We start from the raw sequence: 52113 nt of genomic DNA, 5'->3' as shown, positions 1-52113 counted from the left end.
CGTCCGGCCTCACCGTCGTGAGGCCGTGGCCTCACGCCCAGTCAAGGGCCTCCCGAGGGACACAAATGGCGGCTTCCCGCCACCTACTGCACCCGGTGCGCCACTTCATCCAGGAGGGATTGGGGGGCTCGACCGGCCAGGCGTCGCAGGACTTCGTCACGTACGCGCGGGGGCAGCCCTTGGACGATGGTCTCGATCGCGTCGATCCTCGGGTCGGCAGCAGGATCGTCTACAGCTGAGGAGTCGTCAGGCACTGGGGGGAGACGTGTCGGCTCGCCGCCGGCGAGGATCGCCTCGCAACTTCCCGACCCCCAAGCGAGTGCCCGCTCCAGGCCGCGGTAGGTCGTGGGCTTGACCTTTTGCCCTCGGCGGATCTTGCTCAGGGTCTCGACCGAGAAGCCGGCCTCGGCCGCGACGGCGACATATTCGAGCCCGAGGTCGGCGATGCGCCGCTCCACCTCTTTAGCCAGCCGATCGAGCGGCAGCACGTCAGCCGTCATGAGCTGAGAGTACATCGGCAATCCAATCCACTCCAAGGGGCGACAACCGCCGCAGCGCTGCCGCTACCCCCGTAGACGGACCCATTTTCGGGGTACAGACGCCAAAGAAATCCAACAATCTCCAACTTACTCACAGGTATGGCTTGATAGACACCAACGTTGGAGTACGTTGGAGTCATGTTGAGCCTGACGATCAGCGGGGCGAAAGCCCGCGCACTCCGTGAGCGCCGCGGCCTCTCGGTCGTGGACCTGGCGGACGCGGTCGGATGCTCCCGCTGGCAGATCTACAAGATCGAAAAGGGCACGAACCAGCCGTCGCCGACGCTCTACAAGGGCCTGAAGGCGGCGCTTCGCGCCACTGACGATGAGCTGACCAGCGACTGCTCCGGCGGTGCCGCATGAACGACCTGCGCAACTACAGCGTGGACGAGACGGCAGACCTGCTCGGCTGCAAGCCGCGGTACCTGGAGGACAACCTCAAGATCCTCCCGCACCAGAAGATCGGCATCGCGGTCGTCTTCGACGCCAGCGAGATCCTCGCGATCAAGGAAATGCACCGAGTCCGCCCGGGCCAGTTCGCGCCCCGCGCACCCGAGCCCTTGGCCGAATCCGGCACCTCCGCGCTCAGCCTCGCGACCATCCGGCCGAAGCGACGCGCCTGAACATGCCGCGGGGCTGCTCCGACTTCCCGGCCTGAGCAGCCCCGCCGGCCCTCACCCACCAGAGAAGCGAGGAACCGTTGAACCACAATATCCGCCCGGTGGGCACGCTGGCTGAGCGCCAGCCGCCCACGGCCACCACCGCCTCTCAGCCCGCCGCCCAGGCCGTTCCGCCGTGGCGTACGGCGCAGCAGCTCGCGATGAACGCGGTCTGGGTGGCGTCCGCGCAGACGGCGCTCGCGCCGTTCTGCGTCTCGCTGTCCCGGATGAACCTGAAGTCGGACGTCTTCGTCGGGCACCTGCACTACGAGGCCGCCCGGTCCGTGACCGAGTTCGCGTCGGCGTACGACGTGACGCCGACGGAGGACCACCAGCGCGGCGGGGCCCAGTGCACGCACAAGGCGGTCGCCACGGTCGACGGCGTCCAGGTCACCGCCGTGGCCGTCGTCACCGTCACCGCCCCGGCGGGTGCGGGGGCCGGCCGATGACGAGCGCCATGGACTCCTACCTGGAATGGGACCTGCTAGCCCACCAGCCCGACTGCGCCAGCCCGGCCTGGACGATCGACACCCGTACCGAGTACCACGCGTACCGCCTCCGCCACGACGGCGTCTCGCACGACTGCCGGAACCAGGAGTGCGGCCACGGCGACAACTTCACACGGACGACCCTGCGCATCGTGTGCTCGTGCTGCGGGGCGGCCTACGTGATGACCGGCGAGGAGACCCCAGAGGCGACGTCCACGCAGGCCCTCGGCTACGGGCAGCCGCCCCGCCGCATCGCCGGCCTCTACCTCTACCCCGGCGAGCCGCTCCTCCACGGCTGGGGCAAGACCAGCGGGCCGTACGACCAGCTCGTGACCGCGCGCCGCGTCGACCGCCTCCAGGCCGACGACGTCGTCGGGCAGATCACCCAGAGCCGCGGCAAGCGCGGCGCGGTCCGCTGGTCGGCATGCGCCGTGCCCAGCGCGGAGGGCACCTACGGCATCCGCCCGCTGCGCTGGACCCGCGTCGAGGTCGACTTCCGGTCGGTGGCGGCCGCCGCGAAGTGGATTGCCGCCCGCCACGCCGAGCGCGCCGAGGGGGGTGACCCGTCGTGAGCGACAACTCCACCACCCCCGCGCCGTCGGGCCTGCACGTCCCGCACTCGGCGCGCCGTGGCTGCGCGTCCTGCAGCGGGATGCACCACCCGGCCCGGCGGGGCCTCGCCCGCCGCCTGGCCGCGCACCCGATCCCCCGTCAGATCCTCACTCCGAAGGGCGGGCCCCGATGACGAGCGCGTTCAACTACCCGATCGGTACGCCGGTGTTCGCCTACCCCGGGGCCCGCCCCGAGGACATCCCCGGCGCTCCCCGTCTGGTCACCCGGACCCGCACCACCGTGCGGGAACTGTGCGGGTCGGACGTCGTGTGGGTTGAGGGCGAAGGCTCGTGCATCGCCGTCACCCACCTCGACGTGGTGACGGAGCAGGAGTGGGAGGCCGCGCGGACCGCGGACGCTGTGGCGGACCAGGGCGCCCTGCCCGTACCGGCCGGCCCCGGCCAGGAGAAGACCACCCCCGCCGCTGCGGCGGGGACTGCGGTCACTCCGGCGCAGGCGTCGGCGCGCCAGGCGATCCTGGTCGCTCTGGCCCGGTCTCTGCGTGAGCAGCCGACGGGCGCCCAGATCCTGGACGGTCTCGACAACCTGGGTGAGGCGGTGCTCGACGAGCACGACGCCGGGGAGATCGCGGCGTGGGTCGACGGGATCTGTTACCTCGCGCGGATCCCACTCGCCGGATCGGTCACCGAGTACCTCGCGTCGCACGAGTCGTTCCCGGTCGGCCGGTACCTCCGCAAGGAGGCGGCAGTCGAGCACATCGAGGACCTCCTGGTCCAGGAGGAGGGCCCGGAGGTCCGGTCCCGGATCGTGTGGTCGGACCCGGAGGACGAGGACGAGGAGGTGCCCGTCTGGGACGTGGCGCTCCGCGACCCGGCCACCGGGGCTCTGATCCCCACCCAGTACATGGTCACCGCGCTTTCGCTCGCCCACGACTACGACCGGGAGGCCGACGCGTGAACGCCGACGAGCTGACCAACCTCATCATCATCACCACCGCTGTGATCGTCGTCAGCGCGCTGTCGGCCGGCTACCTCGAGGACCGGGTCATCACAGTGCGCCAGGCGATGCGCCGGTTCCACCACGGCCCGGACATCATCGCCCGGTTCACCCAGGGTCCCGAGCCCCAGTCCGGTGTCGTCTATCCGCCGCTGCCCGCACAGCCGCCGGTGCGGCGTGAGACGAGGCGTCCGTGACGAGGCTGCCGGGCGTCCGCCCGGCAGCCGCCCCCGGCCCCGCCCCGGTCCTGGTGGACTTCTCGCAGGCCGCGTGCCTCGCTACCCCCGGCCCGTTCGGCGCGGTGCCCGGGGTGCCCGCGAACCAGCAGGCGGCCCTCGCCGTCTGCGCCCGCTGCCCCGTCAAGCCCGGCTGCCTCGAGAAGGCCATGGAAGAAGAGGGGGCGTTGCCGGCAGCCCATCGCGGCGGTGTTCGCGGCGGCCGCACCGAGCTGCAGCGGGCCGATCTCTACGTGAAGCGGTCCAAGGCATGCGGCGGGCGAGGGCTGCGTGCGCGGTCCGCGTCCTCTGAGCAGATCGTGACGCTGCTGAGGACCGGTATCAGCGATCAGGCGGTCAAGGCCGCGGTGCGCAGGCTGGGGATGACGGCGGACGCCGCCCGTATCGCCGCTCTGCGCGCCGAGTACGGCATCGTCCGCGCGTCCGGGACGGGGGCCGGCCGTGGCTGAGTTCGCGCTCTTCAACCCGGTCGCCGCGCTGCTGATCGCGGGCATGACCGCGTCCCTCGCACTGGTCGCGATCGCCGCGCTCGCCTGGCTCCTGGCCCACCGCACCTGGCGCCTCGTCGCCCCCGCCACCCGCACCCCGTCGGTCCCTGCGTCCTCCCCGGCCCCGGCCGACGAGGACCCGGCACCCGTACCGGTCCGCTACCTGCCCTGCCACAGCACCCGCTGCGCGCACCTGACCACCAGGCACACCGAGCTGTCGGGCGGCGAGTGGGCGTGCACCACCCGCGGCTGCGGCCGTATCGGCCAGGCCCCGTCGAAGGAGTGCTGATGTCCAGGTTCTCGTCCAGCCGCTGGCGTCTGGCCGCCGCGTGTTTGCCGTTCGCGGACCTGTTCATCCCCGACGGGGAAGGGCGGGAGAGCAGCGGTGAGGCGAACCGTCGTAACCGTGAGGCCAAGGTGATCTGCGTGCCGTGCCCGGTGCGGCGTGAGTGCCTGTCCGACGCGCTGAGAACCGAGCGTACGGACAGCCCGTACCAGCGGGCCGTGGTGCGGGGCGGGATGAGTCCCCATCAGCGGGCCACGCTCAGCGCCGTGGACCGTGAGCGCCTGATCCTCGAGGGCCAGACCGGCCCGTCCGGACCCCGATGACCGGCCCGGCCACTGCCGAGTGCGGTCACTGGCTCGGTGAACTGCGGCTCTACTGCCGCGCCGTGGTCGGCGTCCGCCGCTACCGGACCGGGCTGCGCTGCCCGCTGCACACCCCGGCCGCGCTGGCCGACCGACCGGAGCCGCCGTCCGGCCCGGGCTGGCCGGCCGCCGCCAGAACCACCTACCGGGCCGCCCAGGCCGCCGAGGAGAACCACAAGCGATGACCACCACCAGCACCGCCACCGCGGCGGGTCTGGCCGGCGGGGTGCCGGGCCCGGAGCGGCTGTTGCCGACCCGGGGCCGGACCCCGTGGGCGGACCGGGCCCGGCCCTGCCGGCACTGCACCATCCCCACCCACCAGCGCGACGACCAGGGCCAGCCCGCCCACCCCGTCTGCACCACCCCGAACGGAACCCGATGACCACCACGATCACCTTCGCCGACGAGGCCGCCGTCCCGGGACGGACCGTCCACCGGACCACGCCCCTCGCCAGCCGCACCACCCTCGACCCGCCGCTGCGCGCCGAGTGGGAGGCGTACATCCTGCGCGCCACCCACCTCCTGCCCCACTACAAGCACCTCGCGCTCAGCGTCGCCGCGCTGGCCGACTACACCACCGGCCGCATCCCCGACAGCGCACCCACGGGCCAGGGCGACCTGATGGCCCAGACCGGCCTGGCCGAATACCAGGTCCGCGGCGGCCTCCACGCCCTGGAGACCCGCTGCCTCATCCGCCGCCACGGCGACCGGGTCACCGAACTGCGGCTCTCCCTGTCGTCCCTCGCCCTCATCCGCAAGGCCCTCCAGACCGCCACCTGACCCCCACCAGCTGTCTGGCCGGGGCACCACCCAGTCCCTCGCCCGCCCCGGCCAGACACCCCCGTACGAAGGAGAGCCCCGCTTGTCCACCGCCGTCGCGCCGCGAGCAGCAGCTGCTGCTCCGTGCCCGGAGCCGCCCCCCGCGGCTGCCGGGACAGCGGCACGCGCCGGCGGCGGACTGCGGGTCCGCGTGCCTCTGCGCCTGGTTGTAGGCGGGCAGTACAGCGACGCTGCCCTGCCCGTCTACATCAAGATCGCAGCGCTCTCGATGCGCCCCCAAGGCTGCCGCGCCAAAGTGATCACGATCGCCCAATACCTCGGCATGTCCAAGTCCGCGGTCGAACGCGGCCTCAGGCAGCTCCACCACCCGGACCCGGTCGACGGCATCACCGAGGTCATCACCGTCCACCACACCTCACGCGACGGCGACGGCGAGTCCGCCGAACGCCGTGTACGGGCCGTCGACACGGACGGGCCCGAGCTGTACGTGTGGATCCCCGTACGCGCCGCAGACGCCCTCACACCCCGCGAGCTGCGCCTGTACGCCGCGATCGCCTACGCCCAGGTGCGCCGTATCCCCCTGGCCCTGGCCGACCTCGCCGACCACGTCCGCCACCAGGGCGGCCAGCACGCCGGCGAACCCCTCGGCGAGCGGCAGGTCATGCGGATCGTGGACGAGCTGGAGGCGTCCGGCTGGATCAGCGTCCACCGCCGGCAGGGCCCGCGCGGCCGCCACATCTACGAGGCGCACCGCCACCCCCTCCACATGATCGCCACCGGCCAGGCGCCCCAAGGGCCCGGCCCCGCGACCCCTGACATTCATGACGGATCGGCTCCCCGCAGGGCTGACGGATCCCCTTGTGTGGAGGACCCCAGGACTGACCGACCCGACGAAAACGATACGGAGCTGGGTGGGCCTGTCCGCCGTAGGCGAGGTGACCGTAAGTGGGTCGCCCGGCCTGTGGAAAACCCGCCCGCGATCCCCGCCGCGCTGCGTGCCGGTCACGGCGAAAAACGCAGCAACAGCGGGGGCCAGCCGTACGACGGGCCGGACTTGACCATCTCCGGCCGTGTCTGGAAGGTCCTCGGTCCGCTGCGCCACGTCTACTGGCAGCTGACCGTCTGGGAACAGCGGGAGATCGCCCGGCAGATCGGTTCCCAGCTCTCGGCCGGGTGCCCGCGCGACCGTCTCAAGTACCGCGTGGGCAACCGCTACGCCGCCGCCCAGGACCCTTACCGGGGCGAGGGCGGTATCGGCCGGTGGATCCTCGGCGTCGCACTGCCTCGCGCCCCCAAGGGCTGCGGCATCGCGGCGTGTGAGGACAAGGCGATCTGGCCCACGCTGGCCCCGTGTCCCGGCTGCGAGGAGATCGCCCGCGACAAGGCCGCGGCGGCCGCCCGGATCCGGCAGGCGGAGGCCGAGCGGGCGGCCCGGGCGCAGCGGCGGCGGGCGGAGGAGCAGTGGGCCGAGCGCACCGCCGCCTGGGCCCGCCGCCAGGAGGAGGAAGCCGCCGCGGCCGCCCAGGCCGGGGAGAGCGGGGCGCAGCAGCCAGCGGGTCCAGACGTGGCGCAGTCCGTACCGCCAGGGCCTCGCTCCGGCGCCGAGCCCGGCCCGGACCCCGGAGTTGAGGTGGCTGTGTGGCCTCGGCGCGCGCCGGCGACTCCGCCCCCGCACCAGGACCTGGACGCCGCCGAGCTGGCGGTGCTGCGTGCGGCCGCGACCCCGGAGGCCATCACCGCGGCGGTCGCCGAGCACGGGCGGACCCATGCGGTCTACCTCTACGGCCACGCCCTGGTCCTCCGTCACCTCAACGTGCTCGATTCCTACGGCCTCGAAGGAGAAGCCCGTGCTCAGTAACGCCGGTCTGGCGCGGTGCGATCGCTGCGGCGATCCCATCCGCTGGACCCTCACCGACAAGAACAAGGCACGCCAGGCCGTGAACCCCGAGCCGGACCCGGCGGGCACCCGGGCGGTGTGGACGACGGTCACCGGCACCGTCATGTCCCGCGCCCTGGACCGGGAGCGGCCCACCCTGGAGGCCGCCGAGTGGCAGGCCCGCGTCCACGTCTCGACCTGCCGCAACCCGCCCGCCCGTGCGCCGCGGCGCAGCAGCGGTTCGGGGCAGCGGCGGCGGTCGGGTGTGCGGCCGGCCCGGGGGCAGGGGTGGTCACGGTGAGCGGCCGGTGGCTGGTGCCGGGGGCGCTGCGGGACTACGACCTGGTGCTCCTGTCCGGTCTGGCCCGCGGGCAGAGCATCCCGCAGATCGCGGCCGCCTCCGGGCTGGCGCCCGGAACCCTCCGCAACCGGATCAGGGCCCTGCGGCAGCGGATGGGCGCCCTGTCGTGCGCGCACGCCGTAGCCCTCGCCTACCAGCACGGCTGGCTGAACGGCCTGCGCCCCGAGCCGCTCCCGCCGGTCCGCCTGACCCGTCAGCAGCGGCATGTCCTGCAGCTGCTCGCCGCAGGCCTGACGAACGAACAGATCGCCCGCCATCTGCACATCAGCACGAACACGACAGTCACACACGCGCGCCGCCTCTACGCCGTGATGGGCACCGCCCGCACCGGCCGGTCCAACGCGGCCGCCCGCGCCCACACCGTCGCCCTCGCCTACCAGCACGGCCACCTCACCACCAGGAGCAGCACGTGAAGCCGCCGGTCCCCTACTTCGGCAGCAAACGGCGAGTGGCCGACTGGATCGTCGGCATGCTCCCGCCCCACGACCACTACGTCGAGCCCTACGCCGGCGGGATGTCCGTCCTCTTCGCGAAGGCGCCGTCGGCGATGGAGACCGTCAACGACCTCGACGGCGACCTGGTCAATTTCTGGCGCGTCCTGCGTGACCAGCCCGAGGACCTGGCGCGCGTCTGCGCGCTGACCCCGCACTCCCGCGCCGAGCTCACCGACGCGTGGGAGCCGGCCGAGGACGAGGTGGAACGGGCGCGCCGCGTCTGGGTCCGGCTGTCCCAGGGCCGCGGCGGGATGATGCGGCGCAGCGGCTGGCGGCACTACGTCACCGCCTCCAGGTCGAGGTTCAGCATGCCCGACCACCTGGACGCCTACCGGGACCGGCTGCTGCCCGCCGCCGAACGGATCATGTCCGTGAGCCTGGAGTGCCTGCCCGCCCTCACCATGATCGGCAAGTACGGGGGCGCGAAGGATGTGCTGCTGTACGTCGACCCGCCGTACCTGGGCACCACGCGCAGCCACCGCGACCGGTACGGCGCGGAGATGCGCGGCGAGGCCGACCACCGGGAGCTCGCGGCCGCGCTGGCCGACTGCCGGTCCGCCGTCGTCCTGTCCGGCTACCCCTCGGCGTTGTACGACGAGCTGTACGCGGGATGGCACCGGTACGAGACAGCAACCAGCACCGGCAACGCCGCGGCGGCGCAGGCCCGCACCGAGGTCCTGTGGTCGAACCGCGTCCTCGGCGGTCAGCAGGACCTGTTCGCCGGGAGCAGCGGATGACGCCGGCGGCGCGCGGGGTACCGCGGCGGATCGTGGTCGTGGCCGGCCTGTCCGAGGGCCGGAGTCACCGGCAGATCGCGGCCGAGCTGGGGATCGGGCGCAGCACGCTGACGGACTACGTGTACCGGCTGTCCAGGTCGGTCGGCGCCCCGGACCGGGCCGCGCTGGTCGCGTACGCGTACCGGAACGGCTGGCTCGCCGTGCCCGCGGCGCCTGCCGGCGGGGCCGGCTTCCCGCGGCCGCTGCCGCACCTGGTCCGGGTCCTGGAGTGCATGGCCCGGGGGATGGACCACCGGCAGATCGCGGCCGCCCTCGGCCTGACCCACCACACCGTCTGCGCCTACGGCCGGGACCTACGCGCCCACTACGGAGCCCGGCACCGCGCCCACGTCGTAGCCCTGGCCCACCAGCACGGCCATCTGTCCATCAGTACGACCAGGAGCAGCACGTGAACACCAGCACCCTTCCGGACCTGTCCGAGTGGACCGAGCGGGTCATCGTGTCCGGCGGCCAACGCCCCCCGAACCCGGCCCTGTACGCCGGATACGTCCTGCAGCGCGACGGCGAGCACGTCCATTACGTGGCGGACGGACAGGCCCGCTGCCTCGGCGGGCACTGCGTCCCCCGGGACGCGGCCGGGCGTAGAACGGCCCGGCCCTGATGGCCGCCCTCCTGCGCCTGCCCGGCGGGCCGGACGACGTCGCCGAGCTGGTCGAGGCGCTCCTCGTGGCGGCCGATGCCCGGCCTGGCACCCCGATCTCGGCCCGCTGGCGGCGCCTCGCCGACGAGTTCGGCGACGCCCTGGACCACCTCCCCACACCCACCACCATCAAGGAGCAGCAGCAGTGATCAGCCTCTCGAAGATCGAAGAGCGCGCCCCCGGACTCGTGTCGCTCGCCAAGACGGCCGCCGTGTCGCTGGAGAAGCACGGCATCACCGACGAGGTCGCCAGCGTGTACCTGGTCCTCGACCACTCCGGCAGCATGCAGCGCTACTACCGGGACGGCAGCGTGCAGCGGCTCGCCGAGCAGGCCCTCGCCCTGGCCGTCAACCTGGACGACGACGGCACCGTGCCGCTCGCCTACTTCGCGTCCCGCTACCAGACCGCCGCCGATGTCCAGCTCTCCGACTACCAGGGCATCATCGACCGGACGCGCCGTCACGCCCGCTGGGGCAGTACCAACTACGCCGCGGCGATCATCGAGACCGCGAACGCGTACGGGCGGTCCTGCCACGGCGGCGCGCCCGGCCTGGTGATCTTCCAGTCCGACGGCGAACCCGACCACCGCGGCGCGGCTGTCGACGCGCTGCGCCAGGTCAGCACCATGCCGATCTTCTGGGCGTTCGTCGGCTACGGCGACCGCATCAGCTTCCTCGAGCAGCTGGACTACCTGGACGGCCGGGCCGTCGACAACGCGAGCTTCTTCCACGCCAGGGACCCGCACAACGTGAGCGACGCGGAGCTGTACGACGGGATCACCTCGCAGTACGGGGCGTGGCTCGCCGCCGCCCGCGCCGCCGGCATCATCCGCCGCCGCCCCTGACCCACCCGTCGGGGCCGTCCCGCCGACGGGACGGCCCCCGCCCGACACCCGGTCCACGACTCACGGAGAGCACCGTGCCTTCCTTCCTGTTCGCCCTGCTGCTCGGAGCCCTGTCCGGCGGCGGCACCTACCTCTACACCGACGCCGCCGCCCTTGCGGTCATCGTCGGCCTCGTGGTCTTCGTCGCCGCCTGGCTCGGAGTCTTCGCGATCGTCCTGTTCGACGACTGACCCCTCACCCCTACCAGCACCTTCAGGAGCACATCTCTTATGACCAGCAGCAAGCGGGCCACCATGGTGGCGATCGACGGGACCAACGCCCTCGCCTACGTCATCATCCGACCCGGTGCGGACCCGGGAGCCCTCACGATGGAGGCCGGAGCGAAGGGCCTGGGCAAACCCGCGGCCGCCGAGGTCCTGCGGCACATCGCCGACCAGTGGGGCTCTGTCCCCGAACACCAGGCCACCCGGTCAGTCCTCGCCGAGATCGCCGGCGAACGCCGCCGCCAGGACGACAAGTTCGGCACACAGAACCACCCCGACGGCACCGGACTGCCCGTCTACCAGCACAGCGCCCGTCGCTACCGGGACCACGCCGACCGTGCCGCGGCATCCGGAACCCTCGCGTGGCGCGACGTCCTCCAGGAGGAAGTCCACGAGGCCCTCGCCGAGTCCGATCCTGTCCGGCTGCGCGCCGAGCTGGTCCAGGTCGCCGCTGTCGCCGCCGCCTGGATCGAGGCCATCGACCGTCGTGCAAAGGACGGCGGCTCGTGACCGACCATGCCGCGGCCGCGCGCCGGCACCGCGCCTACGAAGCCGCTTTCGTGGCCGGCTGTATCGGTCTTTCCGCTGTCGCCCTGTGGTGCGCAGCGTCCGAACTGTGGGCCGAGGGCGTGTTCTTCGGCGTCACGGCCGCAGTGATGGCCGGGGGCGCGGCACGGTCCGGGGCCGACTACCGCGCCGCCCGGGCCCGCGCGGCCGGCGACACCAGCGGCCCGTGCTGCCCCACCTGGACCGCCTCCCACCACACCGTCCACAGCGCCCGCTGCACCCACACCAACCCGCCGTACCAGAACACCCAGGAGCAGCCATGACTACCGAGGCAGAGCAGGTCCCGAGCTGGGACTTCATCGGCCAGCCCCTCACCGTGGGGGACAGCGTTGCGATCGCCAGTACCGGCGGGCCCACGCCGGGGCGTCTCTTCACCGGGCGTATCGCGCTGATCCACAAGGGCCAGATCTGTGTCGAGTCCGGACACCTGATCACGCTCGTCGGCGAGCAGCACATCGCGTCCGGCGGGCAGCCGGCCCACATCCGGTACGCCACCGTCCACCGCATCACCAAGCCGGACGGGACCGCCAAGCCCGCCACGCCCTCTGACGCGGGCGGCTCGGTCACGAGCCACCCGTACCAGGGCGAGGGCTTCCTCCACCCCTGCACGGCCCGCGGCTACGGCGACATGTGCGGCGCCAACCAGTACCAGCATGAAACGGAGGAGTGATCCATGGACGTCACCGATCCCGTCTCGGGTGCCCGGGCCGTCGTGTCCTGCACCCTCACCATCGACGGCCGCGAGTACACCACTCAGCAGGCCTACAGCCGGTCCTCGTACCGCCTGATGAAGGACGACCCGCGGTACTGGCAGCTCATCGAGGCGGACATCCGGCGGGCGCTCGGCGAACTGATCACACGGGAGCTGGCGCCGCCGGTCATCGTCCAGGAGCCCGACGACCCGACGCCCATGCCCGTCACCCACCCGAAGCAGAAGGAAGCACCCGATGCCTGACGCACCCCCGGACGAACTCCGCCGGACAATCACCGAGGCGCTGACCGCCGAGCACTACCGCAGGGCGCAGGAACAGATCGTCGACAGCCCCGAGGGCCACTGCGCCGCCTTCGCCGACGTCGTCATGCCTATCGTCCAGGCCGAGATGGCCCGGCGCCGAGAGACCGCAGCGCCCGGCTTCGTCCACGGCTTCCGTCTCCACCACAACCGCGCCACCCTGGACGGCGCGGCGTTCCCCTCCGGCCGGTGCTTCGTCCTCGATGACGCCGAACACGGCTTCGCCACAGTCGCCGCCAGCGAGCATGACCTGCTACTCGGCTATCACGGGGCACGTATCGAGTGGCCGCCCGCAGGCACGTGCGATGCCTCGGTCGCCGGCCTGATCGGCGCGAAGCCGCTCGGGCCGTGCGTCCTGCGACACCAGCACGACGGACCCGTCCACCAGGACTCCACCGGCGCAACGTGGAACCGGAGCAGCACCCCCGACGACACCGTCACCCCACCCTCCGGCCAGCAGACCGACCCGTTCCTCACCGATACCCGCCTCGAGGAGCAGTGATGGCCCGCCGCATCCGCCACACGCACGTCGCCGAGCAGCTGGCCGACGCCGGACACGCGCCGTCCGAGTGGATCGACGGGGACTGGGACCCCGGCTACCGCACCGCCCAGTCCGGGCCACGCCTGGTCCACGTCTACTACGACGGCCCCGGCGAAGCGGACCAGCTCGCCGCCTACACCACGCTCCTCCAGAACCAGGGCCTGGCCGTGGTGCCCGAGCAGCAGGACCGCGGCGGCCGCCGCCGGCTCGCCGTCACCCGCCCCTGACCCGTCCCGCCGCATGCAGCAGGGGCGCGCCACACGATGTCTGACCAGGACCGGCGCGCCCCCGAGGTGATCATCAGCCTACGCCGCCCCACCCGCCCTTGGAGCGCACGATGAGCACCACCCGCACACCCCGCCCCACCGCCGCCGTCCAGCACCTGTGGACCATCGCCCGCCACTGGACCGACCTGGACGACGCACTGACTGCCCGCACCAGCACCTGGCCCCCGCCCATGGGCATCCCCACCCTCACCCGCACACCCGACAGCGAAGAAGCCGAGGCCGCGACGTGGCGCGCCGAAGCGCTGCGCATCCTTGAGCGGGCCCCGGACCAGCCCGGGTGGACCGCTGCCCCGCTGCGCCTGGGCGTCCTGGACACCATCCGGCTGGTCGAGGCCGCCCTGGTGGAGCTCGCCGACCAGGTGGCCGATCTGGTACAGCGGGCCCAGATCACCCCGGCGCCACCCCGCCGCGCCACCCCCAGGCGCAGCACCCCGCCGGCCTCGCCGTCCCCGGCCGGGTTCGACTTCCCGCCCGTGGGCAGTACGGAGCAGGCCCGGCGGGTCCAGGAGCACGAGGACCGCAAGCGAGACCTGGCCGCGATGCGCGATGCGCGCGACCCGCGCCGCTGGCAGCTCCCCGCCTCCGGGCGCAGCACCCCGCATACGGACTGGGGACGGCGTACCGCACCGCGGGCCGCGCTGTGGCTCCTCGCCCGCGTCCAGCACGCCCCCGGCCCCGTCCACCGGCGCCTCACCCCGCTGGAGACCGACCGGATTGCCACCGTCGCCCGCGCAGCCGCCGGGGCGGTCGAGCACGCCCTCGACCTCGCCGACGGACGCGCCCGCGTCGGACGGCCGTGCCCAGGCTGCGGCGGCCCGCTCGTCATGCACGGCGGCGGCGGCGCCATCCCCGTAGCCCGCTGCTCAGGCTGCGGCAGCATCTGGTGACACTCCGGCGCCGCAGGCAGCGTGTCTGCGGCGCCATGTCACCAAACGGTCCTGTATCGCACGCGCGTTCCCATGCATGATCATTTACATAGGCACCGACCCGCTCGCCACCACGGCGTACGCGGCCCGCCACCAGGAGGCGCTATGCCCGCATGGACCCTGCACCAGGGCGACGCCCTCACCCTTCTCCCCACCCTCAACACCCTGGTCGACGCCGTGATCTGCGACCCGCCGTACAACTCCGGCGGCCGCACCAATGCCGAACGCAAGAGCCAAGGCGCCCGCGACAAGTACGTCTCCGGCGACGCGCAGCACATGCTCGCCGACTTCGACGGCGACACCCGCGACCAGCGCGGATACACCTACTGGCTCGGCCTCGTCATGGCGGAGACGTACCGGCTCACCCGCCCCGGCGGCAGCGCGCTCGTCTTCACCGACTGGGCGCAGCTCCCCGCCTCCTCGGACGCGATCCAGGCCGGCGGCTGGACCTGGCGCGGCATCATCCCCTGGCACAAGCCGATCAGCCGGCCCGTACGGGACGGGTTCCGCCGTGAGTGCGAGTACGTCCTGTGGGGGACGCGGGGCGAGCCGCTGCGCCACGCGCCGACGATCTACCTCCCGGGCTGGCTGGAGGGCTCCCAGCCCCGAGGGAAGGCGCGGGTGCACATCACGCAGAAGCCCGTCCCCGTGATGCGGCAGCTCGTCCGCATCGCCCCGCCCGGCGGGCTGGTCCTCGACCCGTTCGCCGGCAGCGGCACCACCGGCGTCGCCGCGCTCGCCGAGGGCCGGCAGTTCCTCGGGATCGAGGGCTCGCCGACGTACGGCGAGACGGCCCGCGAGCGCCTGGCCGCCGCGGCGTAACCGGTCAGGCCACACCCCACTCGTGGGGCCGGCCGCCACGCCACTCCACCCAGCCCGGATCGTCGATCAGGGTCTCCGCGTCGGGCAGGCCTGCCCGACGCAGGAACTCCAGCATCGCGATCGCCGTAGGCGAGGCCCAGAATCTGGCCGCGTACGGTCACCCGCCGTCCGCCCGTCGGCGACGGTGGGTGCACCACGATCGGCGCCCCGGCCATGGCTCCAGCGTGCCGCGCTCCGCTCACCCCCGCATGCGCACAGCGTCCGGGTGGCACACCTCGCACGGCGCCCCGTCGGGGCCCTTCCGCCACCGGGGGTTGTAGCGGGCGGCCGGATGGTCGCCGCACCCGCACCACTCCGGCAGAGCATCCGCTGCGGCGGCCGGGCGCTGCGGCGGGAGCTTGTCCAGCAGCCTGCGGCGCACCAGCCCGGCCGGGGAACCGACCTCCGCCGGGAGCCCCGCGGTGAGCGCCTGCCGCAGCTGCGCCTCCGTGCCGCCCGTCAGCCACGGCGCGGCGAGCGGCGCGAGCCGGACCAGTTCCCGGGCGCCGAGGGTGAGGCGGGGCTCGGCGGCGGCGATCCTGGCGAGCGCGTCGTACGCGGCCCGCTCAGCCGGGGCGAGGACGTCCTGGTCGGGCGCAGCGTCCTCCCCTCCCTCCCCGTCCTCGACCCCCGTCCGCGTCAGGGGCGCGGGAGGAGGGGAGGGAGGGTGGTCTTCTCCCGATGGTCTAGTGGAATTAGTGATCTTCTTATGCGGCTGATCGTCCACCGCAGGCCGATCCTCCGCGGGTTCACCCTTCGGTGGCTGGTCCACCGGTGGATCAGCCACCGGTGGATTTTCCACCTCTGGCTCTGAGCTGGGGGTTTCCGCGATCAGCTCGGGCTGGTCGGTGATGAAGTAGCTGGAGGCGCCGAGCGTGCCGTTCGGGCGCCGCTCACGCTCACGCTGGAGGTACCCAAACTTCTCCAGCTCGCGCAGTCCGGACTTCACCGCGTCCACGCCGTCCCGCATTTGCGCGGAGATCGACTCCGGGGTGATGCCCCAGCCGTCACGGTGAGTCGAGATGTTGCCGAAGATTCCCATGGCCTTCGCGGAGAGCCGGGCGTCACGGAAGACCGCGTTGCGGATCTGAGTGAAGGCATCGCCGGCCATCGGGCCGCGGCGGATGCGTCCGTACGTCACTGGTACACCGCCGCGGCGGTGGCGGAGCAGCGTGGCTGCTCCCGGGCATGCTGGGTACGCTGCACTGGGCAGGCCCCTTCCGTGCTGGTGGGCGGTTCTGTGGATCGGCGGGGTAGTGACCCGCTGTTCTGAGGTGGCCGGACGGGTCCTACGCCGTCCGGCCACCTGCATGTTCAGGTGCCCGCATCTGGAGCGTTTCGGTGTCGCTGACGCCAGTCCCGGTGCACCTTGTTGCCTTCCACGAGGCACTCCGCACTGGCCTGCGCCAAGAACGCGCCCCACTTCGGAGTGCCGTGAATGTTGTGCTCGGGCTCGTCTTCGCGTAGCGCGCGGCGCTCTTCGTCAGCAGCCTCCCGGCGTGTCTCGAACCACTGCACCTCGTAGTTCACGACCTCCGGCCACCAGGCATGTTCGGCGGAGTGGGATGCCCACCTGGCCTGCGGGTTCCAGCCGATGCCGACGTACAGAAGGCGTCCGCCCGAGCCATACAAGCGGTAGACCGCTGTCCGGCCTCCCTGCCGGTCACCTACTCCCGGGTGAGGCATTCGGCCCCTGATCGGTTGTCTCGCCATCCGACGGCGGTTCCTCTCTCTGCTTTTGGAGGTCGGTTCGCTCGCCTTGGGCGAGGACTCGCTTACGCAGATACCGCTCAACGGCATTCCAGTCGAACACTCGGGTCCGGCCGTTGGAGAAGATCGGCTCGGGAAAGTCCGCGTCCTCCGCGGCGAGTTGCCGAAGGCGTGCGGCCCCGATCTTCTTCAGGCCGGCCGCCTCAAGGAGTGCTGGCATCTGCGGGATCGTCACCATCCTTGGCGCCTCCGCCTCACGTCCGGCCTCCCCTGTGGAGTCGGGCATGCCCCATCCTCTCAACTTATTTGCGTCAACGCAAATAAGTGGTACGTTGTTCCCAGCACAAAGCCCCGGGCCTCGTGGTTGCACACGAGTCCGGGGCCGCTGGAAACGGCGCCGCCCGGTGGTTGCACACCGGGCGGCGCCTCAACCCCGGCTCGCGGTTGCACGCGGCGCCGGGATGCCCGACACCCTGCTACGAACAGGAGAGTCAGACATGCGCGATCGTATCCGCGCCGCTGCCACGCTGGCAGCCCCCACCCCGCCCGCCCGGCACCTCGTCGCCGCCGGGATCCTCAGCCGGGCCGGTTCCCGCACCGTCACGCACGCCCGCCGGGACCGCACCGCCCAGCTCGCCCTCGCGGTCGTCCGGCACCTCGCCGTGCACCGTCCGGCCGACGCGATGACGGAGGCCGCCCGGATGACGGTCGCCCTGCGCATCGCGGGCACCGCGGCGGCCGCGCGCCCGCTCCTGGCTCTGCTGCCCTGGCCCACCGCCGGCATCACCCGCGGCGAGTACGCGCTGCGCCTCCGCAAGACCGCCTGGGCCGTCACCAGCGACAACCGCTGCCCGGGCGGCGCCCTCCTGGAGGACTGCCGGTGCCGCGACGGCCAGGCCGGCAGCTCCTGCCCCCGGCAGGCGGTGACCCGATGAGTAAGCGGACCACCCCCGTCGACGAGGACCAGAACGCCACCGTCGAAGAGTTCCACCAGCGCGCCGCGCAGGACTACGCCGCGAACGCGGACGCGCAGGCGGACCCGGACCGGGCTCCGTTCTGCGACTGCGTTCTGGGTGACGGGCACTACTGCTGACCGGTCTGACCGCTGCCTCCCCCGCCCGTCCGCCCCGGCGTACGGGCGGGGCCTCAGAGGGAGCCGTCCAGCCCGGACCGCGCCGTCGACCACGCCCCGGAGGGCTACACCCATGACCATGACCAGCGAGCAGCTCGACGAACTCGCGAACCAGGCCAAGAAATACCACCACCCGCACTACACGGGCGTCACCCACGGCCGCTTCGGCGGACTCCAGTTCACCTTCCGGGAGTTCACCGGCACCGAGGCCGACCCCGCCATGCCCGACGAGGTGTGGAGCAGCACCGCCCTCAGCGGCGCGGCCCGCGCCCTCCTCGAGACCGAATACCAGTACGCCCGCACCCTGCACCGCGACGCCAAGTACACCCGCGACCTGAAGGCAGCCGCCGACGGTGCCGCCCCGCTGTGGACCGCCTGCACCCGGGCCCGCACCGCCATGGACGACGCCTACGACGCGCTCAGCACCACGCCCGACACGCACTGGCGCGCCGCTGTGTCCAAGCTGATCTTCGCGCAGGACCGGGCCGCGGCCGCCGCCCAGACCTGGGACGCCAAGGCCGCCACGATCGCCGCCGTTCACGAGGCTCACGTCTACAGCGACCTGTCCCGCGACGCCGCGTACGCCCGTGCCGGTCTCGCCGACGTCGACTGGCACGTCGGCTACCAGAGCGACTACGAGGGCTACGGCACCAGCCCGGTCGTCCGCCGCACCGCCGTCACGATCGCCGAGCAGCGCGCCCACCTCAAAACGATCGCCAGCCTCACCGGCGACCACCGCGCCACCTGACCACCCCCGCGACCGGCCGGGACCGCGACCACCCCCCGCGCGGGCCCGGCCCCAACCTCGCTTCTGGAGACCCCTCTTGACCAGCAAGGACATCGTGTCCGGACCGTCTGTCCGGACCGGCGGACAGCGCCTGCCTGGCATCCGCTACGAGACCCAGACCCGTACCCGTCTCGTCCCCCACACCGAGGACGGCGAGACGGAGATGATCGAGCAGCCCTATCAGGTCGACGTCCCCGTCGAGCCCCGCGACTGGGACCGCACCGTCCTGACGGCCGTCACCCGCGCGGCGCTCGGCCTCCTGGCCGTCGCCGTCGTCTGGTCCGTCGCGTCCATCGGTGACCTCCTGGACCGGGCCGTCCCCGCAGGCGTCGCCTACCTCGGCGGCGGCGCCTTCGTCACCGTCTGGATCTGCTGCATGGCCCTGGAGTGGCTCTTCCGCTACAACCAGGACCGCGCCCAGACAGCCCGCACCGCCGGCACCACCGCCCTCGTCCTGGACATGGCCGCGGTCTGCATCCACGGCTGGCTGGAGGCATCGGTATGGGTCGGCGTCACCGGCGCCGCGATCTCCGCCGCCGCCAAGGGCCTGTGGACCGTCGTGATGAAGAGCCAGTCCCGCCCCCTCTCCCCGGAGACACAGCAGTGGCTCCGCAAGCGCGAGGCCCGGATCAGCGCCCGACTCGCCCTCGCCGCGCAGCTGCGCAACCTCGCCCGCATCGAGGCGCAGGCCGCCGTCTACGCCCCGCTCCCCACCCCGGACACCCGGGCGGACAACGGCCCGGACACGGACACGGTGTCCGGACACGATGTCCGCGCTGTCCGCGTGGCTGTCCGCGCCGCGTCCGCCGCCATGCCCGACGCCACCCCCGAGGACATTGCCGGACAGCTCGCGACCGCCGGTGTCCCCGTCGACGAGGACACTGTCCGCGTCCTCCTGGACGCGGACACGGACAGCGCGGACACGACGGACAGCAGGTCACAGCCCCGTGTCCGCCCCATCGCCCCGCGCGGACAGTCCGTCACGGACACCGTCCGCACAGCCATGTCCTCCGGCATGACGGACCCGGACAAGGTCCTGTCCTATGTCCGCGGACTCCACGGACAGGACGTGTCCACCTCGACCGTCGCCCGCATCCGCCGCCGTGTCGAGACGGAGATGGCCTCATGATCCTCATCCTCCTGACCGCCGCGGCGATCGCCGCCTGGCACCTGGCCCGCCACCGCCGGCGCACCGTACGGCCCGGCCCGGGGGCGTCCGCGGCCGCGCGGGCCCGCGCCCTGCGCACTCCCGCCGTACGGGCAGCCACCGCGCTCGGCATCCCCACCCAGCGCGCCGCGCAGGCGTACCGGTACGACGCCGGCGCCGAGGGCGAGCGGCGCACCGCCGCCCGCATCGACGTCCTGCGCGCCGAAGGGTGGACGATCCTTCACGACCGGGCCCTCCCGTACGGCCGCGCGAACGTGGACCACCTCGCGATCAGCCCGCGGGGCCTGGTGATCCTGCCCGACACCAAGCTGTGGAGCAGCCGCTACCGGCTGCGGATCGTGGGCGGCCGTCTCCTGCACGGTGGCTGGGACGTCACCGGCCGGCTCCGCGGACTGCGCCACGAGGCCGCCACCGTCGCCGACGCCCTCGGCACACCCGTTGTGCCCCTGGTCCTCATGGACGGCGCCCCGGTCGAGGGCGGCGAGCTCCACTTCGACGGGATCCGCATCGTCCCGGCGGACCAGGCGGTGCCCGTGCTGCGCGCCCTCGCCCGCACCAGCGGCCCCCTCACCCACGCCCACCTCACCCGCCGCGCCCACCAGGTCCTCCCGCCCTACCAGGAAGGCCACCGGCGATGACCACCCAGCAGCCGCCCGCGCCCGGGGCCCTGGCACAGCCCGCCGGGCCGGGCCCGGTGATCCCGCCCCGGCCCGCATACCCGCCCGCGGTCGCGCCCGATGCGCTCCGCCCGGTCCCCGACTGGATCGACGAGATCCTCGCCGCCCGCGCCCGCCCGGCCCCGGACACGGACACGGATCGTCCGGCGGACAGCCCGGACACGGGTGCGGACAGCGAGACGGACAGCCCGGACAAGGACGCGGACACGGACAACGGCGCGGACACGGAGCCGGACAATGAGGCGGACAACGGCGCCTCTACCAGCGCGGACACTGTCCCGGACACGGACGCCGACGCGGACAAGAAGCCGGACAACGACGCGGACACGGGGTCGGACACGGACGGCGGGTCCGCGGACAGGCCCGCCGGGCCGGCCGCTTCACAGCGCCCGCCGTCCGCCGGCGGACGGACATGGCGGCGCTGGCGGTGGCTCGCGTTCAACGCCACGGCGGCCGGGGCCGGCTACTGGGGCGGCCTCGTCAGCACCTTCGCCGGCGGGCTGGCCGTCGCCGAGCAGTCCGCGACCGGCATCCTCGGCACCGTCCTCGCCGGAGGCTGCGGCTGGTGCGCCTGGCGGCTGACCGCCCACGAGGCCGTGCAGACCGTCTTCGGTAGCCGCCCCGCCTTCCGCCTCGCCCTCACCGTCGGCGCCGCCGAGTTCGGCCGCCGCCTCGCCACGCCGGCCGTCGCCTGGCTCGCCGAGCAGGGCGCCGTCCTCTGGCTCAGCCCCGCCGACGTCACCCTCCTGATCACCCTCACCGGCCTGTGCGGAGGCCTGTGGTGGCTCATCGACCGCCACACCCGCACCTGGTGGTGGCCCGGCCGCCTCCTCCTGCGCATCCCCCTCGCCTCCGCCCTCCTCGCCGCCGCCCTCCCCAACGCCGCCCTCTGAAAGGCACGCCGTGACCACGCACCACCTCGTCCTCGCCGCGCCCGGCCTCGATGGCGGCCGGCTCTTCGGAGCCGTGACCTACTCGGCGCTCGCCGCGGTCGCCGCGATCTGTCTGGTCTCCGGGATGCGCGGCTCCAAGAAGGTCCGGATCAAGGACGACCCCGACAAGGTCGGCGCCCTCGCCATCGTCACCGGCACCCTCTGCGTCGCCGCCGGCGGCACCTGGCAGGACTTTGCGCAGGCCTTCGGCGACAACGCCAGCAGCAGCTTCACTCAGAGCGGCCTGGGTGAATTCGGCCAGGGCGGCATCTCCCTCGTCCTCACCGCCCTCACCTTCGTCCCGGACTGGAAGAAGAAGATCATCATCCCCGCCGTCCTCGGCATCGCCGCCGCCGTCACCTTCCACACCGCCGGCGGCTCCTGGGGCCTGATCATCAACCTGATCCTCACCCCCGCCCGCATGATCACCGGGAACGCCTGATGACCCACCAGCCCGCCCCGGACACGGAGGCCGTCCCGATCCCGGAGTGGCTCACCCCGGCCCTCGACACCGCCCGCCGTGCCCACCACTGGGCCCACCGCGCCCACCTGTACACCGCGTTCCGCGGCCTCGGGCGAGGCCTCGGACCCGGCTCCCTCACCCTCGCCCTCATCCTCCTTCGCCTCACCGTCCGCGCCCTGCGCCGCACCAAGACCACCCCCGCCCTCGAGGAGACCGACGGCCAGGAGCAACAGGAGGCGCAGCCCGAGGAGGAGACGGCCCCCGGCGACGACAGTCCGGCCGCCGAAGCCAAGCCCAAGGAAAAAGCGAAGGCGAAGGGCGGCGGGAAGGCCGAGGCGAAGAGCAAGGCGAAGGCCGGCGCGGGCAAGTCCGGCGCGAAGGGCAAGGGCAGCAGCGCGGAGCCCAAGGAGGACGACCAGGGCAGGGCGGCGGGCTGGGAGTCCGGCGCCGTGCTGCTCCTGGGCGCCGTGCTGCTCCTCGCGCCCGCCCTCACCGCCGCCTCCATCGCCGCCACCGCGCTCGGCGACCTCGCCCAGCGTGCCGGTGCCGCGATCGCCCCGTACCTCCCGGTCATCAGCGGCATCACCGTCACCGCCTGGGTGATCGCCGCCTGCGCCGTCGCACCCCCCAAGCGACCTCCCACCCCCTCAAACGATCAAGAAAATGTGGAACCGGGGGAGCCCGACCAAGCCCCCGGCGCCGGGTACGACGCCGACCGTGACCTCCGGCACCTGGTCGTCCGCCGGGTCCTCGCCGCCACCCAGGCCGGGCGCCGCGGCGTCCACCTCGCCACCCTCCTCGAGGACCTCCCGGAGGGGTGGACCGTCCCCCTCCTGCGCGAGGACTGCGAGCGCCTCGGCATCCCCTACCGCCGCACCCTCCAGATCCGCGGCGTCGGCAACACCTACGGCATCCACCGCGACGACCTTGAGGCCGCCCTCGGCACCACCCTCGACCAGGCCCTCGCCACCCTCGCCGAAGGCCTCGCCGCGGGCCCCCGCGACACCCCCGCCGGCACCCTCCCCGAGCACCCCGCCCCGGCCCCCGCCGGCCCCCTTTCCGCACCCCCGCACGAGGCCCCCGCCGGCACCCCGCCCGGGCCACTCCCGGGCCCGTCCCGCTCCCCCTCGCCGGAGGCCGCCCACTGACCCCCGCGGGGTGGTAGATGAGCCCGTCTACCAGGCCATCTACCGCCCCATCTACCGGCCATCAACCACCTGTCGACCACTCATCTACCGGCCATCTACCGGCCGTCGACCACACCCCGAGGACACGCCATCCACCGCTACCGCTGCCCCCTCTGCGCCACCGACTCCCGCCCCTACCTCACCCGCACCGGAGCCGCCCTCCACGGACGCCGCCACCGCGACCAGGTCCACTCCGGCGACCACCCCATCGGCGAACACATCCACCACACCCCGCTGCGCCCCACCCGCCACGACCTCCTGCCGATCGCCGCCGCGATCACCATCGTCATCGCCGCGGCGATCGCCCGCGCCCTCGGCCACTGACCGGCTGCCCCGACGGCACCCGCCCGCCCCCGTACGGCGGGCGCCGCCAGGAGAGCCGGAGCAGCCCACCCGGACAGCCCCACCCGACAGGAGACCCACCCGTGGACCAGCAGACCATCGACCGCCGCATGGCCGATGCCAGCCGGGCCGAAGAGCAGGGCGAGTACCGCGAGGCAGCCCGCCTCTACAACCAGCTCGGCAAAGACATCCAGGCCGCCTGCGGGCGCTTCGACCCCCAGGCGCTCGACGCGTTCGAGGCACTGGCCCGCTCGATCAGCAAAGGCGCCGAGAGCGGAGCCCCCGCCCCGGACGCGTGCATCCACAACGTGCCCGTCGGGACCCGCTGCGCGGGATGCGAGGCGCTCAGCGCGCTCGCCTTCACTCAGCAGTAGCACGGCCCCCGGGGCGGCCATCAGCCGGCAAGCACCGACCGCCCCGGGTCCCCACCCCGATCACGAGATGAGGACCGCCATCATGGCACTCGCCAAATCCATGTCCCTGGACGAGTTGCGACGCAGGAACGAAGCCACCAAGGCGCAGCAGAAGCAGGATTCGCCTGCGCCCACACCCACCCCGAAGGGACGATAGGGACATGACGATCATCACCGGCATCGCCACCCGTGAGGGCACCGCCGACGACAACGCCGACGCTGCCAAGATCTACACCATGAACGACGACACGGTCGGCGCAGCTGTCGTGGACGGCATCGGTCACGGCCCCCACACCTCCGCCACTGTCCCGCTCCTCGCTCAGGTCGCTGCCCGCATCAGCGCCCGGCGCGGGCCGCTCGCCGGCCTTCTCACCGCCGCAGAGCTGATCGCAGACTCGGGCGCTGACGGCGAGGAAGCCGACGCGGTGGCCGTCGCCGTCCGTATGTACCCCGACGACGACATCGCCGTCGTGAACTGGACCGGTGACGCCCGCGCCTACGGCTGGGACGGCGAGCGCCTGGAGCTGTACACCGACGACCACACCGTTGGCGCCCAGCTCCGGGCTAACGGTGTCGCGCTGGAGATCGCACGGGAACACGACAACTGGCTCCGCACGACGCTCGCCAGGGCCAGCATCGGCACCGTATACACCGCCGGAGTCAAGGACCCGCTCGTCATTCTCACCAGCGACGGTGTCCACGACCAGATCCCGGCCGACGAGATGGAGGCCCTGGTCCGCGAGCACGCCGACGACCCGCAAGCCCTCGCCGACGCCCTGGTGGCAGCCGCCCAGCCGGACGACGACGGGTACCGCGACGACGCCACCGCCGTCATCCTGCACCGCGCCGCATGCTGACCCCGCGAGAGTTCGCCTTCGCCACCCCGGCCGACCTCGGCGGAACCGGCCCCTACCGCCGCTTCTGCCGCGCGGCCGGCCTCACCATCGTCCCCGACGGCTACGGCCTCCTGCTCGCGGACGACGAGCACGGCAACCACAAGACGCTCCTCACCGGAGACGTCGAATACGTCCGGGCCATCGCCGCCGCCGGACCCGAGACCCTCGCCAACCTCAGCCTGCCGGCCGAGAAGTTCCTTACGCGCGACGGCTGGCCCGACGACTGGACGTAGCCCCGCAGCAACCGAGGCCCCGCCCCGCGGCGGGGCCTCACCCGTACCCGCCCGTACGGCCCTCCGGCTGCGCCACGATGGCCGGGTGACTGACCACCTCTGCGCCGCCGCAGCAGCCGCGGGCGCCACCGACCCCTGCGCCGGCGACCGCTTCGGCCTCGTCGTCAAGTACGAACGAACCGACATCGGCGGCGTCATGGGCTGCCCGCACCACACCACGCTCCTCCAGACCACGCACCCCGGCAGCATCACCGTGTCCGCCGCCGACTCCATCCGCACGATGAGCCACTTTGCCAACCACCCCGACCTGGTAGACCTCGACGAGTCGCTCGACGGCCGGTACGGACAACCCCCGCACGAGGGGTGACATCCGGCCATCTCCGGGCGTAGCGTGACGGAACCGGCGGCGTGGTGCGGGTCGTACGTCTTCCCGCGCGCGAGCACCTCCTCCCTGCGCTGCGCCGCCGGCCCGCAGCCCCCGCCGCGCCCCCGTCGGCGGGGGCTGCCCCATACGCCGGCGCGCACCGCCCGCTCCGCTTGACTCTGCGTAACTGATCGCTACATACTTCTCGCAAGTCAGGCATGCCCGGACACAGAAGCCCCGCCACCGCGCGGGGCATCGTCATTTCCGGACCACACCCCCGGAGGCCGCCATGGCCCACATCTCCACCGAACACATCACCCAGCACACCCTCACCCTCACGCCCGATGAACTGCAGGCACTGCGACGGGCCGCGAAGGCCGCCCTCGACACCAAGCCGGACAGCAAGGATGCAGAGACCTGGCACGCCTTCACCAACCTGGAGAAGCCGGCCACCCGTTCCCGCGCATCCTTCATCGCCGCACACAGCAACCCCTCCATGATCGGCACCGACCCCACCTCCTGACGCCCCGTATCGCACCAGGAGGAGGCCTTCGGCACGCCCAGGCCCACCGGAGACGACATGCACGACCCTCTGACCGTCGCATTCGAGATCCGCCGCCCATGGCCGACCCGGAGCGGCTGGAAGACCGACACAGCCCGTCAGCGAGGGGTCCGCTGGGAGCACCGTGGCGCCTTCTCCGTCGTGGCAGGGCACGGCCTGTACTGGCCCGGCCTGATCACCGTGTGGCACCACGATCCGTCCGGCTACGACACGACCACGTGCCCGCCCGCGGGCCGCTGGCGCTGGCACGTCCACCACTGGCGCATCCAGATCCTGCCCCTCCAGCAGATGCGCCGTCGCCTGCGTACCCGCTGCGAGCGCTGCTCGGGCCGCTCCACCAAGGAGCACCCCGTCGACATCAGCAGCCAGTGGGACGGCCCTCGCGTCCGCTGGTGGCAGCCCGAGCAGGGACTACGGCACTACCGCTGTCCCTGACCGGCACGCAGCTTGGCAGCAGTACGGAGGAGGGGTAGCGGCCCTCGGCATCCAGGGCGGGAGCCTGGCCGTACTGCTGCCAACCACACAGCAGGCCCGAGCCCCTCACTCCTACCCGGTAGCCCCCTGGGGGCCATCCCAGGGGGGCACACCCCGTACCCGATGAGGGGGCAGGCCAGCCCATGCCGATCGCTCCCCGCGCGCGCTGTACCGATCCCGAGTGCCATGAGCTGTCCACCAAGGGCTCACGCTGCGACGACCACCAGCCCATCCCCTGGCGTGGCAGAGACGACAAGGCGGCGCGCTACGGCATCAGCTCGGGCGAGTGGCGCACCCTCAAGCGCAAGGTGACGGCTCGTGACCATGGCTGCTGCTACCTGTGCGGTGCCGAGCCCGTCGACCCCGACCTCTACGACGAGGACGACCGCGCCACGCATCCGCACGAGCTCGACCACGTCATCCCGATCAGCGAAGGCGGCGCACGGCGCTCCCTGGACAACCTCGGGCTGGCCTGCACCTCGTGTCACGACGTCAAGAGCCGGGCCGAGGCCGCGCGCGCCAACGCGCGCCGCCGCAGGCCCCGCTGACACCTCGCCGACCCCTTCCACGACCCCGAGGAGGCCCCTGTGGCTGCCCAGACGACCGCGCAACGCCTGATTGATTACCGTCAGGAGCTCGAGGCCTCGGGCGAGGGCTTCACCCAGGAGCTCCTCGCCGACCTCGTCAAGGACGCTGCCCACACGATCGTCGTGCGGGAAGGCCTGCTGACCCGGCTGGAGCTGCCCTCCCCGGGGGCAGATCAGGCGTCCCCGGGCTCCCCGGAGGGGGTAGGGGAGTCAAAATCACCAGCTTGATCTTTTGGGGGCCCGGCGCGGTCAACTCGGAACACGCCATCTCAGAATAAATTTCGAGCGATGGGCCCCCACACCCATCACTCACAGTAAACATGCAGGTCAGAGGGGGTGTGGCATGGGGCGTACCGCGCAGCCGGCTGCCCTGAAGCTCATCAGCGGTCGCGGCAACGGCACCGACTCCGGCGGCCGCCCGGTCAACCCCGGGCCGGCCTTCCGCCGCATCGCGCCGAACCCGCCCACGTGGCTCAGCGCCGAGGCGCGGGCGGAGTGGCGGCGGGTGGCACCCGGCCTGCAGCGCCTGGACCTCCTCAAGGAAGAGGACCGGGCCGTCCTCGCCGCGTACTGCGAGACCTGGTCACAGTTCGTCACGGCAGCACGCACGGTGACCCGGGAGGGCATCACCTCGGAGGTCACCACGGTCAGTGCCTCCGGCAGCGAGACCGTCCGTACGGTGCCGCACCCGGCCGTCGCGATCACCCGGTCCGCCGGCCGCGAGCTGCGGGCCATGGCCGTTCAGTTCGGCCTGACCCCCTCGAGCGAGCAGGCCCTGGCACGAGGGGCCGACGATGACGAGGACGACAACCCGTTCGCGTAGCTCGGGCAGCTCGCGTAAGCCGCGCGTGCCGCGCGCGGCGCAGCGCGTCGACACGGTCGAGGTGCCGGACCAGGAGACCCTGGACCGGCTGAAGATCTCCCCGGAGATCGCCTGGTACATGGCCTCACGGGGCATGCCGCTGCCGGACTGCCCGCCGCTGTTCCAGACGCCGTCGCCCGGCGAGGCCCCCGGCGCGCTGTTCGACCCCGAGCGCGTCGACAAGGTCATCCGCGCGTTCTCCAGGCTCCGGCACACGAAGGGCCAGTGGGCGGGCCAGCCGCTGCGCCCGGATCCGTGGCAGGTCGCGTACGTCCTGGCGCCGGTGTTCGGGTGGGTCCAGTGGGACGACGACGCCGGCGGGTACGTGCGGATCGTCCAGGAGCTGTACGTCGACGTCCCCCGCAAGAACGGCAAGTCGACGCTGTGCGGCGGCATCGCGATCTACATGACGTGCGCAGACGGGGAGCCCGGCGCCGAGGTCCTGGCCGCGGCCACGACCAAGGACCAGGCGCGGTTTGTCTTCGACCCGGTGAAGCGGCTCGCCGAGTCGGCGCCCGCGCTGAAGGGGCACGTCAAGCCCCTCAAAGACAAGATCATCCATCCGAAGAGCAACAGCTACTTCCAGGTGATCTCGAACGTCGCGGACGCGCAGCACGGCGCGAACCTGCACTGCTACATCTGCGACGAGCTGCACATCCACAAGACGCCGGACATGCTGGAGACGCTGGAGTCCGGCACCGGTTCGCGCCGGCAGCCGCTCGGCGTGGCCATCACCACGGCGGACTCCGGGAAGAAGGAGACGCCGTACGACAACAAGCGGCGGCGGATCGAGCAGCTCGCCCGGCGGGTCCTGCGCGACCCGTCGGTGTACGGGGTGATCTTCGCTGCGGAGAAGGACGCCGACCCGCACGCCGAGGCGACGTGGCGCGCGGCCAACCCCGGCTACGGGGTGTCCCCGACGCGGGCGTACCTGGCGAAGGCGTCGCGCAAGGCGGAGTCGTCGCCGGCCGACCTGGCCTCGTTCAAGCGGTTGCATCTGGGCATCCGGACGCGGCCGGACGTCAAGTTCCTGCCGCTGGACGCGTGGACCCGCAACGCGGGGATGGTCGACGAGCAGGCGCTCAAGGGCCGGGAGACCTGGGGCGGGCTGGACCTGGCGGCGACGTCCGACCTGTGCGCGCTGTGCTGGCTGTTCCCGAACGACGAGGACGGCACCCTGGACGCCGTGTGGCGGTTCTGGACGCCGGAGGACAACCTCGCCGCGCTCGACAAGCGGACGGCGAAGGCAGCCTCGCAGTGGGTCAAGGAGGGCTGGCTCACCACCACCCCCGGCAACGTCGCCGACTACGACTGGATCAAGAGCCAGATCCGCAAGGACCGGGACACCTTCAGGGTCAGGACGATCGGCTACGACCCGTGGAACGCGAGCCAGTTGACGAATGACTTGGTCAGCGAGCGGGCCAACCTGGTCAAGGTGCGGCAGGGGTTCCAGACGATGAGCCCGGTCCTCAAGGAGACGCAGCGGCTCCTTCTCCAGGGCACCCCGGAGACGCCCGTGCTGCGGCACGGCGGCAACCCGGTCGCCCTGTGGTGTGTCGACAACCTCGCCGTCGTCATGGACGCCAACGGGAACGTGAAGCCCGACAAGGCGAACTCCGGCGACAAGATCGACGGCGTGAGCTCCCTGCTGACCGCCATGGCGGAGATCATCGCGAGGCCCCCGCGCCGGAAATCCCGGTACGCGGACGAAGACGAAATCATGGTCGTCTAGCGGAACCCGAAGGCCGCTCCGTATGAGGCAGACGGCGCGGCCTGGGGAGCCGGCATCTGCCAGTCGACGTCGACCGTGAGCTCAACAGACCGGCCGTCCCCTGCGACCTGCGCCGCAACGATGCGTCCCTTCTTGGCCTCTTCGCCGGGGATGTTCACCGGCACCTCCTTGCCGATCTGCCCTTCGAAAGCGTCCGCCGCGAACGTTGCTCCGTCGGGCGCGGGCTGCTCATAGCTCATCTTCATGCCGCCACGGTAGCGGCCCGATCACTGGGAGGCAGCCGTGTTCGCCTGGCGCCGGACAGCCGTACGAAAACGAGTCGTGGTCAACCTCGCCGACAAGGCGTTCACGGGGATTCTGTGGAAGCAGGCCGGGCCGCTGCTGGTCCTGCGGGACGCGCGCCTGCTGCACCCGGGGGCGCCTGAGGTTCCGGTGGACGGCGAGGTCGTCATCGAGCGGACGAAGGTCGAGTTCACCCAGGTCCTCGGCGGCGGTGAGGGCTGATGGCATTCGTCGTCTCCAGCGGGCAGCTCGCGACGACCGGGGGCGGTGTGACGCAGGGGTGGGCGCCGCCCCCGCTGCGGGCCGCACCGTGGGAGTACGCGGCGATCTGGCGGAAGCAGCCGCAGGTCCGCACGGTGATCGGGTTCCTCGCGCGGAACATTGCGAGCATCGGCATCCACACCTTCCGGCGTCTGTCCGACACGGATCGCGAACGGCTGTCGGATCACCCGCTCGCCGAGCTCCTGAACTCTCCGCTGCCGCGCGTGACGCAGTACCGGTTCATCGAGCGCCTGGTCGCCGACGTCGCGCTGTACGACGACGCGTACGGGATCAAGCTCAAGCTGAACGGACGGCTGCGGATCCTGCCCGTGCCGCCGACGCTGATCCACCCGACGGGCGGGAACTGGATCGCGCCGGAGTACTACCAGACCCCGGGCGGCCGGCAGTTCGGCCCGGACGAGGTCCTCCACATCCACGGCTACAGCCCCGGCAACCTGGTCTCGGGGAGCTCGCCGATCGAGTCGCTGCGCGAGCTGCTCCTGGAGGCGGACGAGTCGGCGAAGCAGCGCGCCGCGATGTGGCGCGGCGGCGCCCGCATGACCGGTGTGATCGAGCGTCCGCTGGACTCTCCGGAGTGGGGTGAGAAGGAGAAGCGCCGGTTCCGGGAGATGTGGCGGGCGTTCACCCAGGGCGGCGGGGCGGAGGGCGGAACGCCGATCCTCGAGGACGGCATGAAGTACGTGCCGGTCGGTTTCAACCCCGAGCAGGCGCAGTACATCGAGTCGCGGAAGCTGACCCGTGAGGAGTGCGCGGCGGCGTACTACATCCCGCCGCCGCTGATCGGGATCCTCGACCACGCCACCTACTCGAACATCAAGGAGCAGCACGCCCACCTCTACCAGGACACGCTCGGTGCGTGGCTGGTGATGATGGAGCAGGAGTTCGGGGCGCAGATCCTCCCCGATCTGCCGGGCGACAACGCGGGCGTGTACGCGGAGTTCAACATCCAGTCGAAGATGCGCGGCAACTTCGAGGAGCAGGCGGCTGCGGCGTCGACGGCGACGGGCGGCCCGTGGATGACCAGGAACGAGCAGCGGGCGCGGTTCAACCTGCCGGCCATCGAGGGCGGCGACGAGCTGATCGTTCCGATGAACGTGACCGAGGGCGGGCTCGCGTCGCCGCGGGACACGGCGCCGGACAGTTCCGGCGTCCCCAAGTCGCGGGGCCGGGGGGTGAAGAGTGCGCGGCCGGCCTCGCTGGGGACGGCGGCCGGCGAGCGGGACGCGCTGTCGGTGTCGCTGGTGCGCTGGACGGAGAAGGCGGCCCGCGGGCTGATGACGTCCGCCGGTGTGAAGGCCGATGCCCGTACCGAGGGTGGTGTCCTGCGCAAGGCGGTGATGCCGGATCTGCTGGAGATGTGGGCGGCCGGCCGTGAGGACCGGCTCGCGCAGCTGCAGGTCCTCCTGGCCGACCACGGGTTCCGGCTCGCGCAGATCGGCGCGTGGGACGTCCTCGACGTGTGGAACCCGGAGGCGGAGGGCTGGTCGGCGGACGTGATGTTCGCGTGGATCCTCGCGGCCGCGGAGACCCACGCGGAGCAGCACGAGCAGGCCGGGACGGACGCGATCGCCGCCGTCCAGGAGGAGGGCGGCGACGCCTGGCAGGGCGCCCTGCAGACCGCGGCCGCCGGGTGGGCGACGGCGGCCGCCGTACGGGCGGTGACCGCGTCGACGGAGCTGAAGTCCTTCGGCGGGCACGACGCCGCCGGCGCCTCCGGACTCACCCGGAAGATCTGGCGCACCGGCGGGGCGAACCCGCGGCCGTCCCACAAGGCGCTGGACGGCGAGACGGTCTCGCTGGACGACGTGTTCGGCAACGGGCTGCGCTGGCCGGGCGACAGCGGCGGAGAGACGAAAGAGCTCGTCAACTGCAAGTGCGACCTCGACTATGCGAAGGAGGGATGACCGTGCGCACGAAGGATTTCACCGCGCGGGTGAAGGCCGCGGGCGTCGCCGACGGACTGGCCGAGGGGCAGTTCGTCGCGCTGGTCTCGGTGTTCAACAACGAGGACAGCATGGGGGACGTCGTCCGCCCGGGCGCGTTCACCGAGACCCTCACCGAATGGGCCGCCGCCGGCGACCCGATCCCGGTGATCTGGGCCCACAAGTGGGGCGACCCGTTCGCCCACGTCGGCACCGTCGTCAAGGCGACCGAAACCCTTGAGGGGCTGGAGGTCCTCGGGCAGATCGACGACCTCGGCGAGAACGAGACCGCCGACCAGGTCTACCGGCTCCTCAAAGGCCGCAGGGTCAAGCAGTTCTCCTTCGCGTACGACGAGACGGAGTCGGCGTGGGTGAAGGACAGTGAGCACCGGTGGGGCGGCTACTGGGAGCTGCGCAAGCTCAAGCTGCACGAGGTCGGCCCGTGCCTGGTCGGTGCGAATCAGGAGACCGAGCTGATCGCCGCGAAAGCCCGCGGCCTGGCGCGTGGCGCGAAGGCCGGCCGGGTCCTGTCGCAGAAGAACTTCGACACCCTCACCGAGGCGCACACCGCGATCGGTGAGGTCCTGGCGGCGGCCGAGCCGGAGAAGGACCACGGCGCCGCCCCACAGAAGACCACCGGTACGGAGCCCGGCCAGCCGGGTCCGGCGGCCGAGGGCACCCAGCCCTCCGCCCAGCCGGACACCCCGCCCGCCAAGGACGCCGAGCCGGACGACGAACTCCAGGCGCGGATCGCCCGGATCGTCGCCGCCGAACTGGCCAAGACCCAGACCGGCGGCACCACCACCATCAGCACGACCGAAGAGACCACGGACGACCCCCGCGAAGCACCCGCCGAGGATGCCGCCAAGGCCGCCGCCGCCTCACGTCTGCGCACCGAGTTCCAGCTCTTCGAGCTGGAAACCTCGCTCACGGAAATGGGGTAGACCATGGCGAAGTCCATGCAGGAATGGATCGACGAGGCCAAGCACTACGCGCTCCAGGCGCGTGACATCGCCGCCAAGGCCGAGAAGGAGGACCGGGACTTCACCCCGGAGGAGGCTGCCCAGCTCCGCGAGCACATGGGCAAGGCCACCGCGGCGAAGGCCGAGATCGAGAAGCTCAAGGGCAACGAGCAGCTGCGCCAGGCGCTCGCCGACCTCGGCGACGACATCGCCCTCGATGTCCACACCGACGGCGACGGCAACCGGAAGACCGCGAGCGGATTCCACCTGCCCAGCAAGAAGAAGACCCTGGGCGAGCAGTTCCTCGAGAGCGACGAGTACAAGGCGCTGATGGGGCAGGCGCAGGACGGCCGCTTCGGAGCCAAGCAGCGCATCCAGTCGGGGCTGGCCGGATTCAAGTCGCTGGTCACCGGGGTCTCCGACACGAGCGCCGGCGCGTTCGTCGTCCCCGACCAGCTCGGCCTGCAGGTCGGCCTGGACGCTTTCAAGCGGCCGCTGCGACTGCGCGACCTGGTCACCAACGGCACGACCACGTCCGACTCGGTCGAGTACGTCCGCATGACGTCGTTCACCAACAACGCGGCCCCAGTCGCCGAGGCGACGTCGGCGGCGAACCCGACCGCGCCGGGGGGCGCCGGCGCGCTGGTCCCCAACGCGGGCGGCGGCTACAAGCCCGAGTCAGGGCTGACCGCCGAGCGGATCAACACCAACGTCAAGACCATCGCGCACTGGATGCCGATCACCAAGCGCGCCGTGGCCGACGCCGCGCAGGTCCTGACCCTCATCGACGCGTTCCTCCGCTACGGCCTGGAGGAGGAGCTCGAGGACCAGATGGTCCAGGGCAGCGGCACCGGCGAGAACTTCGAGGGCATCGCCACCGTCTCCGGCGTGCAGTCGCAGGCATGGGATTCCGACGAGTTCACCACGCTCCGCAAGGCGCGCACCAAGGTACGCACCGTGGGCCGGTCGATCGCCAACGGCTACCTGCTCAACCCGGTGGACCTGGAGACGCTGGACCTCAAGCAGGACAACGAGGCCCGGTACTACTTCGGCGGCCCCGGCGGTGTCGGCTCCGCGCAGACCCTGTGGGGCCTGCCGGTCATCGAGACCGAGGCCGTCCCCGCCGGCACCGCCTACGTCGGCGACTGGCGCAAGGCGATCCTGTGGGACCGCGAGCAGGCCACGATCCAGATGACCGACAGTCACATGGACTTCTTCATCCGGAACCTGGTCGTGATCCTCGCCGAAATGCGCGCCGCGTTCGGTGTGATCCAGCCCAACGCGTTCGTCGAAATCGACCTGGCCGCCTGACCGGAAGGACCCGTCATGCCGTACCTGCACCCGGTCGCGGGCCGGGCCCGTGAGGGCAAGCCCGCGGCCGCCGTCACCAACGCCACCGCGGCGACCGCCGCGGCCGCCGCCGGCGCGACACCGACCAAGGCGGAGTACGACGCGCTCCTCGCCGACACCAACGCACTGCGCACCAAGCTCAACGCGCTCCTCGCGTCGCTGCGCGCCGGCGGCGTCATCGCACCGTGACGCTCTTCACCCGCCAGACCGAGACCGGCCGGTGCCCCGCATGCGGCGCAGCACACGCCGCGTGCGGGGGCCCCTCGGACACGGTCCCCGTCGATGCACATCTGGAGGTGGCCACCGTGGGTGGACCGCTGCACAAATACCGGTACAGGTCCCCGGCCTCCGGGGTCGAAACGGTACTCAAGCTGAACGACGCCGACGCCGCGCGGCTCGGCCTCACCGAGGACGACCGGATCCCCGACACCACCGGGCTGCGCGGCGAGCACGGCCCGCAGCTGCTGTCGCTGCCCGACACCCAGGAGCCGGACGCCGGCCCCGGCGACGGCCAGGAGCAGGAGCCCGCTGCCGGAGACGATCCGCAGGCGGCCGCGGCCGAGCCGCCGGCGGACGTGAAGGCGGCACCGCCCGCGCGGAACAAGGCCCGCACCACCGCGGCCACCGCGGCCACCAAGACCGCCGGGCGGCGCAGGAAGCCGGCCGACCCGGACGCGGACCCGGCCGTCGACGCCACGGTCGCGGCAGGGGCCACGCCGGCCGGGGACAACGGAGGGGACGGCGGGACGGGCGGTGGCGACTGACGACTACCTGGCGGACCCCGCCGAACTCGCCGCGTGGGTGGGCAAGCCCGCCTCGGACCCGAAGCTGCTGGCCGCGCTGACCGCCGCCACCCGCAGGTTCCGGGGCGCGGTCGGCCACCGGGTGACCCTCGTCGAAGACGAGACGGTCATCCTGGACGGCAACGGACGCGAGTCCGTACCGCTGCCCGTCTGGCCGACTACCGCCGTCGCGAGCGTCACCCTGAACGGACAGCTCCTCGAGGAGACCACCGCCTACGACTGGTCGGACATGGGCGTGCTGCGCCGCCTGGGCTGCCGCCGGTGGCCGGACCGGCTGCGCTGCCTGACCGTCGTCTACTCCCACGGCTGGGCCGACGTGCCGGAAGACATCGCCGAGGCCGTCATCGACCAGGCCCGCAGCATGTTCGTCGTCACACCCGGCGTCCAGTCCAAAGCCGTCGGCGGGCAGTCCGTCACGTTCGGAGCGCAGGCCGCGATCGGCGTGACCGACCAGTGGCAGAAGGCCGTCGACCGCTACAAGATCCGCACCAGCGGGGATCCCTGATGTGGTTCGACCAGCACGCCATACGCGTGCGGGCGGGCCGGAAGCCGGACCGCGGCAACCCCGACAGCAGCGTCTTGGACTGGTCGCCCGGGGCGGTCGACCGGGCCGAGCTCCCGCCGCTGAACATCCAGCCCCGCGTCCAGACCGAGACGACGGGGGACGAGCGGACCGAGGTCGTCACCGGGTGGCGCATCCAGTCCGACGAGGGCGTCGACCTGGACGTCACCGAACTCGACCGCATCGAGTGGGACGGCAAAACCCTGGAGGTCGACGGGGACGTCGCCCGCTGGCCCGACCCGCTCTCCGGCCACATCCACCACGTCGAACTCAGCGTCAAGCGCGTCACCGGATAAGGGAGGAACTCGTCATGCTGCAGCGTCTGGAGCTGGACCGGCGGGGCATCCGTGAATTCCTCGAGGGCCCCGAGGTACGGCAGATGGTCGACGGCGCGACCGCCGGCATCGCCGCGCGGGTCCGCGCGCGACTCCCGTCCGGCACCCCGGTGACCGTACGGGCGTACACCACCGACCGTGGCGCAGCGTCCATCACCATCGCCGACGTGCGGGGGATGGCGTGGCAGGCCAGGGACGGTGTCCTGACCCGGTCCGCAGGCGAGGCCGGGATCGAAGTCCGGGACTGGCGAGCAGGCTGATGAAGCCGCTCTCCGGGTTCCCGGATGTTCAGGCCGCGGGTGCGGCGGTGCTGCGTGAGGCTCTGGCAGGGCGGCCGGAGCCTCACGCGGCAGGGGCAACCGTCGGCACCCGCGTCCCGCCCGACCGCTCGCCCGAGATGCCGCTCCTGCCCTACGTCCTGGTCCGCAAGGACAGCGACCTCCCGCACCCGTCGATGGCGAACTCCCGGTGCACTCTGCGCTGCACCGTCTGGCACACCGGCGCGGACGAGGCGCACGACCTGGCGATGCTCTGCCAGGGCCTGTGGATCGTCCACTCCGGGCCCGTCATCCGCGGCGTACGGCCCGGGACCGGCCCGCTGCCAGCGGTCGACCCGGGCACCGGCATCGAACTGTCGACATTCACGGTGCTCGCCAACGTCAAGCCCGTACTGCTCTGACCTCGTACTGCTCTGACCCGCCGACCGTCCGCCCGCACGGCGGACGGTCGGCTTACTGCTGATCTATCTGAGAGGAGGGCGCCGTGGCCGGCGACCCGACAAAGGCAAATCTGTGGACCGACGCGGACGTGTACGTCAGCTTCAACCTGGCGGCCGCGCTGCCCACCGACGTCAACGCGCCGTTCGGTCCGGACTGGCAACTCGTCGGTCTCCTCGACGGGGACGAGGGATTCCCCGAGGGCCGCGAGGAGGACACCGACGACAAGTTCGCCTGGGGCGGCATCCTCGTCCGCACCTCCCGCAACCACTTCAAGTTGACCAAGAGCTTCACCGCGCTGGAGGACAACACCACGGTGCGCCGGCTGGTGTGGCCGGGCAGCACCGAGACCCTCATCAAGGTGCCCAAGCCCGAGCGCGTGCTGATCGCGTTCGAGACCCGCGAGGACCAGAAGAAGCGCCGGCTCATCAGCGCCCAGTACGCCGAGTGCAACCTGGACGGGGACCGCGGCGAGAACGAAGTCGACCTCGAGTCGGCGACCATCGGCGCGACGATCTTCCCGACGTCGGACGGAGTGCTCTTCCGCCGGCAGGCGACCCCGGTCCTGGAATCGATCAGTGTGCTCCCCGCGACGCTGTCCATCCCGGCGACGGAGATCGGCGCGCTGGTGGCGACCGCGACGTACGACGACGCGTCGACCGGCGACGTCACCGCCGAGGCGACCTGGTCGTCCTCCGCGCCGACGACGGCCACCGTCGCCGGCGGGTTCGTCACCGGTATCGCGGCTGGCAGCGCCGTTGTCACCGCCTCCTACGGCGGGCAGAGCGACACCTGCGCGGTCACCGTCACCGCATGAGCCGCCGGGGCGCGGAGTTCTGTCGCGGTTCGCCGCGCCCCGGCACCACCCCCACCGAACCGCGCGACCGGAAGGAACCGCGATGCGACTGGAATTCAACGACCAGGACCTCCGCCGCAAGGCGATCGAACTGGGCGTCATCACCGAGGGGCAGGCGCTGCCCCCGGAGCAGCGCTCCCGTGTCGCCGCGGCGCTGATGCAGGACCAGCTGCCCCGCAAGAAGCCGGCGGACGTGCCGGTCGCCGGATCGATCCGGGTCCAGCCCGGCGGCGAGATCGAGATCGACGGCCGCCCATTCCCGTGGGTGGTCCAGGCCGAGTCGATCCAAGTCACCCTCGACCCCTCCGGCTTCGGCACGGTCCGCCTGACCATCCCCACCGAGTCCGTAGAGATCCTCAAGAGCGAGAGCGAGACCACACCATGAGCACCACCCGAACCGCGACCCGTGCCGACGACGAGGTGTTCGACTTCAACCTCAACGCCGTCGAAGCCGAGTCGGAACTCAAGCCGTTCGTCTTCCTGTGGGGATCCAAGACGGAGCCGAACCGACGCATGACCATGCAGCACATGGAAGCGCTGAACGTGTGGCCCCTGATGTCCGCCATCGAGGGCGGCGACATCAGCGCCACCCTGGGCCTCTTCCGTATCGCGCTCGGCGACGACTGGGACGAGTTCCGCAAGACCCCGCTCCCGCAGCACAAGATGCAGGCCCTGTTCAAGGCGTACCAGAAGCACTGCGGCCAGCAGCCGGGGGAATCAGCGGCCTCGTCCGACTCCTGAGGGAGCACGGCGAGGCCGTCCAGGCCGACCTGCGCGAGCACTACGGGATCCGCCTAGGCGACCTGTTCGCGCGGGATCCCACCGGGCGGCGGCTGCTGACCTGGCGGGAGCTCGGCGGATACATCCGCCAGCTCCCCCCGGGCGCGCGCACCCGCCTCGCGACCGGCGACAAGGACGGCCTGTGGGGGCTCGGCGAACACCTCACCGCCCTCGCGATCGACGAGCTGCGCGTCGCGAACTGGCAGCGGTCGAACGAAGGCCTCCAGCGCTCGAAGCGCACCGCGACGCCGACGCCGATCGGCCGGCCCGGCCAGGGCCGCAAGGCGTCCGACAAGAACAGTCCCGAACGCGTCGCCCGCCGTACGGCGGCCAAGCGGCGTGCGGCCGCGCGGCGCAGTGCGATCGCGCGGGGCGAGATCACGTGACGCCTGACATCTGAACAGTGAGACCCGGAGGGGGTGCCCCGTGGCGAACGTGGGTTACGCAACGCTGCAGGTCATCCCCTCGGTCCGTGGGATTGGTGACGAGCTGCGCCGTCAGCTCGTCGCGCCGGCCGGGGACAGTGGCCAGCAGGCGGGCGACGCCGCGGGCGGAGGGTTCTCCGGCACGTTCAAGGGCGCCCTCGCAGCAACGGGTGTCGCCGCGATCGCGGCCGCGCTGGGCGCCGCGTTCATGGACGGGTTCACCACCGCCCTGGAGCAGACCGACACGAAAAACCTCCTGGCGGCGCAGCTCGGTTCGTCCGGGCCGGACGCGAAGCGCCAGGGCGACGCGGTCGGGAAGTTGTTCACGTCCGGGGTGACGGAGAACTTCGAACAGGGCGCCGAGGCCGTGCGGGAGGTCGTGCGCGGCGGGCTCGTTCCGCCGGACGCGACGGTCAAGCAACTCGAGGTCATCGGCACGAAGATGACCGACGTCTCGACCGTGTTCGGCACCGATATGAACCTGCAGTCGCAGGCCGTGTCCGCGATTCTGAAGAACAAGCTCGCGCCGGATGCGACGTCCGCGCTGGACCTGATCACGGTCGGGTTCCAGAAGCTCGGGCCGAACGCCGACGACTTGTTGGAGACGTTTCAGGAGTATCCGGTCCAGCTCAAGAAGCTGGGCCTGGACGCGCAGACGTCGATGGGCCTGTTCCAGCAGGGCATGCAGGGCGGCGCCCGGGACACCGACATCGTCGCCGACGCCCTCAAAGAGTTCGGCATCCGGTCGATCGACATGTCGCAGGGGTCTCAGGACGCCTACAAGGCGCTCGGGCTGAACGCCGAGACGATGTCGCTGCAGATCGCGAAGGGCGGCAAGGGTGCTACGGACGGCTTGCAGACCGTCCTCGACAAGCTCCGCGACATCAAGGACCCGGTGGCGCGGGAGGCCGCCGCCGTCGGCCTGTTCGGTACCCAGGCGGAGGAACTCGGCACGTCCCTGTTCAAGCTGGATCCGGGCAAGGCCAGGAGCACGTTCGGGGACGTCGCCGGGGCCGCCGAGAACCTCGGGGAGACCCTGCGCAGCGGGCCGAGCTACCAGATCAAGGCCTTCACCCGCACGATGAAGCAGGGCCTGGTCGACTTCATCGGCGGCACCGTCCTGCCCGCCCTCTCCAAGTTCGGCGGACTGATCCGTACGGCCGTCGCCCCGCCGCTGAAGGTCGTGCGGGGCGCGGTCACCGCGATGGGCGCAGCGTTCAAGGCCGGCGGGAACGACATCACCTCGTCCGGTCTGGCCGGGGTGTTCGAGCGGATCGGGCTGTCCGCGCGCGTCCTGGTCGACGAGGTCGGCGGCGGCGTCCGCGCGATGTTCGCGGCGTTCAAGGCGGGCGGCGACGACGTCACCTCGTCGGGTTTCGCCGGCGTGATGGAGCGGATCGGCCTCGCTGCGCGGGGCGTGGCGGACCTGGTGCAGGCCCGCCTGGTCCCGGCCCTGGCCGGTGTCTGGTCCGTCATCAGCAGCCGCCTGCTGCCCGCGGTGACCAAGCTGGTCGGCGGCGTCCTGGGCACCGCCGCAGGCCTGTTCGGGCGGATCGCCACCATCCTGATCGGCACCCTGTGGCCCGCGATCATCCGCGTGTACTCCGCGTTCACGGGCGCCCTGCAGCCCATCCTGCGATCCATCGCCGACTTCGTTCAGGGGCGCGTCGTACCCGCCGTCCAGATGATCGGCGCCAAGCTCGGTGAACTCGTCGCGCGGGCGCAGCCGGTGATCTCTGTGGTGACGGGTGTGGTGTCGTGGCTCGGGCAGATGGGCGCGACGATCACCGGGTTCTTGGTGCCCATCCTGGTGCGGCTGATCGGCCCGATCTTCAGCGGGCTGTTCTCGGTGCTCGGCGGTCTGGTCAGTGCACTGACCTGGGTGGTCGGCGCCGTCGTCACCTTCGGGCGAGGCGTGGGGACCGTTCTCTCGGCGGTCGGCACGGCCTTCTCCTGGCTGTACACCACGATTGTTCAGCCCGTCATGTCCGGGATCCGTACGGCGATCACCGTCGCCTGGTCGATCATCCGCCCCGTGCTGGAGGTCGGCGCGGCCGTCATCCGCAAGTCGCTCGGGCTGGCGTTCACGTGGCTGTACAGCAGCGTCGTCAAGCCGGTGTGGAACGGGATCCGGTCGGCGATCAGTACGGCGTGGGCGGCGATCCGTCCCGTCCTGGCGGCCGTGGTCGGCTACGTGCGCGGCACCGTCGGCGCCGGGTTCTCCTGGCTCTACAACACGATCATCAGGCCCGTGTGGAACGGCATCAAGTCCACCATCTCGGGGGTGTGGAACAGCGGTCTGAAGCCGGTGTTCGACCGTCTCAAGTCGACGGTCGGCACGATCGGCGGGTCCTTCCGCACCGCGAAGGAAGCCGTAGCTAAGGCGTGGAACGGGATCCGCGACGCGGCCAAAGGCCCTGTGAACTTCGTTTTGGGGACGATCTGGAACGACGGCCTGCTGCGTGCCTGGAACGCCATCGCCGGGTGGGTGGGGCTCGATGAGCACAAGCTGAAGAAGGTCAAGCTCCTCGCGGCCGGCGGCACCGTGGGCACGGAGCCGGGGATCTACAACCGGCCCACCGCGATCGTCGGCGAGGGCAACCCGAGGCACCCCGAGTACGTGATCCCGACCGACCCGAAGTACCGGGCGCGGGCGCTGGCCCTGCACGCCGCGGCGGGCACCCAGCTCCTCGCGGACGGCGGCGTCATCGGCACCGTCAAGGACTGGGGCTCCAAGGCCATCGACAAGGTCGGCAGCGTGGTCTCCGGCGCGGTCGACTTCCTCAGCGACCCCGGCAAGGCGATGGGGAAGCTGTTCCGGCCGATCCTCGGCAAGCTCGCCGGGATCACCGGCGGGAAGTGGGGCAAGGCCATCGGCCGGATCCCCCACCTGGCCGTCGACGGCATCAAGTCCATGGTCACCAAGCTGATCGGCACCGGGGCCGGCGCCGACATCGGCGGCTCGGGGGTGCAGCGGTGGGCGCCCCTCGTCCTCCAGGCGCTGCGCATGGTCGGACAGCCCGCCTCCCTCCTGCAGACCACCCTGCGCCGCATGAACCAGGAGTCCGGCGGCAACCCCAAGGCGATCAACCTGTGGGACTCCAACGCCAAGGCAGGCATCCCCTCCAAGGGCCTGATGCAGGTCATCGACCCGACTTTCAACGCCTACGCGGGAGCCCTCCGCAGCCGAGGCGTGTGGGACCCGCTCGCCAACCTGTACGCCTCCATGCAGTACGCGCTCGCGCGGTACGGGTCGCTCGCCGCCGCGTACAACCGGCCCGGCGGATACGCCGCCGGCGGCCGGCCTAAGCGCGGCGAGGTCGCGTGGGTCGGCGAGAGGGGCCCTGAACTGATCCGCTTCGGCGGTGGGGACACGGAGGTCTTCGACAACGCCACCTCCATGCGTATGGCCGCCGGTATGGGGCTGCTGCGCGGGTTCGCGACGGGCACCGCCGGCGCCAAGGCCAGGGCTGCCCGCGAGGCCGAAGCACGGCGAGCCGCCGCCGCGCTCAAGCGGTCGCAGGGCAAGGCGCGGAGCGAGCTGCCCGACGACCTGACCGCCTTCCGCAAGAGCCTGACGGGCGGGGCCTCGGACATCGCCAAGGCGGCGGCCGCGCTGACGAAGGACCTCAAAGCGGCGGGCGGCGCCGGCGTCGGGCTGGCCAAGTCGACGGACAAGGTGTCGACCAAGTTGCAGCAGATGGCGGGGCAGCGGGACGCGGTCAACACGAAGATCAAGGAAGCGCGCGCGTACGCCGGCGAGCAGACCAAGGCGGTCAACGACCTGATCGGGCTGTCCCAGTTCGGCGAGGCCGCGTCGGTCAGCGAGCTGCTCGCCGGGATCGCCGGCAAGCAGTCCACCGTCAAGGCGTTCGAGACGGCGATCGGGACCGCGCAGAAGAAGGGAGCGTCGAAGGACGTCATCAGCCAGTTGGCGGCGATGGGCGCGGACAGCAAGCTCGCCGGCCTCGTCGCGGGCGCTTCGGTCAACGACGTGAAGGCGCTCAACTCCCTCGTCGCGCAGGGCGGCAAGCTCGCCGCGGGCTACGGGCGGAACATCGCGGACTTCATGTTCGACGCGGGCAAGGACGGCGCGAAGGGCTTCCTGGCCGGACTGCTCGGCCAGGAGAAGGCCATCCAGGCCGCCATGATCAAGCTGGGCAACAGCGCGATCTCGGCGATCCGCGGCAAGAAGGGCCTCAACGCCCACAGCCCCGCCCGGGCGTTGATCCCGACGGGGCGGGACGCCGGGGCCGGGGTGGTCGTCGGGATGGACTCGACCGCCGCCGACATCGCCGCCGCGGCGGTGCGCATGGCGGACGCCGCCGTCCCCGCCGGGCTGATCGAGCCGTCGATGGCGGCGCCCTCCGGGATGACCGCCGCAGGAAGTCTGCAGGGCGGGCAGCGCGTGCGCCTGGTCGTCCAGGGCCGCGAGTTCGAGGCGTATGTCGAGGAGATCGCCGACGACCGGGCCGGGGTCGCGCTGACCTCGGCCCGGCGCCGCTTCACCTCCAGTAAGAAGGGATAGCCATCGTGCCGATGATCGTGGACCCGTCCGCGCCGGAGGTCACCCCGCCGGCCGTGGTCACCAGCCCGGACGGCTGGCTGCGCGCCACCGTCGACGAGCTGCACGCCGGAGTGGTCCTGTCCGTCAACTACACCGCCGGTACTCCGTTGCCGGGTGTCGCCGGGGTCCGCAAGGTCCGCATCACGCGGAAGGACTCCGGCGCCCCGGTGGCGGTGTCGGTGCGCTCGGCGGACACGGCGTGGGCGGTCGGCGGAGGCGGCTCCGCCTACGATCACGAGGCGCCGCTGGGGATCCCCCTCATCTACACCGCCACCCCGGTGTTCGCTGATGGCACGGCGGGCCCGGCGTCGTCGCTCGCGCTGACCGTGCCCGTCCCGTCGGCGCCCGCCGACGTGTGGATCAAGTCTCTCGACGAGCCCGGGCTGTCGGCCCGGGTCACCGTCCTTACCTGGCCCTCCCTGAAATGGGCCTCCCGTATCAACACCGCCGACGTCGAGGGGTCGCCGTTTCCGGCGGCCGCGCAGGACGTCTACGGGGCGGCGGAGTCGAGCATCACGATCGACGCGGAGGGCGAGCAGATCGCCCTCCTGGAGCGGCTGCTGACCACGCCGGGGGTGCGGCTGATCCAGACCGGGCCGGGCAACCGCCGCCGGGACCAGTACGTCCTGTTCTCCGACCCCGAGCAGACCCTCGACGGCGCCCCGGACGGCTCCCGCACCTACAGCGCGGGCGTGCTGCAGGTCGCGCGGCCGGACACCGCCGGGCAGCCCCTGCGTATCCCCGGCTGGAGCTTCGACATCCTCGCGGAGAGCTTCGAGACGTTCGACGCGGTCACCGCCTCGTACAGCAGCTTCGCCTCCCTCGCCGTGAACGGGGCGCTGTAGTGCTGCCGATCCCGGCGGGCGCGCTGGCGGCGCTGGCGGGCGCGTGCGGACGCCCGTACCGGGCCGAGTGGTCGAACGACGGCGGGCTCACCTGGACGGCGTGCGGGATCGCGGCCGGGTCGGCGAGCATCACCGCGGACCGTACCGCGGAGGTCCGCTACACCGCGGCGGCGACCCTGACCGGCGTCGGCCTCGGCACCGACGGCATCAACCCCATCTCCACCAACGTCCGCCTGTGGCAGGGCATCCAGCCCGCGCGCAGCCGCCCCGTGTGGATCCCCGCCGGCCGCTACACCGTCGACCGGCCCAAGCGAACACGGACCGGAATCACGGTGGAGCTGGGCGGGCTGGAGGACGAGATCCGCGCCGCCGCGTTCCCGACCACGCGGACGATCGGCCCGGACCCGGCGCGCGCCCTGGTGACGGAACTCGTCGGCGAGGCCCTGCCAGGGATCCCCGTCGCGTGGCGGCCGGGTGTCGATCCCGACGTCCAGGTCCCGCAGCTCGTCGCGACGGAGGACCGGTGGGCCGTGCTCAGCTCCGGTCGGGACGAGGCGGGGGCGGCGACGGGGATCGCGGCGGCGCTGGCCGGGGAGATCTGGGCGGACGCCCGCGGCGTCATCACCCTCGGCCCGGTGCCCACCCTGGCGGACCCGGCAGTGTGGCGGATCGGCCGGGGCCCGGGCGGCGTCCTGGTCGAGCCGCAGCCGCAGGCCTCCGCCGACGGCCTCGCCAACCTCTGGGTCGTGACCGGGGACGCGGGGACCGGCGCCCCGGCGATCGGGCCGGTGTACGCGTGGGACGACGACCCGGCCAGCCTCACCTACGCCGGCCCCGACCCGGTCAACGACCCGGGCGCCCCGCAGCGGCTGGGGCTGCTGCGGGTGCGGCTGCGGGTGCAGCGCTACGCGTCCAGCCTGATCACCAGCATCGGCCAGGCCGAAGAGATCGCCCGGGCGAAACTCGCCGACTCGCTGGGGGTGCAGTCCACGCTCTCCCTGACCGCCGTGTGCAACCCCGCCCTCGAGGCCGGTGACGTGATCGAGGCCGAGGCGGAGCTCGGTGTGTGGGAGCGGCACCTGATCGATTCCCTGTCGTACACGCTCGGCGCGGCGTCCATGTCCCTGGCCACCCGCACCACCACCAGGAGGCTCGCATGACGGGTAGTCCGGCCGACGAGTTCGGGGAGGCGCTGGCCCGCGGGTCCGGCCCGCCCGGGATGAGCGTCGTGTCCGCGCAGGTCGTCGACAAGACCGAGAACGGCGTCAACCTCAGGTTCGACGGCGGGCTGCTCCTGGACGTCGCCTGCCGGGACTCCTACCGGGACCGGCGGGCCGGAGACTGGGTCGCCGTCCGCCTCGGCGCCGTCCCCGTGGTGGAAGGCCGGCTCGGACCGGACCCGGCGGACGGCGACGAGAGCCGGATCCGGGAGATCGCCGTCGACGCCGCGCAGGACCTGATCGCCATCAGCGCCTACACCTGGGGCACCGCCGCCCCCGGCGCCGGATACCAGCAGGTCACCACCCTGTGGACGAAGAAGGATGCGAACGGGGTGGGGGTGTTGTACGCGCAGATCGGCGGCGCCGACACCTCACCCACCCCGCCCCCGACCCGCCCACCCAAGACCGTCACCCTCTCGCCGTCCGACGCGGGATCGTGGCGCGGCGGCCGGCCCGACGAGTACGCGCAGAACCCCACCCAGGGCGACTGGACCGGCGGAGGGAACCGGCGCGGCGCATGGTTCTACGGGAGCGCGATCGCCGCCGCCTGCTCCGGGAAAACCGTCGCGAGCATGCGGGTGCAGTTCACGCGGCGCCGCGGCTCCGGCGCCAACGCGTCCCGGCCGATGCACCTGTACCTGCACGGCTACACCAGTGCGCCCTCCGGACAGCTCAACCTCGGCGACGGCCCCGAGGAGCTGCTCTCCCTGTCCGTCGGGGCGACCGGTACCGCGACGCTGCCCGCCGCCTGGCGGACCGCGCTCGCCTCCGGAACCGCCCGCGGACTGGCCATCTACGCCCAGGGCCGCGGCGACTACGCGAGCTTCACCGGCGGCCGCATCACCATCACCTTCTCCGCATAGGGAGCCCTCATGTCCATCGGCTACGCCGAACTGCCCGTGCCCGAGGGCCTGGACGGGCCCGACGTCCCGGCGAAGGTCGCCGACCTGGCGGAGGCCATCGACCCGCACCTGTGGCAGAACGCGATCGACCTCGCAGACCGCAACGCCAAGTACGCGGGCGCGCCCGCGCTGACCGTGGTGCGGGCCCTGGACGGCTCCGTGTGGCTCAAGACGTCCGGCGTGTCCAACACGTGGGCGACGATCTACGAGCCGCTGCCGCCGTGGCGAACCCTGTCCCTGCTGCCCGCCTACCAGCCGGGCACGCTCCTCCCTCAGGTCCGGGTGATCGGCCAGCGGGTCCACACCCGGGGCCGGATCGTCCGCGTCGACGGCGGGCTGATCGTCGGCACCAACGGGGTGCAGGTCGCCACGGTGCCGGACGACGCGGTCCCCGCGCAGGCCTCCGCCGCTGACGCCTACTACTCCCTGACCGGGCCACCGCTGATCGGCGCCGGCCGATACGAGGCCTGGTCGGTCAACGAGACCACCGCCGGCGCGGTCGTGTTCTTCTCCCAGGACGGCGCCCAGGAGGGCGGCACGGTGGGCTGCGTGTGGATCGACATCTCCGGCTCCTACTGGAAGGACTGAGGCACCCCCATGGCGCTCTACACCTACGGCGGGACACCCTCCGACGTCCTCACCACCACCACCGGCGACGTCGTCCCCGACCGCGCCGTGAACATCCGCTCGGCCGGCACCGGCGAGTTGATCACCGCGATCTATGAGGCGGACGGGGTGACCCCCATCGGGACCCTCCGCTCCAACCCGGCGTCCAGCTCCGCGCCGGGGGCGATCCGCACGTTCAAAATCGACGGGATCACGGCGATCGAGTACGAGCACCTGGACGCGGGCGGGCAGCCCGTCCGCTGGTACCAGGCAGCACGCGAGGCCGCGACCGGGGCTCTGGAGCAGATCGAGGGGAAGTTCGACAAGACCGGCGGGACGCTCACCGGCAAGGCGCAGGTGTCGGTCGCCACGGCCGCCACCGTGGCGCTGGCGTCGTTCGTGACGGGGGACACGTTCGACCGGTGGCGGCTGACAGCCGACGGGAAACAGGCATGGGGCCCGGGCAACGCGGCCCGGGACGTCACCCTGGAGCGGACCGGGCCCGGCGTCCTGTCCGTCTCCGGCACCCTGAAAGCGGACCAGATAGACCTGTCGGGGCAGCGTGTCTACAACGCGCTGGCGTACGGCGCCAAGGGCACGGGGGTCGTCGACGACGCTGCCTCCATCCAGGCCGCGCTGGACGCTGCCTACGCGGCCGGCGGCGGCATCGTCCTCCTCCCCGGCGGCTACACCTACGGGGTGGGGACGTTCCTCGTCGTCAAGGCGAAGACCACGGTGTGGGCGTACGGGGCGACCATCCGGTCCATCCACGCCAACAGAGGTGTGCTCCGCAACTTCATGCCGGAGGACAGCTTCACCGCGTTCAACGGGCACTCCCGCATCGCGATCTACGGCGGCATCTGGGACGGCAACGCGTCCAACGGCGCCGGCTCCGGCCTCGTCACCGGCACCACGAACATCGCCTGCTTCATCCACTGCCGGGACATCACCGTCCGCGACGCGGTGTTCCTCGACACCAGCTCGGCGCACGCGCTGGAGTACAACGCGGTCGACGGCGGCCGCGTGCTGAACTGCCGGTTCGAGGGATTCCGCGACAACAGCGGCGACGGGTCACGGCTGAGCAGCGAGGCGATCCAGATCGACATCGCCAAGTCGGGCTCCTCCAGCATCCCCGCCTACGACGGCACCCCCTGCAAGAACATCGTCATCTCCGGCTGCTGGTTCGGCCCCTCGGCCAGGCTGGGGGCTTTCGGCCGGGCGATCGGCTCGCACGCCGACGTCGCCGGCCAGTACTTCGAGAACATCACCGTCCGCGACAACGTGGTCGAAGGGGCCCTGGAGGTGGGGATCCAGGGGTGGTGCTGGCGGCGGGCCGTCATCAGCGGCAACATCATCCGCGGCACCGCCAACAGCGGGATCTACGTGTCCGTGCCGAGCCCCGGCACCGTCTACAGCGCGTACGGCATCACCATCTCCGACAACATCATCGAGGGCGCCCAGGCCGACTCGGGGATCCGCGTCCTCGGCTACGACACGGCCCCGATCACCGACGTGGTCATCAGCGGCAACACGGTCAGGGGCGCGGCCGGGACCACCGCCAACGGGATCCAGGCGCAAGGCACGCCGGGCGCGGTCATCGCCGCGAACACGATCGATGGAGTGCAGTCCACCGGGATCTTCCCGCAGTACTCCGACGGCGTGAGCCTCACCGGCAACACGATCCGGGGCGCGTCCTCGAACGCGGTCAACGTCGCCGGATGCACCGCGGCGTCCGTGACGGACAACGTCATCGACACCACGGGATCCAACCACGGCATCGTCATCGGCGGCGGCACCGACGGCCGCAGCGGCCCCTCCGCGCTCGTCGCCGGGAACCGGGTCCGCGCGGCGGCGAGCGCCGGAATCCGCGTCTCCCAGGCCGGATGCCACATCACCGGCAACAAGGTCATCAAGGGGAGCGGCAGCACCGCCAACGGCGTCTCCCTGACCGGCACCGCAACGGACTGCACCATCACCGACAACGACCTGTCGGGCAACGGGTGGACGACCGCCGCGGCGATCGTCACCTCCACCGCCGCGCCGGTCACCGGGCCCGGCTCCATGACCGCCCTGCCCGGCAACAACTTCGTCGACGTGGACCTGACGCCGCTGCCCGCCCTCGAGGCCGCCATGTCCCCGGCCGGCCGCTACGAGACCACATCCCGCCTCCGCGCCGGCGGCGAGTCCCAGCCCTCCTCCGGCTGGCTCTACCTCGTCCCCATCTGGCTCCCCAAGGGCCTCACCATCGCCAACCTCACGTTCGTGTCCGGGAACACCGCGGCAGCCGCCCTCACGAACCAGTGGTTCACCCTCCACAACTCGGCGCGCGTCGCCCTCGCCCGCACCGCAGACGCCACCAACGCCGCGTGGGCAGCCGCCACCGCCAAGACCCTGGCGATCGCGCAGACCACGACCGGGACAGCGTCCACGTTCACGACGACGTACGCGGGGCTGCACTACCTCGGTGTCATGATCGCCGGAACGACGCCGCCGTCCCTGGCCGGGGAGGGCCGGCTCATCGCCGGGGGCGCCGCCGCGCCCGGCCTCGGCGCGACGAACTCCGGCCAGACCACCCCGCCCACCGTCACCAGTGGCGCGTTCACCGCCGTGGCGTTCAGCGGCGCGGCCATCCTCGCCTACGCCTACACCGGCTGACCCCCACACCCCTCAACACCCCGCGCCACCAGGCCCGGGGTACCTCGTCATGCCCTGGGAGGGCCCCATGTCTCATCCGCAGCCGTCCGTCGGCCGCATCGTCCACTACGTCAGCTACGGCACGCCCGGAGGCGAGTACACCTCGCAATGCCGGGCCGCGATCATCACTGGAGTGCCGCACGGCGCACTGCCCGTTGCGGATTCCGAGCACTCCGAGGAACGGGATTCCAGCGCCGTCGTCCTGGACCTGGCCGTGCTCAACCCCAGCGGGATCTTCTTCAACCGGTGCCCGCAGTCCGAGAGCGACCAGCACGGCGGCACCTGGCACTGGCCGGAGCGTGTCTGATGGCCGCCCCGCTGTCCCCAGCCGCGTTCCTGGCGGCCCTCCGCGCCGAGGGCGTCAAGGTGGTGGAAGTCGGCGACTGGCGTACGCACAACCGCAACCACAAGGGCCTGTGGGGCCCGGTGAACGGCGTGATGGTCCACCACACCGTCACCTCGGGCACCGACCGGTCCGTCGCCATCTGCCGCGACGGGTATGCCGGCCTGTCGGGGCCGCTGTGCCACGGCGTCATCGACAAGACCGGCGTGGTCCATCTCGTCGGCTACGGCCGGACGAACCACGCCGGGGGCGGCGACCCGAAGGTTCTGGCGCGGGTGATCGCGGAGGACTACGGCGACCGCCCGCCCACGCCGACCCGGGGCAACTCCGGGGGCCAGGACGGCAATGCCCGCTTCTATGGCTTCGAGTGCGTCAACCTCGGCGACGGGAAGGACCCGTGGCCCGCGGCCCAGCTCGACGCGATCGAGAAGGCCTCGGCCGCGATCTGCCGTGTCCACGGCTGGAGCGCGCACAGCGTCATCGGCCACCTGGAATGGTCGAGGGACAAGATCGACCCCAAGGGGTTCGGCATGGACTCGATGCGCGGGCGGATCGCCACCCGGCTCGGCACGCCCCCTGCGCCGAAACCGCCGGCACCCAAACCGCCGTCGTCGTACGAGCCGTTCCCCGGCGCCGCCTTCTTCGCGGCCGGCCGGCGCAGCGCCATCGTCACGGCGATGGGCCGGCGGCTGGTGGCGGAGGGATGCGGCCGGTACAAGGTCGGGCCCGGGCCCGCCTGGTCCGAGGCCGACCGTGCCTCGTACGCGGCGTGGCAGCGCAAGCTCGGCTACTCCGGCGCGGCCGCCGACGGTATCCCCGGCAAGACGAGCTGGGACCGGCTCAAAGTGCCCAACGTCTGAGAGGAGTTGCTGTGTCCGTAGACCCGGGCGTCGACCCGACGCTCGCTCACCGCCTGCCGGACCCGAAGACGCAGGAAGTGATCAGCGCCCTGCTCGCTGCCCGCGCGAAGAACCGCCCCGTGCTCCCGGCCACGTTCCGGGGACCCAACTGGAAGAAGGAATCATGAGGATCAGCAGCGCCGCCAAGGCGATCGTCGCCGGTCTCGCCGCCGGTGCGACCGCCGCGGCCACGGCCGTCCAGGACGGCATGTTCACGACCGGGGAGGTGGTCACCACCGTGCTCGCCGTCCTCGGCGCCCTGGGCATCACCTACGCCGTGCCCAACCGTCAGCCCGGCCCGGTCACCCCCGACCGGGGAATCTGACCTGACCGCATAGTGCGCTGGAGGACCGTGTGGATGCTGCGATGCTCACCGCGCTGGGTGCACTGCTGGCCTCGCCGGTGGCAGCCGCAGCAGCCATCTACGGATCCCGGGGCGCGACCCGTGCGTCCCGGGAGGGCACAGTGTTGACCGGATACGACAGCCTCACCGCACGGCTCATAGCCGAGCGGGACAAGGCCGAGGCCGACCAGGCCGCCGCCGAGGCACGCGAGACCGCGCTGCGGGCACAGCTGGAATCACGCGAGGCCGCGCTGAAAGCGGAGATCGCCAGGCTGCGGCTGCTGGTGACCTCCCTGGGAGGGACGCCGTGACCCGCACACAGCGCATCCTCTACCAGCGGCGATACCTCCTGTGGATCACAGCCGCGCTCCTCGCCCTCGGCGGCGGCCTCGCCGTCGCGTTCCTCCAGATCGGCCGCGCCGAGGCCCGCGCCGGCGACCTCGCAACGGAAGCAGACCGCCGCGGCGACGCGGTCAGCACTCTCGCCGGAGACGTCCGCACCCTCCGGGCACAGATCCGCGCCCGCGGGGAAACCCCGGCCGCGCCGGACCCCGCGCAGGCCATCGACGACCTGCCCGCGCGGGCCGAGGTCCCCGTCCCGATCCCCGGTCCCCCGGGGCCGGCCGGAAAGGACGGGGAAAACGGCCGGGACGGCAAGGACGGAGCGGCAGCCTCGCCCGTCCCCGGCCCGTCCGGCGCGGAAGGCCGGCCAGGTGCCGACTCAGCCGTCCCCGGCCCGGCCGGAGCCGCCGGGCCCGCTGGCCCACCCGGGCCGGCCGGGAAGGACGGCGTGGGCAAGGACGGGAAGGACGGCCGCGACGGCAAGGACGGCGAGCCCGGCCAGACCTGTCCCGTCGGGTACAGCCTCCAGCCGCCCCCAGCCGACCCCGACGCCCTCGTCTGCCGACGCGACGGCACCACCCCCCAGACGCCAGCACCGCAGACCCCCACCGTGCTCGGGTTACCCGCAGAACGCCGCCGCCCCTGACCACAAGCGCCCCTCCGTCCGCCCCGTTCTGGGG

78 protein-coding genes are annotated in these 52113 nt (G+C 72.2%); 73 read left to right on the top strand and 5 right to left on the bottom strand.

Going from position 1 to position 52113, the window contains the following annotated elements; translation table 11 throughout:
* Positions 1–83: 83 nt before the first annotated feature.
* Positions 84–500, bottom strand: coding sequence for a hypothetical protein (locus tag ACFTZC_RS27070; protein WP_382894012.1), 417 nt, complete (start codon positions 498–500; stop codon positions 84–86).
* A 177-nt stretch (positions 501–677) separates the two neighbouring features.
* Here ACFTZC_RS27070 and ACFTZC_RS27065 point away from each other — a divergent pair, with 177 nt between their 5' ends.
* The 30 genes from ACFTZC_RS27065 (at position 678) to ACFTZC_RS26920 (ending at position 14837) form a co-directional block, all read left to right on the top strand.
* On the top strand, positions 678–902 hold the full coding sequence (locus tag ACFTZC_RS27065; protein ID WP_382894010.1) for a helix-turn-helix transcriptional regulator: 225 nt from the start codon (positions 678–680) through the stop codon (positions 900–902).
* A complete protein-coding gene (locus ACFTZC_RS27060; protein WP_382894008.1) occupies positions 899–1162 on the top strand; it encodes a hypothetical protein in 264 nt (87 codons plus the stop codon). Before ACFTZC_RS27065 ends, ACFTZC_RS27060 begins: the two co-directional genes overlap by 4 nt.
* 98 nt (positions 1163–1260) lie before the next feature.
* Positions 1261–1647: a hypothetical protein gene (locus ACFTZC_RS27055; protein ID WP_382894006.1), complete on the top strand. Its 387-nt coding sequence runs from the start codon at positions 1261–1263 to the stop codon at positions 1645–1647.
* A complete protein-coding gene (locus ACFTZC_RS27050; protein ID WP_382894004.1) occupies positions 1644–2258 on the top strand; it encodes a hypothetical protein in 615 nt (204 codons plus the stop codon). The genes ACFTZC_RS27055 and ACFTZC_RS27050 overlap by 4 nt, the downstream gene beginning before the upstream one ends.
* Positions 2255–2431 carry a hypothetical protein gene (locus ACFTZC_RS27045; protein WP_382894002.1) on the top strand — a complete coding sequence of 59 codons (177 nt, stop codon included), beginning with the start codon at positions 2255–2257 and terminating at the stop codon, positions 2429–2431. Before ACFTZC_RS27050 ends, ACFTZC_RS27045 begins: the two co-directional genes overlap by 4 nt.
* Positions 2428–3216, top strand: coding sequence for a hypothetical protein (locus tag ACFTZC_RS27040; RefSeq protein ID WP_382894001.1), 789 nt, complete (start codon positions 2428–2430; stop codon positions 3214–3216). Before ACFTZC_RS27045 ends, ACFTZC_RS27040 begins: the two co-directional genes overlap by 4 nt.
* Positions 3213–3452 carry a hypothetical protein gene (locus ACFTZC_RS27035; protein WP_382894000.1) on the top strand — a complete coding sequence of 80 codons (240 nt, stop codon included), beginning with the start codon at positions 3213–3215 and terminating at the stop codon, positions 3450–3452. The genes ACFTZC_RS27040 and ACFTZC_RS27035 overlap by 4 nt, the downstream gene beginning before the upstream one ends.
* Positions 3449–3940 (top strand): WhiB family transcriptional regulator, encoded by a 492-nt coding sequence (locus ACFTZC_RS27030; protein WP_382893999.1) that lies wholly within the window; start codon positions 3449–3451, stop codon positions 3938–3940. Before ACFTZC_RS27035 ends, ACFTZC_RS27030 begins: the two co-directional genes overlap by 4 nt.
* Complete coding sequence (locus ACFTZC_RS27025; RefSeq protein WP_382893997.1) at positions 3933–4268, top strand: hypothetical protein; 336 nt, start codon at positions 3933–3935, stop codon at positions 4266–4268. Before ACFTZC_RS27030 ends, ACFTZC_RS27025 begins: the two co-directional genes overlap by 8 nt.
* Positions 4268–4588 (top strand): WhiB family transcriptional regulator, encoded by a 321-nt coding sequence (locus ACFTZC_RS27020; protein ID WP_382893995.1) that lies wholly within the window; start codon positions 4268–4270, stop codon positions 4586–4588. The genes ACFTZC_RS27025 and ACFTZC_RS27020 overlap by 1 nt, the downstream gene beginning before the upstream one ends.
* Positions 4585–4812, top strand: a complete 228-nt coding sequence (locus ACFTZC_RS27015; RefSeq protein WP_382893993.1) for a hypothetical protein — start codon at positions 4585–4587, stop codon at positions 4810–4812. Before ACFTZC_RS27020 ends, ACFTZC_RS27015 begins: the two co-directional genes overlap by 4 nt.
* Entirely contained in the window at positions 4809–5009 is a 201-nt protein-coding gene (locus ACFTZC_RS27010) for a hypothetical protein (RefSeq protein WP_382893991.1), read from the top strand. Before ACFTZC_RS27015 ends, ACFTZC_RS27010 begins: the two co-directional genes overlap by 4 nt.
* Positions 5006–5407, top strand: a complete 402-nt coding sequence (locus ACFTZC_RS27005; RefSeq protein WP_382893989.1) for a hypothetical protein — start codon at positions 5006–5008, stop codon at positions 5405–5407. The genes ACFTZC_RS27010 and ACFTZC_RS27005 overlap by 4 nt, the downstream gene beginning before the upstream one ends.
* A 190-nt stretch (positions 5408–5597) precedes the next feature.
* Positions 5598–7265: a hypothetical protein gene (locus tag ACFTZC_RS27000; RefSeq protein WP_382893987.1), complete on the top strand. Its 1668-nt coding sequence runs from the start codon at positions 5598–5600 to the stop codon at positions 7263–7265.
* On the top strand, positions 7255–7584 hold the full coding sequence (locus ACFTZC_RS26995) for a hypothetical protein (RefSeq protein WP_382893985.1): 330 nt from the start codon (positions 7255–7257) through the stop codon (positions 7582–7584). The genes ACFTZC_RS27000 and ACFTZC_RS26995 overlap by 11 nt, the downstream gene beginning before the upstream one ends.
* Complete coding sequence (locus tag ACFTZC_RS26990) at positions 7581–8057, top strand: LuxR C-terminal-related transcriptional regulator (RefSeq protein WP_382893983.1); 477 nt, start codon at positions 7581–7583, stop codon at positions 8055–8057. Before ACFTZC_RS26995 ends, ACFTZC_RS26990 begins: the two co-directional genes overlap by 4 nt.
* Positions 8054–8875: a DNA adenine methylase gene (locus ACFTZC_RS26985; RefSeq protein WP_382893981.1), complete on the top strand. Its 822-nt coding sequence runs from the start codon at positions 8054–8056 to the stop codon at positions 8873–8875. The genes ACFTZC_RS26990 and ACFTZC_RS26985 overlap by 4 nt, the downstream gene beginning before the upstream one ends.
* Positions 8872–9327 (top strand): LuxR C-terminal-related transcriptional regulator, encoded by a 456-nt coding sequence (locus tag ACFTZC_RS26980; RefSeq protein WP_382893979.1) that lies wholly within the window; start codon positions 8872–8874, stop codon positions 9325–9327. The genes ACFTZC_RS26985 and ACFTZC_RS26980 overlap by 4 nt, the downstream gene beginning before the upstream one ends.
* Positions 9324–9536: a hypothetical protein gene (locus tag ACFTZC_RS26975; RefSeq protein WP_382893977.1), complete on the top strand. Its 213-nt coding sequence runs from the start codon at positions 9324–9326 to the stop codon at positions 9534–9536. Before ACFTZC_RS26980 ends, ACFTZC_RS26975 begins: the two co-directional genes overlap by 4 nt.
* Positions 9536–9724 (top strand): hypothetical protein, encoded by a 189-nt coding sequence (locus tag ACFTZC_RS26970; protein WP_382893975.1) that lies wholly within the window; start codon positions 9536–9538, stop codon positions 9722–9724. The genes ACFTZC_RS26975 and ACFTZC_RS26970 overlap by 1 nt, the downstream gene beginning before the upstream one ends.
* Complete coding sequence (locus ACFTZC_RS26965; RefSeq protein WP_382893973.1) at positions 9721–10419, top strand: VWA domain-containing protein; 699 nt, start codon at positions 9721–9723, stop codon at positions 10417–10419. Before ACFTZC_RS26970 ends, ACFTZC_RS26965 begins: the two co-directional genes overlap by 4 nt.
* A 74-nt stretch (positions 10420–10493) precedes the next feature.
* Positions 10494–10649 carry a hypothetical protein gene (locus tag ACFTZC_RS26960; RefSeq protein WP_382893971.1) on the top strand — a complete coding sequence of 52 codons (156 nt, stop codon included), beginning with the start codon at positions 10494–10496 and terminating at the stop codon, positions 10647–10649.
* Between the two features lie 39 nt (positions 10650–10688).
* A complete protein-coding gene (locus ACFTZC_RS26955; RefSeq protein WP_382893969.1) occupies positions 10689–11192 on the top strand; it encodes an NUDIX hydrolase in 504 nt (167 codons plus the stop codon).
* The gene (locus ACFTZC_RS26950; RefSeq protein ID WP_382893968.1) at positions 11189–11512 is read left to right on the top strand and encodes a hypothetical protein; all 324 of its coding nucleotides are present in this window, start codon (positions 11189–11191) and stop codon (positions 11510–11512) included. Before ACFTZC_RS26955 ends, ACFTZC_RS26950 begins: the two co-directional genes overlap by 4 nt.
* The gene (locus ACFTZC_RS26945) at positions 11509–11919 is read left to right on the top strand and encodes a hypothetical protein (RefSeq protein ID WP_382893966.1); all 411 of its coding nucleotides are present in this window, start codon (positions 11509–11511) and stop codon (positions 11917–11919) included. The genes ACFTZC_RS26950 and ACFTZC_RS26945 overlap by 4 nt, the downstream gene beginning before the upstream one ends.
* Positions 11920–11922: 3 nt before the next feature.
* On the top strand, positions 11923–12204 hold the full coding sequence (locus ACFTZC_RS26940; RefSeq protein ID WP_382893964.1) for a hypothetical protein: 282 nt from the start codon (positions 11923–11925) through the stop codon (positions 12202–12204).
* On the top strand, positions 12197–12763 hold the full coding sequence (locus tag ACFTZC_RS26935) for a hypothetical protein (protein WP_382893962.1): 567 nt from the start codon (positions 12197–12199) through the stop codon (positions 12761–12763). Before ACFTZC_RS26940 ends, ACFTZC_RS26935 begins: the two co-directional genes overlap by 8 nt.
* Complete coding sequence (locus ACFTZC_RS26930; RefSeq protein ID WP_382893961.1) at positions 12763–13029, top strand: hypothetical protein; 267 nt, start codon at positions 12763–12765, stop codon at positions 13027–13029. The genes ACFTZC_RS26935 and ACFTZC_RS26930 overlap by 1 nt, the downstream gene beginning before the upstream one ends.
* A 110-nt stretch (positions 13030–13139) precedes the next feature.
* Positions 13140–13976, top strand: a complete 837-nt coding sequence (locus ACFTZC_RS26925) for a hypothetical protein (protein ID WP_382893959.1) — start codon at positions 13140–13142, stop codon at positions 13974–13976.
* Positions 13977–14120: 144 nt separating this feature from the next.
* A complete protein-coding gene (locus ACFTZC_RS26920; protein ID WP_382893957.1) occupies positions 14121–14837 on the top strand; it encodes a DNA-methyltransferase in 717 nt (238 codons plus the stop codon).
* Between the two features lie 238 nt (positions 14838–15075).
* On the opposite strand, the gene ACFTZC_RS26915 is transcribed toward ACFTZC_RS26920, so the two are convergent.
* The 3 genes from ACFTZC_RS26915 to ACFTZC_RS26905 form a co-directional block, all read right to left on the bottom strand.
* Complete coding sequence (locus ACFTZC_RS26915) at positions 15076–16017, bottom strand: hypothetical protein (protein WP_382893956.1); 942 nt, start codon at positions 16015–16017, stop codon at positions 15076–15078.
* Between the two features lie 173 nt (positions 16018–16190).
* Entirely contained in the window at positions 16191–16406 is a 216-nt protein-coding gene (locus ACFTZC_RS26910) for a hypothetical protein (RefSeq protein WP_382893954.1), read from the bottom strand.
* 133 nt (positions 16407–16539) lie between these two features.
* Positions 16540–16872: a hypothetical protein gene (locus tag ACFTZC_RS26905; protein WP_382893952.1), complete on the bottom strand. Its 333-nt coding sequence runs from the start codon at positions 16870–16872 to the stop codon at positions 16540–16542.
* Between the two features lie 211 nt (positions 16873–17083).
* Here ACFTZC_RS26905 and ACFTZC_RS26900 point away from each other — a divergent pair, with 211 nt between their 5' ends.
* The 18 genes from ACFTZC_RS26900 (at position 17084) to ACFTZC_RS26815 (ending at position 29397) form a co-directional block, all read left to right on the top strand.
* Positions 17084–17521: a hypothetical protein gene (locus ACFTZC_RS26900; protein WP_382893950.1), complete on the top strand. Its 438-nt coding sequence runs from the start codon at positions 17084–17086 to the stop codon at positions 17519–17521.
* Positions 17518–17679 (top strand): hypothetical protein, encoded by a 162-nt coding sequence (locus ACFTZC_RS26895; protein WP_382893948.1) that lies wholly within the window; start codon positions 17518–17520, stop codon positions 17677–17679. The genes ACFTZC_RS26900 and ACFTZC_RS26895 overlap by 4 nt, the downstream gene beginning before the upstream one ends.
* A 118-nt stretch (positions 17680–17797) precedes the next feature.
* Positions 17798–18466: a hypothetical protein gene (locus ACFTZC_RS26890; protein ID WP_382893947.1), complete on the top strand. Its 669-nt coding sequence runs from the start codon at positions 17798–17800 to the stop codon at positions 18464–18466.
* A 76-nt stretch (positions 18467–18542) separates the two neighbouring features.
* Positions 18543–19634 carry a protein transporter Sec31 gene (locus tag ACFTZC_RS26885; protein WP_382893945.1) on the top strand — a complete coding sequence of 364 codons (1092 nt, stop codon included), beginning with the start codon at positions 18543–18545 and terminating at the stop codon, positions 19632–19634.
* Complete coding sequence (locus ACFTZC_RS26880) at positions 19631–20311, top strand: nuclease-related domain-containing protein (RefSeq protein WP_382893943.1); 681 nt, start codon at positions 19631–19633, stop codon at positions 20309–20311. Before ACFTZC_RS26885 ends, ACFTZC_RS26880 begins: the two co-directional genes overlap by 4 nt.
* A complete protein-coding gene (locus tag ACFTZC_RS26875) occupies positions 20308–21243 on the top strand; it encodes a hypothetical protein (protein WP_382893941.1) in 936 nt (311 codons plus the stop codon). The genes ACFTZC_RS26880 and ACFTZC_RS26875 overlap by 4 nt, the downstream gene beginning before the upstream one ends.
* Positions 21244–21253: 10 nt before the next feature.
* Positions 21254–21724 (top strand): hypothetical protein, encoded by a 471-nt coding sequence (locus ACFTZC_RS26870; RefSeq protein ID WP_382893940.1) that lies wholly within the window; start codon positions 21254–21256, stop codon positions 21722–21724.
* A complete protein-coding gene (locus tag ACFTZC_RS26865; RefSeq protein ID WP_382893938.1) occupies positions 21724–22893 on the top strand; it encodes a hypothetical protein in 1170 nt (389 codons plus the stop codon). Before ACFTZC_RS26870 ends, ACFTZC_RS26865 begins: the two co-directional genes overlap by 1 nt.
* Before the next feature lie 464 nt (positions 22894–23357).
* Positions 23358–23648 carry a hypothetical protein gene (locus tag ACFTZC_RS26860; protein ID WP_382893936.1) on the top strand — a complete coding sequence of 97 codons (291 nt, stop codon included), beginning with the start codon at positions 23358–23360 and terminating at the stop codon, positions 23646–23648.
* 200 nt (positions 23649–23848) lie between these two features.
* A complete protein-coding gene (locus tag ACFTZC_RS26855; RefSeq protein ID WP_382893934.1) occupies positions 23849–24544 on the top strand; it encodes a SpoIIE family protein phosphatase in 696 nt (231 codons plus the stop codon).
* Complete coding sequence (locus ACFTZC_RS26850) at positions 24538–24816, top strand: hypothetical protein (protein WP_382893932.1); 279 nt, start codon at positions 24538–24540, stop codon at positions 24814–24816. Before ACFTZC_RS26855 ends, ACFTZC_RS26850 begins: the two co-directional genes overlap by 7 nt.
* An 85-nt stretch (positions 24817–24901) precedes the next feature.
* Complete coding sequence (locus ACFTZC_RS26845; RefSeq protein WP_382893930.1) at positions 24902–25183, top strand: hypothetical protein; 282 nt, start codon at positions 24902–24904, stop codon at positions 25181–25183.
* Positions 25184–25469: 286 nt separating this feature from the next.
* Positions 25470–25703: a hypothetical protein gene (locus ACFTZC_RS26840; RefSeq protein ID WP_382893928.1), complete on the top strand. Its 234-nt coding sequence runs from the start codon at positions 25470–25472 to the stop codon at positions 25701–25703.
* A gap of 57 nt (positions 25704–25760) precedes the next feature.
* A complete protein-coding gene (locus ACFTZC_RS26835) occupies positions 25761–26177 on the top strand; it encodes a hypothetical protein (protein ID WP_382893926.1) in 417 nt (138 codons plus the stop codon).
* Between the two features lie 182 nt (positions 26178–26359).
* Positions 26360–26764 carry an HNH endonuclease gene (locus ACFTZC_RS26830; protein WP_382893924.1) on the top strand — a complete coding sequence of 135 codons (405 nt, stop codon included), beginning with the start codon at positions 26360–26362 and terminating at the stop codon, positions 26762–26764.
* A 39-nt stretch (positions 26765–26803) separates the two neighbouring features.
* Complete coding sequence (locus ACFTZC_RS26825) at positions 26804–27031, top strand: hypothetical protein (protein ID WP_382893922.1); 228 nt, start codon at positions 26804–26806, stop codon at positions 27029–27031.
* Between the two features lie 115 nt (positions 27032–27146).
* A complete protein-coding gene (locus ACFTZC_RS26820; RefSeq protein WP_382893920.1) occupies positions 27147–27626 on the top strand; it encodes a phage terminase small subunit P27 family in 480 nt (159 codons plus the stop codon).
* Positions 27598–29397 (top strand): terminase large subunit, encoded by a 1800-nt coding sequence (locus tag ACFTZC_RS26815; protein ID WP_382893918.1) that lies wholly within the window; start codon positions 27598–27600, stop codon positions 29395–29397. The genes ACFTZC_RS26820 and ACFTZC_RS26815 overlap by 29 nt, the downstream gene beginning before the upstream one ends.
* Here the strand turns inward: ACFTZC_RS26815 and ACFTZC_RS26810 are convergent.
* Entirely contained in the window at positions 29394–29642 is a 249-nt protein-coding gene (locus ACFTZC_RS26810; RefSeq protein ID WP_382893917.1) for a hypothetical protein, read from the bottom strand. The two genes, ACFTZC_RS26815 and ACFTZC_RS26810, sit on opposite strands and share 4 nt — an antisense overlap.
* A 37-nt stretch (positions 29643–29679) precedes the next feature.
* Between ACFTZC_RS26810 and ACFTZC_RS26805 the strand changes: the two genes are divergently transcribed.
* The 25 genes from ACFTZC_RS26805 (at position 29680) to ACFTZC_RS26685 (ending at position 52079) form a co-directional block, all read left to right on the top strand.
* Entirely contained in the window at positions 29680–29901 is a 222-nt protein-coding gene (locus ACFTZC_RS26805; RefSeq protein ID WP_382893915.1) for a hypothetical protein, read from the top strand.
* Entirely contained in the window at positions 29901–31865 is a 1965-nt protein-coding gene (locus ACFTZC_RS26800) for a phage portal protein (RefSeq protein WP_382893913.1), read from the top strand. Before ACFTZC_RS26805 ends, ACFTZC_RS26800 begins: the two co-directional genes overlap by 1 nt.
* Before the next feature lie 2 nt (positions 31866–31867).
* Positions 31868–32827, top strand: coding sequence for an HK97 family phage prohead protease (locus tag ACFTZC_RS26795; RefSeq protein ID WP_382893912.1), 960 nt, complete (start codon positions 31868–31870; stop codon positions 32825–32827).
* Positions 32828–32830: 3 nt separating this feature from the next.
* A complete protein-coding gene (locus ACFTZC_RS26790; protein ID WP_382893910.1) occupies positions 32831–34156 on the top strand; it encodes a phage major capsid protein in 1326 nt (441 codons plus the stop codon).
* Between the two features lie 15 nt (positions 34157–34171).
* Positions 34172–34384, top strand: coding sequence for a hypothetical protein (locus tag ACFTZC_RS26785; protein ID WP_382893908.1), 213 nt, complete (start codon positions 34172–34174; stop codon positions 34382–34384).
* 116 nt (positions 34385–34500) lie between these two features.
* Entirely contained in the window at positions 34501–34959 is a 459-nt protein-coding gene (locus ACFTZC_RS26780; protein WP_382893906.1) for a hypothetical protein, read from the top strand.
* The gene (locus tag ACFTZC_RS26775; protein WP_382893904.1) at positions 34949–35503 is read left to right on the top strand and encodes a mobile element protein; all 555 of its coding nucleotides are present in this window, start codon (positions 34949–34951) and stop codon (positions 35501–35503) included. Before ACFTZC_RS26780 ends, ACFTZC_RS26775 begins: the two co-directional genes overlap by 11 nt.
* Positions 35503–35856, top strand: coding sequence for a hypothetical protein (locus tag ACFTZC_RS26770; protein WP_382893902.1), 354 nt, complete (start codon positions 35503–35505; stop codon positions 35854–35856). Before ACFTZC_RS26775 ends, ACFTZC_RS26770 begins: the two co-directional genes overlap by 1 nt.
* Positions 35857–35870: 14 nt before the next feature.
* Positions 35871–36155 (top strand): hypothetical protein, encoded by a 285-nt coding sequence (locus ACFTZC_RS26765; protein ID WP_382893900.1) that lies wholly within the window; start codon positions 35871–35873, stop codon positions 36153–36155.
* Positions 36155–36574, top strand: coding sequence for a hypothetical protein (locus tag ACFTZC_RS26760; RefSeq protein WP_382893898.1), 420 nt, complete (start codon positions 36155–36157; stop codon positions 36572–36574). Before ACFTZC_RS26765 ends, ACFTZC_RS26760 begins: the two co-directional genes overlap by 1 nt.
* Positions 36575–36657: 83 nt before the next feature.
* Positions 36658–37428: a hypothetical protein gene (locus ACFTZC_RS26755; RefSeq protein ID WP_382893896.1), complete on the top strand. Its 771-nt coding sequence runs from the start codon at positions 36658–36660 to the stop codon at positions 37426–37428.
* An 82-nt stretch (positions 37429–37510) separates the two neighbouring features.
* Positions 37511–37852, top strand: coding sequence for a hypothetical protein (locus tag ACFTZC_RS26750; RefSeq protein WP_382893895.1), 342 nt, complete (start codon positions 37511–37513; stop codon positions 37850–37852).
* A complete protein-coding gene (locus ACFTZC_RS26745) occupies positions 37849–38208 on the top strand; it encodes a hypothetical protein (protein ID WP_382893893.1) in 360 nt (119 codons plus the stop codon). Before ACFTZC_RS26750 ends, ACFTZC_RS26745 begins: the two co-directional genes overlap by 4 nt.
* 465 nt (positions 38209–38673) lie before the next feature.
* Positions 38674–43200 carry a phage tail tape measure protein gene (locus ACFTZC_RS26740; protein ID WP_382893891.1) on the top strand — a complete coding sequence of 1509 codons (4527 nt, stop codon included), beginning with the start codon at positions 38674–38676 and terminating at the stop codon, positions 43198–43200.
* 11 nt (positions 43201–43211) lie between these two features.
* Entirely contained in the window at positions 43212–44084 is an 873-nt protein-coding gene (locus ACFTZC_RS26735; protein WP_382894154.1) for a hypothetical protein, read from the top strand.
* On the top strand, positions 44084–45244 hold the full coding sequence (locus tag ACFTZC_RS26730; RefSeq protein ID WP_382893889.1) for a phage tail protein: 1161 nt from the start codon (positions 44084–44086) through the stop codon (positions 45242–45244). Before ACFTZC_RS26735 ends, ACFTZC_RS26730 begins: the two co-directional genes overlap by 1 nt.
* A complete protein-coding gene (locus ACFTZC_RS26725) occupies positions 45241–46167 on the top strand; it encodes a hypothetical protein (RefSeq protein ID WP_382893887.1) in 927 nt (308 codons plus the stop codon). Before ACFTZC_RS26730 ends, ACFTZC_RS26725 begins: the two co-directional genes overlap by 4 nt.
* Before the next feature lie 9 nt (positions 46168–46176).
* Complete coding sequence (locus ACFTZC_RS26720; RefSeq protein ID WP_382893885.1) at positions 46177–46794, top strand: hypothetical protein; 618 nt, start codon at positions 46177–46179, stop codon at positions 46792–46794.
* Positions 46795–46803: 9 nt separating this feature from the next.
* Positions 46804–49467 carry a right-handed parallel beta-helix repeat-containing protein gene (locus tag ACFTZC_RS26715; RefSeq protein ID WP_382893884.1) on the top strand — a complete coding sequence of 888 codons (2664 nt, stop codon included), beginning with the start codon at positions 46804–46806 and terminating at the stop codon, positions 49465–49467.
* A 67-nt stretch (positions 49468–49534) separates the two neighbouring features.
* Complete coding sequence (locus ACFTZC_RS26710) at positions 49535–49813, top strand: hypothetical protein (protein WP_382893882.1); 279 nt, start codon at positions 49535–49537, stop codon at positions 49811–49813.
* Positions 49813–50709, top strand: coding sequence for a peptidoglycan-binding protein (locus tag ACFTZC_RS26705; RefSeq protein WP_382893880.1), 897 nt, complete (start codon positions 49813–49815; stop codon positions 50707–50709). The genes ACFTZC_RS26710 and ACFTZC_RS26705 overlap by 1 nt, the downstream gene beginning before the upstream one ends.
* Positions 50710–50720: 11 nt before the next feature.
* Complete coding sequence (locus ACFTZC_RS26700; RefSeq protein WP_382893878.1) at positions 50721–50876, top strand: hypothetical protein; 156 nt, start codon at positions 50721–50723, stop codon at positions 50874–50876.
* On the top strand, positions 50873–51073 hold the full coding sequence (locus ACFTZC_RS26695) for a hypothetical protein (RefSeq protein WP_382893877.1): 201 nt from the start codon (positions 50873–50875) through the stop codon (positions 51071–51073). The genes ACFTZC_RS26700 and ACFTZC_RS26695 overlap by 4 nt, the downstream gene beginning before the upstream one ends.
* A 29-nt stretch (positions 51074–51102) precedes the next feature.
* Positions 51103–51402 (top strand): hypothetical protein, encoded by a 300-nt coding sequence (locus ACFTZC_RS26690; RefSeq protein ID WP_382893875.1) that lies wholly within the window; start codon positions 51103–51105, stop codon positions 51400–51402.
* Positions 51399–52079 (top strand): collagen-like protein, encoded by a 681-nt coding sequence (locus tag ACFTZC_RS26685; protein WP_382893874.1) that lies wholly within the window; start codon positions 51399–51401, stop codon positions 52077–52079. Before ACFTZC_RS26690 ends, ACFTZC_RS26685 begins: the two co-directional genes overlap by 4 nt.
* The last annotated feature ends 34 nt before the right edge of the window (positions 52080–52113 follow it).

It is taken from the genome of Streptomyces sp. NPDC056987 (genome assembly GCF_042673865.1).
Taxonomy (GTDB): Bacteria; Actinomycetota; Actinomycetes; order Streptomycetales; family Streptomycetaceae; genus Streptomyces.
Note: the sequence above shows the minus strand (reverse complement) of the source record. Positions and strands in the feature narration are given on the sequence as shown.

What these genes read in the sequence shown, in the direction of transcription:
- ACFTZC_RS27070 (WP_382894012.1), bottom strand. Translation starts at nt 500, where the DNA reads ATGACGGCTGACGTGCTGCCGCTCGATCGGCTGGCTAAAGAGGTGGAG.
- ACFTZC_RS27065 (WP_382894010.1), top strand. Translation starts at nt 678, where the DNA reads ATGTTGAGCCTGACGATCAGCGGGGCGAAAGCCCGCGCACTCCGTGAG.
- ACFTZC_RS27060 (WP_382894008.1), top strand. Translation starts at nt 899, where the DNA reads ATGAACGACCTGCGCAACTACAGCGTGGACGAGACGGCAGACCTGCTC.
- ACFTZC_RS27050 (WP_382894004.1), top strand. Translation starts at nt 1,644, where the DNA reads ATGACGAGCGCCATGGACTCCTACCTGGAATGGGACCTGCTAGCCCAC.
- ACFTZC_RS27040 (WP_382894001.1), top strand. Translation starts at nt 2,428, where the DNA reads ATGACGAGCGCGTTCAACTACCCGATCGGTACGCCGGTGTTCGCCTAC.
- ACFTZC_RS27020 (WP_382893995.1), top strand. Translation starts at nt 4,268, where the DNA reads ATGTCCAGGTTCTCGTCCAGCCGCTGGCGTCTGGCCGCCGCGTGTTTG.
- ACFTZC_RS27015 (WP_382893993.1), top strand. Translation starts at nt 4,585, where the DNA reads ATGACCGGCCCGGCCACTGCCGAGTGCGGTCACTGGCTCGGTGAACTG.
- ACFTZC_RS27010 (WP_382893991.1), top strand. Translation starts at nt 4,809, where the DNA reads ATGACCACCACCAGCACCGCCACCGCGGCGGGTCTGGCCGGCGGGGTG.
- ACFTZC_RS27005 (WP_382893989.1), top strand. Translation starts at nt 5,006, where the DNA reads ATGACCACCACGATCACCTTCGCCGACGAGGCCGCCGTCCCGGGACGG.
- ACFTZC_RS26980 (WP_382893979.1), top strand. Translation starts at nt 8,872, where the DNA reads ATGACGCCGGCGGCGCGCGGGGTACCGCGGCGGATCGTGGTCGTGGCC.
- ACFTZC_RS26970 (WP_382893975.1), top strand. Translation starts at nt 9,536, where the DNA reads ATGGCCGCCCTCCTGCGCCTGCCCGGCGGGCCGGACGACGTCGCCGAG.
- ACFTZC_RS26955 (WP_382893969.1), top strand. Translation starts at nt 10,689, where the DNA reads ATGACCAGCAGCAAGCGGGCCACCATGGTGGCGATCGACGGGACCAAC.
- ACFTZC_RS26945 (WP_382893966.1), top strand. Translation starts at nt 11,509, where the DNA reads ATGACTACCGAGGCAGAGCAGGTCCCGAGCTGGGACTTCATCGGCCAG.
- ACFTZC_RS26940 (WP_382893964.1), top strand. Translation starts at nt 11,923, where the DNA reads ATGGACGTCACCGATCCCGTCTCGGGTGCCCGGGCCGTCGTGTCCTGC.
- ACFTZC_RS26935 (WP_382893962.1), top strand. Translation starts at nt 12,197, where the DNA reads ATGCCTGACGCACCCCCGGACGAACTCCGCCGGACAATCACCGAGGCG.
- ACFTZC_RS26930 (WP_382893961.1), top strand. Translation starts at nt 12,763, where the DNA reads ATGGCCCGCCGCATCCGCCACACGCACGTCGCCGAGCAGCTGGCCGAC.
- ACFTZC_RS26925 (WP_382893959.1), top strand. Translation starts at nt 13,140, where the DNA reads ATGAGCACCACCCGCACACCCCGCCCCACCGCCGCCGTCCAGCACCTG.
- ACFTZC_RS26920 (WP_382893957.1), top strand. Translation starts at nt 14,121, where the DNA reads ATGCCCGCATGGACCCTGCACCAGGGCGACGCCCTCACCCTTCTCCCC.
- ACFTZC_RS26905 (WP_382893952.1), bottom strand. Translation starts at nt 16,872, where the DNA reads ATGCCCGACTCCACAGGGGAGGCCGGACGTGAGGCGGAGGCGCCAAGG.
- ACFTZC_RS26900 (WP_382893950.1), top strand. Translation starts at nt 17,084, where the DNA reads ATGCGCGATCGTATCCGCGCCGCTGCCACGCTGGCAGCCCCCACCCCG.
- ACFTZC_RS26895 (WP_382893948.1), top strand. Translation starts at nt 17,518, where the DNA reads ATGAGTAAGCGGACCACCCCCGTCGACGAGGACCAGAACGCCACCGTC.
- ACFTZC_RS26890 (WP_382893947.1), top strand. Translation starts at nt 17,798, where the DNA reads ATGACCAGCGAGCAGCTCGACGAACTCGCGAACCAGGCCAAGAAATAC.
- ACFTZC_RS26880 (WP_382893943.1), top strand. Translation starts at nt 19,631, where the DNA reads ATGATCCTCATCCTCCTGACCGCCGCGGCGATCGCCGCCTGGCACCTG.
- ACFTZC_RS26875 (WP_382893941.1), top strand. Translation starts at nt 20,308, where the DNA reads ATGACCACCCAGCAGCCGCCCGCGCCCGGGGCCCTGGCACAGCCCGCC.
- ACFTZC_RS26865 (WP_382893938.1), top strand. Translation starts at nt 21,724, where the DNA reads ATGACCCACCAGCCCGCCCCGGACACGGAGGCCGTCCCGATCCCGGAG.
- ACFTZC_RS26855 (WP_382893934.1), top strand. Translation starts at nt 23,849, where the DNA reads ATGACGATCATCACCGGCATCGCCACCCGTGAGGGCACCGCCGACGAC.
- ACFTZC_RS26850 (WP_382893932.1), top strand. Translation starts at nt 24,538, where the DNA reads ATGCTGACCCCGCGAGAGTTCGCCTTCGCCACCCCGGCCGACCTCGGC.
- ACFTZC_RS26840 (WP_382893928.1), top strand. Translation starts at nt 25,470, where the DNA reads ATGGCCCACATCTCCACCGAACACATCACCCAGCACACCCTCACCCTC.
- ACFTZC_RS26835 (WP_382893926.1), top strand. Translation starts at nt 25,761, where the DNA reads ATGCACGACCCTCTGACCGTCGCATTCGAGATCCGCCGCCCATGGCCG.
- ACFTZC_RS26830 (WP_382893924.1), top strand. Translation starts at nt 26,360, where the DNA reads ATGCCGATCGCTCCCCGCGCGCGCTGTACCGATCCCGAGTGCCATGAG.
- ACFTZC_RS26820 (WP_382893920.1), top strand. Translation starts at nt 27,147, where the DNA reads ATGGGGCGTACCGCGCAGCCGGCTGCCCTGAAGCTCATCAGCGGTCGC.
- ACFTZC_RS26815 (WP_382893918.1), top strand. Translation starts at nt 27,598, where the DNA reads ATGACGAGGACGACAACCCGTTCGCGTAGCTCGGGCAGCTCGCGTAAG.
- ACFTZC_RS26810 (WP_382893917.1), bottom strand. Translation starts at nt 29,642, where the DNA reads ATGAAGATGAGCTATGAGCAGCCCGCGCCCGACGGAGCAACGTTCGCG.
- ACFTZC_RS26800 (WP_382893913.1), top strand. Translation starts at nt 29,901, where the DNA reads ATGGCATTCGTCGTCTCCAGCGGGCAGCTCGCGACGACCGGGGGCGGT.
- ACFTZC_RS26790 (WP_382893910.1), top strand. Translation starts at nt 32,831, where the DNA reads ATGGCGAAGTCCATGCAGGAATGGATCGACGAGGCCAAGCACTACGCG.
- ACFTZC_RS26785 (WP_382893908.1), top strand. Translation starts at nt 34,172, where the DNA reads ATGCCGTACCTGCACCCGGTCGCGGGCCGGGCCCGTGAGGGCAAGCCC.
- ACFTZC_RS26770 (WP_382893902.1), top strand. Translation starts at nt 35,503, where the DNA reads ATGTGGTTCGACCAGCACGCCATACGCGTGCGGGCGGGCCGGAAGCCG.
- ACFTZC_RS26765 (WP_382893900.1), top strand. Translation starts at nt 35,871, where the DNA reads ATGCTGCAGCGTCTGGAGCTGGACCGGCGGGGCATCCGTGAATTCCTC.
- ACFTZC_RS26760 (WP_382893898.1), top strand. Translation starts at nt 36,155, where the DNA reads ATGAAGCCGCTCTCCGGGTTCCCGGATGTTCAGGCCGCGGGTGCGGCG.
- ACFTZC_RS26750 (WP_382893895.1), top strand. Translation starts at nt 37,511, where the DNA reads ATGCGACTGGAATTCAACGACCAGGACCTCCGCCGCAAGGCGATCGAA.
- ACFTZC_RS26745 (WP_382893893.1), top strand. Translation starts at nt 37,849, where the DNA reads ATGAGCACCACCCGAACCGCGACCCGTGCCGACGACGAGGTGTTCGAC.
- ACFTZC_RS26735 (WP_382894154.1), top strand. Translation starts at nt 43,212, where the DNA reads ATGATCGTGGACCCGTCCGCGCCGGAGGTCACCCCGCCGGCCGTGGTC.
- ACFTZC_RS26725 (WP_382893887.1), top strand. Translation starts at nt 45,241, where the DNA reads ATGACGGGTAGTCCGGCCGACGAGTTCGGGGAGGCGCTGGCCCGCGGG.
- ACFTZC_RS26720 (WP_382893885.1), top strand. Translation starts at nt 46,177, where the DNA reads ATGTCCATCGGCTACGCCGAACTGCCCGTGCCCGAGGGCCTGGACGGG.
- ACFTZC_RS26715 (WP_382893884.1), top strand. Translation starts at nt 46,804, where the DNA reads ATGGCGCTCTACACCTACGGCGGGACACCCTCCGACGTCCTCACCACC.
- ACFTZC_RS26710 (WP_382893882.1), top strand. Translation starts at nt 49,535, where the DNA reads ATGTCTCATCCGCAGCCGTCCGTCGGCCGCATCGTCCACTACGTCAGC.
- ACFTZC_RS26705 (WP_382893880.1), top strand. Translation starts at nt 49,813, where the DNA reads ATGGCCGCCCCGCTGTCCCCAGCCGCGTTCCTGGCGGCCCTCCGCGCC.
- ACFTZC_RS26695 (WP_382893877.1), top strand. Translation starts at nt 50,873, where the DNA reads ATGAGGATCAGCAGCGCCGCCAAGGCGATCGTCGCCGGTCTCGCCGCC.